This window comes from Halanaerobium saccharolyticum (genome assembly GCF_003259895.1).
GTDB classification, from domain to species: domain Bacteria; phylum Bacillota; class Halanaerobiia; order Halanaerobiales; family Halanaerobiaceae; genus Halanaerobium; species Halanaerobium saccharolyticum_A.
On record NZ_QLME01000023.1, the window covers coordinates 1 to 51,062 of the forward strand.

General features: G+C 34.6%; 50 protein-coding genes. 5 read left to right on the forward strand and 45 right to left on the reverse strand.

Annotated elements, in window-relative coordinates:
• Positions 1-111: 111 nt before the first annotated feature.
• On the reverse strand, positions 112-306 hold the full coding sequence (locus C7958_RS12345; RefSeq protein ID WP_309250763.1) for a PTS transporter subunit EIIB: 195 nt from the start codon (positions 304-306) through the stop codon (positions 112-114).
• Positions 307-406: 100 nt separating this feature from the next.
• Complete coding sequence (locus C7958_RS12350; protein WP_111572985.1) at positions 407-1,261, reverse strand: PRD domain-containing protein; 855 nt, start codon at positions 1,259-1,261, stop codon at positions 407-409.
• A 427-nt stretch (positions 1,262-1,688) separates the two neighbouring features.
• Here C7958_RS12350 and C7958_RS12355 point away from each other — a divergent pair, with 427 nt between their 5' ends.
• Positions 1,689-2,492 carry a histidinol-phosphatase HisJ family protein gene (locus C7958_RS12355; RefSeq protein WP_111572986.1) on the forward strand — a complete coding sequence of 268 codons (804 nt, stop codon included), beginning with the start codon at positions 1,689-1,691 and terminating at the stop codon, positions 2,490-2,492.
• Positions 2,493-2,534: 42 nt separating this feature from the next.
• Here C7958_RS12355 and otsB read toward each other — a convergent pair whose 3' ends face one another.
• From otsB to C7958_RS12375, 4 genes are all read right to left on the reverse strand, one after another.
• The gene (gene otsB, locus C7958_RS12360) at positions 2,535-3,329 is read right to left on the reverse strand and encodes a trehalose-phosphatase (RefSeq protein WP_111572987.1); all 795 of its coding nucleotides are present in this window, start codon (positions 3,327-3,329) and stop codon (positions 2,535-2,537) included.
• Positions 3,322-4,734: an alpha,alpha-trehalose-phosphate synthase (UDP-forming) gene (locus C7958_RS12365; protein WP_111572988.1), complete on the reverse strand. Its 1,413-nt coding sequence runs from the start codon at positions 4,732-4,734 to the stop codon at positions 3,322-3,324. The genes otsB and C7958_RS12365 overlap by 8 nt, the downstream gene beginning before the upstream one ends.
• A gap of 77 nt (positions 4,735-4,811) precedes the next feature.
• Positions 4,812-5,867 carry a diguanylate cyclase gene (locus C7958_RS12370; protein WP_111572989.1) on the reverse strand — a complete coding sequence of 352 codons (1,056 nt, stop codon included), beginning with the start codon at positions 5,865-5,867 and terminating at the stop codon, positions 4,812-4,814.
• A gap of 22 nt (positions 5,868-5,889) precedes the next feature.
• Positions 5,890-6,087, reverse strand: coding sequence for a helix-turn-helix transcriptional regulator (locus tag C7958_RS12375; RefSeq protein ID WP_111572990.1), 198 nt, complete (start codon positions 6,085-6,087; stop codon positions 5,890-5,892).
• Positions 6,088-6,340: 253 nt separating this feature from the next.
• Here C7958_RS12375 and C7958_RS12380 point away from each other — a divergent pair, with 253 nt between their 5' ends.
• The gene (locus tag C7958_RS12380) at positions 6,341-6,649 is read left to right on the forward strand and encodes a helix-turn-helix domain-containing protein (protein WP_111572991.1); all 309 of its coding nucleotides are present in this window, start codon (positions 6,341-6,343) and stop codon (positions 6,647-6,649) included.
• A gap of 107 nt (positions 6,650-6,756) precedes the next feature.
• Here C7958_RS12380 and C7958_RS12385 read toward each other — a convergent pair whose 3' ends face one another.
• Together C7958_RS12385 and C7958_RS12390 are read right to left on the reverse strand one after the other, a co-directional pair.
• On the reverse strand, positions 6,757-7,347 hold the full coding sequence (locus C7958_RS12385) for an MBL fold metallo-hydrolase (protein ID WP_111572992.1): 591 nt from the start codon (positions 7,345-7,347) through the stop codon (positions 6,757-6,759).
• Between the two features lie 111 nt (positions 7,348-7,458).
• Positions 7,459-8,769, reverse strand: coding sequence for a glucose-1-phosphate adenylyltransferase (locus tag C7958_RS12390; protein WP_111572993.1), 1,311 nt, complete (start codon positions 8,767-8,769; stop codon positions 7,459-7,461).
• Positions 8,770-8,981: 212 nt separating this feature from the next.
• On the opposite strand from C7958_RS12390, the gene C7958_RS12395 reads away from it, so the two are divergent.
• Together C7958_RS12395 and hpt are read left to right on the forward strand one after the other, a co-directional pair.
• Positions 8,982-9,950 carry a cytidylate kinase family protein gene (locus C7958_RS12395; RefSeq protein ID WP_111572994.1) on the forward strand — a complete coding sequence of 323 codons (969 nt, stop codon included), beginning with the start codon at positions 8,982-8,984 and terminating at the stop codon, positions 9,948-9,950.
• Complete coding sequence (gene hpt, locus C7958_RS12400) at positions 9,951-10,487, forward strand: hypoxanthine phosphoribosyltransferase (RefSeq protein WP_111572995.1); 537 nt, start codon at positions 9,951-9,953, stop codon at positions 10,485-10,487.
• Between the two features lie 77 nt (positions 10,488-10,564).
• Here the strand turns inward: hpt and C7958_RS12405 are convergent, their stop codons facing one another.
• The 12 genes from C7958_RS12405 to rhaB all read right to left on the reverse strand — a co-directional run bounded on the left by C7958_RS12405 (position 10,565) and on the right by rhaB (position 23,953).
• Positions 10,565-11,302 carry an SIR2 family NAD-dependent protein deacylase gene (locus C7958_RS12405; RefSeq protein ID WP_111572996.1) on the reverse strand — a complete coding sequence of 246 codons (738 nt, stop codon included), beginning with the start codon at positions 11,300-11,302 and terminating at the stop codon, positions 10,565-10,567.
• Between the two features lie 69 nt (positions 11,303-11,371).
• Positions 11,372-12,046 (reverse strand): hypothetical protein, encoded by a 675-nt coding sequence (locus tag C7958_RS12410; RefSeq protein WP_111572997.1) that lies wholly within the window; start codon positions 12,044-12,046, stop codon positions 11,372-11,374.
• 220 nt (positions 12,047-12,266) lie between these two features.
• The gene (gene rhaS, locus C7958_RS12415; RefSeq protein WP_111572998.1) at positions 12,267-13,268 is read right to left on the reverse strand and encodes a rhamnose ABC transporter substrate-binding protein; all 1,002 of its coding nucleotides are present in this window, start codon (positions 13,266-13,268) and stop codon (positions 12,267-12,269) included.
• Positions 13,269-13,361: 93 nt separating this feature from the next.
• Positions 13,362-14,372 (reverse strand): ABC transporter permease, encoded by a 1,011-nt coding sequence (locus tag C7958_RS12420; RefSeq protein ID WP_111572999.1) that lies wholly within the window; start codon positions 14,370-14,372, stop codon positions 13,362-13,364.
• A gap of 2 nt (positions 14,373-14,374) precedes the next feature.
• Positions 14,375-15,382: an ABC transporter permease gene (locus tag C7958_RS12425; protein ID WP_111573000.1), complete on the reverse strand. Its 1,008-nt coding sequence runs from the start codon at positions 15,380-15,382 to the stop codon at positions 14,375-14,377.
• Positions 15,383-15,410: 28 nt separating this feature from the next.
• Positions 15,411-16,910 carry a sugar ABC transporter ATP-binding protein gene (locus tag C7958_RS12430; protein WP_111573001.1) on the reverse strand — a complete coding sequence of 500 codons (1,500 nt, stop codon included), beginning with the start codon at positions 16,908-16,910 and terminating at the stop codon, positions 15,411-15,413.
• 99 nt (positions 16,911-17,009) lie between these two features.
• Complete coding sequence (locus C7958_RS12435; protein ID WP_111573002.1) at positions 17,010-17,336, reverse strand: L-rhamnose mutarotase; 327 nt, start codon at positions 17,334-17,336, stop codon at positions 17,010-17,012.
• 221 nt (positions 17,337-17,557) lie between these two features.
• On the reverse strand, positions 17,558-18,712 hold the full coding sequence (locus tag C7958_RS12440; protein WP_111573003.1) for an iron-containing alcohol dehydrogenase: 1,155 nt from the start codon (positions 18,710-18,712) through the stop codon (positions 17,558-17,560).
• Between the two features lie 201 nt (positions 18,713-18,913).
• Positions 18,914-20,149 (reverse strand): transposase, encoded by a 1,236-nt coding sequence (locus tag C7958_RS12445; protein WP_309250764.1) that lies wholly within the window; start codon positions 20,147-20,149, stop codon positions 18,914-18,916.
• A gap of 193 nt (positions 20,150-20,342) precedes the next feature.
• On the reverse strand, positions 20,343-21,164 hold the full coding sequence (gene rhaD / locus C7958_RS12450) for a rhamnulose-1-phosphate aldolase (protein WP_111573005.1): 822 nt from the start codon (positions 21,162-21,164) through the stop codon (positions 20,343-20,345).
• Between the two features lie 27 nt (positions 21,165-21,191).
• Positions 21,192-22,457, reverse strand: a complete 1,266-nt coding sequence (locus C7958_RS12455) for an L-rhamnose isomerase (protein WP_111573006.1) — start codon at positions 22,455-22,457, stop codon at positions 21,192-21,194.
• Between the two features lie 2 nt (positions 22,458-22,459).
• Positions 22,460-23,953 carry a rhamnulokinase gene (rhaB, locus tag C7958_RS12460; RefSeq protein WP_111573007.1) on the reverse strand — a complete coding sequence of 498 codons (1,494 nt, stop codon included), beginning with the start codon at positions 23,951-23,953 and terminating at the stop codon, positions 22,460-22,462.
• Positions 23,954-24,134: 181 nt separating this feature from the next.
• On the opposite strand from rhaB, the gene C7958_RS12465 reads away from it, so the two are divergent.
• On the forward strand, positions 24,135-24,884 hold the full coding sequence (locus tag C7958_RS12465; protein ID WP_111573008.1) for a DeoR/GlpR family DNA-binding transcription regulator: 750 nt from the start codon (positions 24,135-24,137) through the stop codon (positions 24,882-24,884).
• 65 nt (positions 24,885-24,949) lie between these two features.
• Here C7958_RS12465 and nagE read toward each other — a convergent pair whose 3' ends face one another.
• The 25 genes from nagE to C7958_RS12590 all read right to left on the reverse strand — a co-directional run.
• Positions 24,950-26,380, reverse strand: coding sequence for an N-acetylglucosamine-specific PTS transporter subunit IIBC (gene nagE, locus C7958_RS12470; protein ID WP_111573009.1), 1,431 nt, complete (start codon positions 26,378-26,380; stop codon positions 24,950-24,952).
• A gap of 287 nt (positions 26,381-26,667) precedes the next feature.
• Positions 26,668-27,522 (reverse strand): BglG family transcription antiterminator, encoded by an 855-nt coding sequence (locus tag C7958_RS12475; RefSeq protein ID WP_111573010.1) that lies wholly within the window; start codon positions 27,520-27,522, stop codon positions 26,668-26,670.
• A 396-nt stretch (positions 27,523-27,918) separates the two neighbouring features.
• Positions 27,919-28,719 (reverse strand): ABC transporter ATP-binding protein, encoded by an 801-nt coding sequence (locus tag C7958_RS12480; protein WP_111573011.1) that lies wholly within the window; start codon positions 28,717-28,719, stop codon positions 27,919-27,921.
• A 13-nt stretch (positions 28,720-28,732) separates the two neighbouring features.
• Positions 28,733-29,743, reverse strand: coding sequence for a FecCD family ABC transporter permease (locus C7958_RS12485; RefSeq protein WP_243834348.1), 1,011 nt, complete (start codon positions 29,741-29,743; stop codon positions 28,733-28,735).
• The gene (locus tag C7958_RS12490) at positions 29,736-30,752 is read right to left on the reverse strand and encodes a FecCD family ABC transporter permease (protein WP_111573013.1); all 1,017 of its coding nucleotides are present in this window, start codon (positions 30,750-30,752) and stop codon (positions 29,736-29,738) included. Before C7958_RS12490 ends, C7958_RS12485 begins: the two co-directional genes overlap by 8 nt.
• Before the next feature lie 5 nt (positions 30,753-30,757).
• Entirely contained in the window at positions 30,758-31,642 is an 885-nt protein-coding gene (locus C7958_RS12495) for an ABC transporter substrate-binding protein (protein ID WP_111573033.1), read from the reverse strand.
• A gap of 176 nt (positions 31,643-31,818) precedes the next feature.
• Positions 31,819-32,526, reverse strand: coding sequence for a DNA alkylation repair protein (locus C7958_RS12500; RefSeq protein WP_111573014.1), 708 nt, complete (start codon positions 32,524-32,526; stop codon positions 31,819-31,821).
• Between the two features lie 30 nt (positions 32,527-32,556).
• Positions 32,557-32,973, reverse strand: coding sequence for a secondary thiamine-phosphate synthase enzyme YjbQ (locus tag C7958_RS12505; RefSeq protein WP_111573015.1), 417 nt, complete (start codon positions 32,971-32,973; stop codon positions 32,557-32,559).
• 98 nt (positions 32,974-33,071) lie between these two features.
• On the reverse strand, positions 33,072-34,322 hold the full coding sequence (locus tag C7958_RS12510; protein ID WP_111573016.1) for a GntP family permease: 1,251 nt from the start codon (positions 34,320-34,322) through the stop codon (positions 33,072-33,074).
• A 2-nt stretch (positions 34,323-34,324) separates the two neighbouring features.
• Positions 34,325-35,665 carry a cation:proton antiporter gene (locus tag C7958_RS12515; protein WP_243834349.1) on the reverse strand — a complete coding sequence of 447 codons (1,341 nt, stop codon included), beginning with the start codon at positions 35,663-35,665 and terminating at the stop codon, positions 34,325-34,327.
• Between the two features lie 182 nt (positions 35,666-35,847).
• A complete protein-coding gene (locus C7958_RS12520) occupies positions 35,848-36,666 on the reverse strand; it encodes a carbohydrate ABC transporter permease (RefSeq protein ID WP_111573018.1) in 819 nt (272 codons plus the stop codon).
• 65 nt (positions 36,667-36,731) lie between these two features.
• Entirely contained in the window at positions 36,732-37,640 is a 909-nt protein-coding gene (locus C7958_RS12525) for a carbohydrate ABC transporter permease (protein ID WP_111573019.1), read from the reverse strand.
• 71 nt (positions 37,641-37,711) lie between these two features.
• The gene (locus C7958_RS12530; RefSeq protein WP_111573020.1) at positions 37,712-38,992 is read right to left on the reverse strand and encodes an extracellular solute-binding protein; all 1,281 of its coding nucleotides are present in this window, start codon (positions 38,990-38,992) and stop codon (positions 37,712-37,714) included.
• 102 nt (positions 38,993-39,094) lie between these two features.
• A complete protein-coding gene (gene manD, locus C7958_RS12535) occupies positions 39,095-40,285 on the reverse strand; it encodes a D-mannonate dehydratase ManD (protein ID WP_111573021.1) in 1,191 nt (396 codons plus the stop codon).
• Between the two features lie 119 nt (positions 40,286-40,404).
• Entirely contained in the window at positions 40,405-41,085 is a 681-nt protein-coding gene (locus C7958_RS12540) for a FadR/GntR family transcriptional regulator (protein ID WP_111573022.1), read from the reverse strand.
• Between the two features lie 145 nt (positions 41,086-41,230).
• The gene (locus C7958_RS12545) at positions 41,231-42,664 is read right to left on the reverse strand and encodes an alpha-amylase family glycosyl hydrolase (RefSeq protein WP_111573023.1); all 1,434 of its coding nucleotides are present in this window, start codon (positions 42,662-42,664) and stop codon (positions 41,231-41,233) included.
• 241 nt (positions 42,665-42,905) lie between these two features.
• Positions 42,906-45,317 (reverse strand): response regulator, encoded by a 2,412-nt coding sequence (locus C7958_RS12550; RefSeq protein ID WP_111573024.1) that lies wholly within the window; start codon positions 45,315-45,317, stop codon positions 42,906-42,908.
• 15 nt (positions 45,318-45,332) lie between these two features.
• Positions 45,333-45,638: an Hpt domain-containing protein gene (locus C7958_RS12555; protein ID WP_111573025.1), complete on the reverse strand. Its 306-nt coding sequence runs from the start codon at positions 45,636-45,638 to the stop codon at positions 45,333-45,335.
• A gap of 52 nt (positions 45,639-45,690) precedes the next feature.
• Entirely contained in the window at positions 45,691-46,689 is a 999-nt protein-coding gene (locus C7958_RS12560; RefSeq protein WP_243834350.1) for a GGDEF domain-containing response regulator, read from the reverse strand.
• Positions 46,690-46,725: 36 nt separating this feature from the next.
• Positions 46,726-48,123, reverse strand: a complete 1,398-nt coding sequence (locus C7958_RS12565) for a glycosyltransferase family 2 protein (protein WP_111573027.1) — start codon at positions 48,121-48,123, stop codon at positions 46,726-46,728.
• Complete coding sequence (locus tag C7958_RS12570; protein ID WP_111573028.1) at positions 48,116-48,709, reverse strand: HEAT repeat domain-containing protein; 594 nt, start codon at positions 48,707-48,709, stop codon at positions 48,116-48,118. Before C7958_RS12570 ends, C7958_RS12565 begins: the two co-directional genes overlap by 8 nt.
• Positions 48,706-49,206, reverse strand: coding sequence for a HEAT repeat domain-containing protein (locus C7958_RS12575; RefSeq protein WP_111573029.1), 501 nt, complete (start codon positions 49,204-49,206; stop codon positions 48,706-48,708). Before C7958_RS12575 ends, C7958_RS12570 begins: the two co-directional genes overlap by 4 nt.
• Positions 49,207-49,208: 2 nt before the next feature.
• On the reverse strand, positions 49,209-49,583 hold the full coding sequence (locus tag C7958_RS12580; protein ID WP_111573030.1) for a response regulator transcription factor: 375 nt from the start codon (positions 49,581-49,583) through the stop codon (positions 49,209-49,211).
• Between the two features lie 20 nt (positions 49,584-49,603).
• Positions 49,604-50,170 (reverse strand): hypothetical protein, encoded by a 567-nt coding sequence (locus C7958_RS12585; protein ID WP_111573031.1) that lies wholly within the window; start codon positions 50,168-50,170, stop codon positions 49,604-49,606.
• A gap of 184 nt (positions 50,171-50,354) precedes the next feature.
• A partial coding sequence (locus tag C7958_RS12590) for an ISL3 family transposase (protein WP_111573032.1) occupies positions 50,355-51,062 on the reverse strand: 708 nt, incomplete at its 5' end.

Sequence of the window (51,062 nt, forward strand, 5' to 3'; positions counted from 1 at the left end):
AATCCCAATTATAAGGAGTTTTTCTATTTTAAGCAAGTATTTTCGCTGAAAATAGAACTTGACTTTTCTTAAATATTTTTATGCAATGCTAGTGAAAAAATTTGATTACAGCTATCTAAGATTAACTGGAATGTTATCATGAACTAAAGAAAATAATAAATCTATAAAATCCGTAAGAACTCGCAGTACACCTTCTAAACTTTCTATTTCTTCAATATCTGCTATACTGTCATCTTTGAGAACAAAGCGTAATCTTGTCATACAATTTGTAACACTCGAGACATTATCTGCTCCTTCCCCAATAATTCTTTTGCTACTTTAGCATGATCTAACCCACACTTATCCCTCCTTATTTTTTACTTTGTATTTTAGACATCTATGTGAAGGTACCGGTACCTAATCACCATTATAATGAATTAACATCGTTTAAACGCTGTAAATGAATCGTCATATATCCTTTTTCTGCTTCACTAATTTCTAAATCCAATTCTGATTTAATCTTTTCTGATAATTTATCGGAAACTGAATATGCTTGATTAAACTCACTCTTGATACTTTCTATGAGAGGGTTCTGCACATCAATATTATTATTTACTCTTTCAATGCTAAAATGAAGATGATTAACTAATCTGATATAATTTGAATCTCCTGGATCAAGTTCTATATTTAATTCGTCCTGAATAATATCTATTAGTTCATTAATCAAACTCACATTTCGATAAGTATTTCGCACATTGGTATTTTCCCGGGCTGCATAAAAATGCATGGTTATAAAGCCAATTTCATCTTCAGGTAGTTTGGTATCTAATTTATTATTTAAAATCTCTAATGCTTTAACTGCAACTTTATACTCATCTTTATATAAGATCTTTATTTCCTCCAGAAATGGAAACTCAATCACCATATCTGATTCCATTCTTTCTCTGGCAAAGCTTACATGGTCAGTAAGTGCAATATGAATATGCTGATTTAGCTGCCCTAAATTTTCTTCAGCAATCGAAATGATTTCCTCACAGACTCTAATTATTTCTCCATCCATTTCATCAATTAAACTGAAGTATTCTTTTTCAAACTTTTCGCCATAGGTTACAAAAGATTTTTCAATCTTTTCAGGATCTAGTTTTATTGCTGCTCCCTCTTTTTTACCAAAGGCAATACCTTTGCCAACTAAAACCTCTTCTTTTTTGTTATCTTTTCGTTTAACTAAAATCACATTATTATTAAATGCTTTAACTACAGTGCACTTAATCTTTTTAGTCATCTATTTACCTCCTAAAAATCCTGAGAAAAAATAAAAATATATAAAAAAAACCAGAAAAGAGGGTATAGAAAACCCTACTTTTCTGGTTTATGCCTGCCGAACAGTAACACGCCATCACTATATTAAATTTATTTAGGCTTTGATTTTGAATTTATTGATTATAATTTTATATTATTTTCATAATATTGTCAAGGATTTAACTGCAGATAATTTTACAGCTAGAATTATAATATTTAATTTTCTAGGCAATAATTTCTCCCTTAAATAATAAATTTTATTCAACATTATCCAGCCAAAAAATCAATTTAAGTTTAAATTAAAATTTAATTTATTTTTCTCTGCAGTTGTGCTATGATAAGAACAAATAGAGTTATATCAAGCTTAAAATAGATCTTTTAAATCATAAACAATACCGAGGAGGAAAAATATGTTGTTTGATTATCATCTGCACTCCCAATTTTCTGCTGACTCAGAGATGACAATGGATCAGCTCTGTCAGGCAGCTGTTAAACTGGGTCTGGACGAAATAGCAATTACCGACCACCATGACATTGATTATCAGGATGATACAATTGAATTTTTAATAGACAAAAAAGAATATTTAAAAGAAATAGAAAAGTTTCAGCAAAAATACAAAAAACAGATTAAAATTAAAAAAGGAATAGAAATAGGTCTACAGCCACATATATATAAAGAATGCAGGAAGTATATCTCAGATGATTTTGATTTTGTAATCGGCTCTTTTCATACTGCTGAACATGCTGATTTATATAATGGAGATTTTTTTGCAGGCTACAGCCAGTGGGAAGCTTATATTCAGTATCTTAAGTCTGTGCTTGAGGTAGTCCAGAATTATGATGACTACAGTGTAATCGGCCATCTTGACATTATCCGCCGCTATGGAGATTTCGAAACTCAACCGGAACTGCTGAAAAATAAGGAGGCTTTCGATTTGATAAAACAAATATTGAAAGTAATAATAAACAAAAATCGGGGTTTAGAGGTTAATACTTCTGGTTATCGAATTGATGGTAAAAATCCACTCCCCAGCTTTGAAATTTTAAAGTTATATCATCAGCTCGGTGGTGAAATTCTAACTATTGGTTCTGACAGCCACAACATAGAGGACATAACTAAAAAATTTGATTATACAATTTCCAGGCTTAAAGAAATTGGGTTTAATCAGCTCACAACTTTTGCCCATCTGGAACCAAAATTTCATAAAATATAACAGCAATTAAAAAAATATTTAAGAACAAAAAATGCAGGAGACCTAAAGTTCTCCTGCGATTACTTTTAATAATTCTGCTGTATCTTCTGGATTTTTAAGATAATATTCTGCCTCTGTATTTAGGTCATCCTCGTTCTGAACATAAATAGTAATCCCATCTTTTATAACTTCAAAAGCATCCTCATCTGTCCGGTCATCACCAATATAAATCCTTAAAATATTATCTATCTCTAAATTTTTTCTGATCTGATCACTAATATAATTGATTGCCTTTCCTTTGTCCCAGCCTACCGGCCTGATTTCAATCAATTTTCTACCGGAAAGGACCTGATAAGCCGTATTTTCAAATAAGGCCTGAAGCTTTTTTTCTTCTGCTGACTGCTCATTTTCGGATTCAAAGTGCAGGGCCAGCCCAAAGCCTTTATCTTCCACACGGACACCATCTAACTTTGAATATTTTTCTCTGCTCTTTTGATAATTTTTCCTGCTTAAAACATCAAGCTCTTGCTTCTGATGAGGATAAATTACGCCCTTTGTAAAAGACATCTCTATTTCTAAACCATGACTGCCCGCATAATGACAGCGGTTTAAATCAATCATCTTTTTCAATTCACTTAATTTTCTCCCGGAAACCAGACTCAAATGATACTTCTGGCTTTTTTCTAATTTTTTTAAACTGCTTTCTGCCTCCGGTAAAGCAAAAGCAGAAAGAGGATCAACTTTAAAAGGAGCCAGGGTTCCATCATAATCGAGAAAAAGGAAGATATTTTCTACCCTGGCTAAGCTATTTTTTATTTTATTCAAATTCTGCTCGTCCAGAACATAGCTATTATTCATAACTATCAAGCCACTTTTCAAGGAAAGTGTCCCGCCACCAGTTAATATCATATTCTTTAAGGTCAGCTTGAGCCTTTTTTAGTCGCTCTTTCTTCTCTGATTCGGGCATTTCAAGCCCCTGATAAATACTATCTGCTACTGCTTCCACATCATAGGGATTAACTTTAATTGCACTGTCTAAATATTCCGCTGCACCTGCAAACTCGGACAGCAGCAGCACTCCAGAATCCTGAACTGCAAGATATTCTTTAGCCACCAGGTTCATGCCATCAATTGAAGCAGTAATTAATGCTAAATCTGCTACTTTATAATACGGCAGCAGCTCTTCCTGTGGGACCGAACCATAAAAATATTTAACAGGCTGCCAGCGATCTTTCTGATATTTACCGTTGATTTCTGCAACTTTTTTCTCTATCCTTTCTTTCATCTGCTGATATTCTTCAATTCCAGTTCGACTGGGAGCCACCCGCTGGACAAAAGTTACCCTGCACTGATATTCGGGATATTTTTCAAAAAATCTATCAATGCCTTCCAGTCTTTCTTCTATTCCTTTAGTATAATCCAGTCTATCAACTGCAAACACTAGCTTTTCTGCAGAATACTCTTGCTTAATATTTCTGGCTTTTTCAAGATATTCTTCGTCCTCTGCAAGCTGATGGAAACGATGATAATCAATACCCAGGGGAATGCTCTCTACTCTAGTTTTTGATCCTTGATAATAAATTTCTCTGGTAGAAAAGTTAACATCTGCTCCCAACTTTTTAGCACAGTCGATAAAGTTGTAGACAAAAGAATCGGTATGAAAAGCCAGAAAGTCAGCTGCCAGCATCCCTTCTAAAATTTCCTCCCGCCAGGGAATAGTTCTAAAAGCCTCCCAGGCAGGCCAGGGTATGTGCCAAAAGAGTGATGTCTTAGCACTACTTTCTGCCAGCAATCCAGGCAATAGGGCCAGATGATAATCATGAATCCAGACTAAATCATCTTCCTGCAGCTCTTCCTTAACACTATCAGCATACTTTTGATTTACTTTTTTATAACTCTGCCAGTATTCTTTTTTATAATTAGCCTTTGAAATAAAGGTATGGCTAATCGGCCACATTACCTCATTGGAAAACCCGTAATAAAAGCCATTTTTTTCTTCTTCACTCAACTGAATTCTCTTTAATGTATAACCATTCTCATCAGGTACCTTAACTTTATTTTCCTGATTAACTACTTTAAAATCTGCTTCGCCTCGTCCCCAGGCAATCCAGAGTCCATTGTCTTCCTGCATCATGGGGTCCAGGCCGGTTGTTAATCCTCCTGCAAGTTTTTCCTGTTTTATTTCCTGGTTCTGATTTACATGTTTATATGGTTCACCATTGGAAACAAGAACAAGTCTTTTCTGCTTCAATTCTGCTTCCATAATTATTACCTCCTGTTTTGTAAACTTATCCATTCTCCTATGTATAACATAACAAATATTAGAGGCAATTAAAGTAATTATTTAACAAACTCGAGTTCAATCTGGTTTCGATTTTTAATTAAATCAATAAATTCCGCGGCCAGCAGAGGATCAAATTGAGTTCCCGCACAATTTCCAATTTCTTTTAATGCTGCTGCAGCTGAACCTGATTTTTTATATGGTCTCTCATGAGTTATAACATCATATGTATCCACAATAGAAATAATTCTAGCCAGATAAGGTATTTCTCCTTTTTCTAAACCTCTGGGATAACCTCTGCCATCCCACCTTTCGTGATGTGCTAAAATGATATTAGCTACATTTTCCAGAGCTGGCATTGATCTAATTATTCTGTATCCTATGTTAGTATGTTCTTTAACCTTTTTGAATTCAGCTTCAGTCAAAGCTCCTGGTTTATTTAAAATATAATCAGCAATAATTATCTTGCCTATATCATGTAGACGAGCAGCAATTTTCAATTCATCAATCTGATAAACAGGAATTTTTAACTTCTCTGCCAGCTTAACAGAGAGCAGCTCCATTCTGCGAGCATGAGCTACAGTTTCTCCTGTTTTTTCTCCCAGCATTCTCTCAAAAGCAGAAAAAATTTCAAACTTAAAACTACCAGCTACAGAAATCTTATTTCTGTACATTCTATTATTTGCAAGCTGATAAACATCAGTAAGTTTCTGTTCTTTAGTTGATCTGGAGGCTATCCCGAGCGCCAGTGTCATTTTTTGATATTTTCCACTAAGAAAATTGTAATTTATTATGATCTCTTCTGAAATTTTCTCTGCTTTTTTAATGTCACTTTTCGGAAGTAAAATGACGAATTCGTCTCCACCACTTCTTGCTGCTATGTCATTTTTATCACAAAAAGAACTTAATATTTCTGCTGTCTTTTTAATAAATAAATTACCACGCTCATATCCCTGATTCTCATTTATTTTCTTTAGATTATTCAAATTTCCTAAAATAATGCTAAATGGATACAGCTGCTTTTGATCAAACTCTTTTATTTTCTTTTCAAAATACTGGCGATTATAAATATCTGTCAGTTGGTCACGATACTGCTTTATTTTTATATTTTGCATATCCCTCACCCCATAAATTCAGTCATCTCAAAAGGTCATTTAAAGGGACATCCAGAGCCTTAGATATTTTTTCTAAGCTTTTTAAGGAAGGACTCTGTAGTCCATTTTCAATATTGCTTAAAAAAGATTGCGCAAGCCCAGCTTTCTCCGCCAGTTTTAGCTGAGTTAGCTCTCTTTCTTTTCGGAACCTTTTGATTTTTCTTGCTAATTTTGCTGACATAATCTCTCCTCCCTTAATAATATATTAACTATATATTATATTATCACTATAATGAACTATATTCAATAATTATAATGGTTAGAATGTCTATTAACAGATTATTTTTAAAATTAAATTTAGAAAATTAAGTTTTTTACTATTTTTTGTCAGAAATAACTGGTATAATAGTATTAAATTATCATTATAGTGATATAATATATATTACAAATTCTGAAATTATTAGAAGATAATATTTTGTAGGGAGGTATTTATTATGAATATCGGAAAGCGTTTGAAAAAATATCGAAATCAGAGAGGCTTAAGTCAAAAAAGATTATCTAATCACACCGGTATCAGCCAGTCATTTATCAGTTCCATTGAGTCCAACAAACAGTCACCCACCATTACAACCTTAGAAAGAATCTGTAGAGCTCTTGGAATTACAATTGCAGAATTTTTTTCTAAACCGGATAATTCTGTTCCTGATTCATTGCGGCCTCTGCTGGACAATGCCAGACAGCTGAGCCCTGCCCAAAGAAAAAATTTAATTAATTTTTTGGAAAGTTTAAATAGAGATAAATAAATTTACATAAAAGCTCTCAGGATATTTAATCTTCCCGAGAGCTTTTCTCTATTTTATAAATTCAACTCAGGATCTTGTTAAAACTTAATTATAACTAAATCAGCCTTTTATAATTCCAATTCCTCGCCAACTTCTATCACCTTAGATTTACACCCGATCTGCTCAAATTTACTGGATAAACCTTTGGCCTGCAGTAATTCCTGTCTTTCTTCTGGATCATAATGATAGGGTACTGCCATCGCTGGACTAAGTTTAATTGCTTTTTCTAGATAGTCAGAAAAATGATCATTAAAACAGGCTGTAAAAAGTAGTTCAATTTCTTCCTCAGGATCAGGATAGTCAGAGGCATCTGCTGTCTGATATAAGCCTTTATAAAAATAAGCTACTGATTCTTCTGCCTGATAACAGTCAACATCTAAAACTTTGATTTCCTCTTCCAGAACATCCCCGGCTTTTACAACTTCTCCTTCAATCTCAAATTTATCATAAACTGACTGAGGTGCAAAAACTTTAGTCTGCTCATTACTTACTGCTGCCAGATGTTCCGGATTAATGTGATCATCATGCTCATGGGTAATTAACACAATATCTGCCTCAAAATCAGTTTCCAGCTTAAAGCTGGGATCAATTACAATATTTTTTTTATCCTCAATTAACAGGGCTGAATTTCCTAACCACTTAACTTTGATAATAATCATCTCCTATTAAAAATATTAAATCTAATTACCTTAATTTTAGCATAAAATCTTCAATAAATAAAATAGCTCCCCTCAAAAACCGAAGGGAGCCTGGATATCTATTAATTATTTTTAGGTATTTAATTCCCGCACATGATCTTCATCTCCAGCTGCAACTTTTTCTCCAATTTCGGAAGTGATTGTGCTGCCGCTTGCTATTTCTTTACTATCAAAATCTTCTACTCCTACATAAGAGAAGATCCTGCAGTTTCTACCAATAGTTGTGCCTTCTGGAATTGTGGCTCTTTTTGCTATTACATTTAGGCCATTATCTAAAAGATCAGGTTGATCTTTATTAGGTGTTAAGTCATCTCCGTCTCCAATTTTACAATTTGCCATAACTTCAACTTCTTTATCAATTATAGCTTTTTCTACAACCGAATTTTTTCTAATTATTGTGTCATTGAAAATGATAGAGTCTCTAACCACCGCCCCTTCTTCAATATAAACTCCAGGACTAATAATGGAATTTTCTACCACCCCATTAACTATAGATCCGTTGGAGATCAGACTTTTGGAAGCACAGGCATCTTTTCCAAATTTTACAGGAGGCTTTTCTTCACTCCTGGTATGCAGTTTCCACTCTTCGTTATATAAATTTAAACTTGGGATTGGATTGGTTAATTCCAGACTGCTTTCCCAGTAAGCTGCAAGCGTACCTACATCCTTCCAGTAATCATCAAATTCGTAGAGATAAACTCCACCTTTTTCGATCATTGGTGGTATAATATGATGACCAAAGTCTGAATCTTCTTCAGAACAGTATTTTTCCAGCACTTCTAATAATACTTCTTTTTTGAAGACATAAATCCCCATTGAAGCCAAATTGCTGGGCGGATCTGCCGGTTTTTCTACAAAGTCAGTAATTTTCATCTCATCATCATAATCTAAAATACCAAAACGATCTGCATCTTCATAGGGAACAGGTTGAGCTGCGATTGTCAAATCTGCTCCTTTTTCTTTATGATATTCCACCATTTTGCTGTAATCCATCTCATATACATGGTCACCGGAAAGAATAACTACCTCTTCTGGATCTTTATTTTTTATAAAACTCATATTTTTATAAATCGCATGGGCTGTTCCTTCATACCAGTCTGTGGTTCCTGGTTTACCTCGATATGGCTGTAGAATTGTAACTCCACCCATTCTGCGGTCTAAGTCCCATGGTTTTCCAATACCAATGTGATTATTTAAAGACATTGGTAAATACTGAGTTAAAACTCCTACATTATAAATACCCGAATTAACGCAGTTGCTTAAGGCAAAATCGATAAGTCTAAACTTTCCTGCAAATGGAACACTTGGTTTAGCTCGATGTGCTGATAAAATATCAAGCCTGGTACCTCTACCACCTGCTAAAATTAATGCTAAAGTTTTCATCGAATACCCCCTATTTATTAAACAAATTATAAAATTTTCTTCTTCTTATTATTATATTGGGCAAAAATAGTTAAAATCCTTTATTTTTTTAAGAATTCCGAATTAAATAATTATTCTGTTTTATTTGAACTAATTTTCCTTAATTTACTAATTGATATAGCCGCAGGCTGCTATTTATGCTATAATATGATTAAAGAAAGAAGGTGGAATTTATGCAGATAATAACAATTTCACAACAGACAGCAAGTGGTGGAGATGAAATTGCAGAAGAACTCTCCCATCGTCTTGGATTAAAGTTAATTGACCGCAGATTTGTGCTGAAAAACTGGCTGCCAGAAATTGCTGACGAGCACCAGCTGCATATGCTGGAGCAGAGCTCTAAATTCTATACTAAAATTGCCAATCCCGAAGCTGAAAAAGAAAAACAGATTACTTTTGCTGAATATATTTCTCAAAAACTAAAAAAAGAAGCAGAAAATAACAGGCTTCTCATTTTAGGGCTGGGAGCTCAAATCATATTTAACAACCATCCCTATGCCCTTCATTTTAAGATTGTTGCTTCCGAAAAATATCGAATTAAAGAACTGGAAAAAGAATTTGGTCTACATAAAGAGGAGGCTGCCCGGGAACTTGAATTAGCTGACCGCAAACACCGCCGCTATCTCTGGCGGATCCACGAGCAGGACTGGGAAAAACCAACTCTCTACCATTTAACATTAAATAGAGATGGGCTTAACTTAGAAGAAAGCATTTCGGTTTTAATGAACTTAATTGATCTTAAAAAAGAAAATCCCGGATCCTTAAATAATAATATCGAAGTTAAAACCGATATAAAAGAAAAAAAAAGTAACGGCCAGCGCAGCTTTGGCCATGAAAGTGAAAAAGAATTTGCCAAAGTCCTGGATATGCATCATATTAAATGGGAATATGAGCCAAGTGAATTCCCGCTGGAATGGGATCCAGATGGAAATGTGATCATGGCCTTTAGACCGGATTTTTATTTATCTGAACATGATACCTATGTTGAACTAACAACAATGAAAAGAAAATACACAACGGAAAAGAACAAAAAAGTTCGCCTCCTGCAGGAACTCTACCCCCATATTAATATAAAAATTGTTTATAAAAAGGATTTTGAACAGCTTGCCGAAAAATTTGAGCTAAAGGGGAGTGAAGAATAAATGGAAACAGATAATTTAGGAAAAGTTATTATTTCTGAAAAAGAAATTGCTGCCAGAATCGATGAGCTTGCAGCTCATCTTAATCAAGATTTTAAAGGCAGAGAAGTGATTTTGGTCAGCATTTTAAAAAGCTCACTCTATTTTATGACTGATCTAAGCCGCAAACTTAAATTCCCACTTAAACTGGATTTTTTAGAATTAAATCACTATGCAGATCAAGATAACTCAGGTGTTATAAGGGTAACCAGGGATCTCGAATTCAGCATTGCCGGCAAAGATGTTTTAATTATTGAAAATATTATCAGAACCGGTTTAACCCACAGCTATCTGCTAAAAAACCTGGGCGCCAGAAATCCAAAAAGCATCAGTATCTGCACCCTGCTTCATATCTCAGATAATAAGCTGCTGGATTTACCTGTTCAATATACTGGCTTCGAAATTGAAAACAATTTTGTGGTAGGATATGGACTGGACTATCAGGAAAAATATAGAAACCTACCTCATATTGCTTTAATCAAAGAAAATCCCCAGCCTTAAAGCTGAGGGTTTTTTGATATCTAAATTATTTATTTAACAACATGAAAGCTAATTTTTTAAACAAAATTTTCAATTAATCACTTATAAATTTCTGTTTCAATTTTTTTGAGTGCCTCAGTTGCTTTTTCCTGAATAAAAAGATCTGTAATATCATCAGTAAAATTTGATTTTTCAATATTAATCTCCAGGATTTTAGCTCCCTTACTTCTTGCTACAACTGGAATTAAGGAGGCAGGCTGCACCTCACCAGTTGTCCCAATTATGATAAACAAATCAGCTTTTTCTGCTTCTTCAAAAGATAGTTTTTCTGCTCTTTCAGGTATTGCCTCACCAAAAAATACAAAATCAGGTTTTAAAATTTCACCACATTCTCTGCATTTTGGAGGCAGTTCTGCCAGCAGCTCATCAGTCACATGATATTTAGCTCCACATTCAGTGCAGATTAAATAACGGGAATTACCGTGAAATTCAAATACATTTTGACTGCCTGCCTGCTGATGCAGATTGTCTATATTCTGAGTAATCACAGCCTGGACATGGCCATCTTTTTCCAGGCGGGCAATAACGCGATGAGCCTCATTTGGTTCTGCTTTGCCAAAATAATCATAAAAAATTTCCTTAATAGTATGCCAGCTTGCTTCCGGGTTCTTATAAAAGTTTTTAAGTTCTAAAATTACTGGATCATATTCATTCCAGAGCCCTTCTTCGCCTCGAAAAGGTGGTACACCACTTTCTACTGAAACACCGGCACCGGTAAATACTGTTGTATGATTTGAGTCCTTTATTAGTTCAGCAGCTTGCTGGTATTTATTCATATTCCTCACCTCAAAACTATTATATCATATTTTCTGATTGAATAGTCAAAAAAGCAGCCTCAGTCTTTATTAATCTAAAAAATCATCTTTATCATCTTCAAAAGTCCGCATAAACTCTACAGCCTTTTTACTGATATCAAAAAACTCTCCCCGCTGCCTTTCTCTAAAATAGCTGCTCTGTTTGTAGCTGACAAAATTATTCTGATCCAGCTGATAAATCTCCATCAGGGTCCAGCCCCAGTCAAATTTTTCACCTATCTCCTGTCTGAATATCTTTTTAGAGTTTAAAATAGAAGCCACTTCATAATTTGTGTGATTAAAGGGCTCAACTCTTTCATCAGCATTATATGTTATCAATTTTTCGATTTCAGCTTGCTTTTGATCCATTAACTTTTCAAATTTTATATGATCAGCATCTTTTTCCACTGCTTCTATTTCTTTTTTGCCAAGATAATGGAAGTTAAAATCATATAAAATTTTCATTTTAAGATAGATATATTCCTTAACATCAGAAAAACGGCCCTTGATTTTTTTAACGGGGTAGGAAATAACTTTTCTTTTTTCTAAATTACCCGCTCTATTATTTTTGACCAGTAAAAGAATATCCCCCACTTCTGTAAATCTATCCAGCTCAGCTTTTTTTAGAAATGTTTTTTCTTTTTCCGACCCTAATAAACTTTCTATTTCAATTTCTTCTGCAATATTATTTACTTTATAGAGATTAACTTTTTTAAATAAGCCCATTTGTTTCACCTCGAATTAATTATATCAATTCTAATAGTCCAGTCAATTTAGTAACAGATTTTTGATATTTCAATACTTTTCCTTTTTTTCTAAATTATAAACATAAAACCCCCTTGCTAACAGAGCAGATTTATTGCTTCACCTGACTGTCATAAGGGGGGGTATATCAAAGCTGCTAAAAATAAATTTTAGACTTTTTTTAATTTATTTAATCTAACTATTAATAAACTTCTTTCCACTGATCGATATTATCAGCATCAAATCTAAAGGGCGCTCCTAACATAATTTCAGTTCCCTCTCCTGCTTTAATTACTTCTTTTTCACCTAAGTCACCAGCTGTAAAGCTCTCTCCTGCTTCACCGGTAATCTCTTCTGCAACTAATCCTTCAGCTGCATATCCTGCAAGGTATCCTAAATCAATTGGATTCCAGAGATACATCCAGGGAGAAACACCATTTTTAATATATTCTGCCATTTCACTGGGAAGTCCTAAACCGGTAAGATAAACTTCTCCAACTAAGTCTCTATCAGTTAAAACCTTTCCAGCAGCTGCAATCCCTACAGTTGTAGGAGCAATAATACCTTTTAAATCTGGATATGATTTTAGAAGAGCTTCTGTTTCGGAAACACTTTTATCTCTTAAATCATCACCATAAGCAACCTTTACTAATTCAATATTATCATATTCTGGTTTTTCTAATTCTTTTTTCATCCAATCAATCCATAAATTCTGATTTGTAGCCTGAGAGGTAGCACTTAAAACAGCTATTTGTCCTTCTCCACCAATCATTTCTGCTATTCCCTGAATTTGAACTCTACCAATTTGCTCAGGATCTGCCTGATTGACATGAACCATTCTGCTGTTTGGATTTACTGATGAATCCAGGGAAAGAACTTTAATCCCTCTGCTCATTGCTTTCTGTAAAGCTGGTCTCAGGGCTTCAGGGTCATTAGCAGATATTGCAATTGCATCTACCCGCTGAGTAATTAACTGCTCAATCATAATGATCTGTGCTTCTACAGTTGGTTCTGCAGGTGCTTTGTAAATAGCTTCTCCCCCAACCTCGCTAATTGCGTTCTCAAATCCTTCTCTAACTTTTTCCATAAATGGATTCCCCGCACTTTTGACAACCAGAGCATATTTACCACTCTGGGCTGCTGCTGCACCTACCACGGTAAAAAGCATTAACAAAACCAACATTCCAATAATAATTTTTTTCATACATTTACTCCTCCTTTGAATTTTTATTAATTAAAATAAATTAGGAATTTTTATAGCCTAATTTAAAGTTAATTACACTAATTAGTTCAATGATTATTCAGACTTATTACCATAAAGCAGATTGGACACTAAAACTGAAATTATTAATAAAGCACCAATTATAATTAAAATCACCTGTGAAGGTACATTTACCAGGCCAAGTCCATAGCGAAGATAGCCAATAATGAAAATAGATAATAAAACGCCAATCATTCTTCCCTTACCTCCGGAGGTGCTGACACCACCAAGAACAACCATTGCTATTACATCAAGCTCATAACCTGAGGCAATATTAGGTCTGGTACTTCCCATTTTAGATGTTAAAAATAGGGCTGCAAGTGCTGCCATAAATCCATTTAGAGTAAAAACAATTAATTTAATTTTATCTACTTTAACCCCCGAGAAAAGACTGGCTATATCATTATTTCCAATTGCATATATCTTTCTGCCAAAAGTTGTTTTATGTAACAGAAGATAAAAGATAACTGCTGCAACAGAAAAAGCTATTAAAATAACCGGGATTAAATTTTTAATATAACCCCAACCGAGGAAATTAAACCACATTGGAAAACCACCTGCAGCCTGATCTTCGAGAATAATATAGGCTATCCCTCTATATAAAATCATAGTTGATAGAGTTACTATAACTGCAGAAAGTTCCTTGAATTTAACAATTAAAATTCCGTTAATAAAGCCAGCAGTAATCCCAACTAACAGACAGACAATAATAGCTAATGGCATTGATAAACCAGCATTATATAAAACTGCCATAATTACCGAAGATAAAGCAACAGTTGAACCAACCGAAATATCGATATCACCAAAAATAATGACAAAAGTCATAGAAAGAGCTATAAACGCTTTATCTAGAAAGGTCATAGTAGCATCAAGCAGGGTATAAGTATTTAGATAATATGGTGACAGCTGGGAGTTCATAATATGAATTGCAATAAATATTAAGAGCAGCAGCCATTCCCACTGCAGGAAAAAATCTTTTAAGTTAAATTCTTTTTCTGCTTTTATTTTTCTATTAAATGTTAATCCTTTTTCAAGCTTATTTTCCATATTTAATCTTCCCTCCTTATTTTGTTAGAACTACCAGTTTTTCTTTTTATTAAGGCACTAACTACTACCGCAATCAGGATTACTGCACCCTGAATTGCGTTCTGCCAGAAGGGAGAAACATTAATCATTGGTAAAGCATTTTCTAAAATCCCGTAAAGAAGCACTCCAGATAAAAGGCCGGTAACCTTACCCTCTCCTCCAGCAATACTAATCCCACCAATAACACAGGCGGCAATAACATTTAGTTCATAGCCAGAAGCAGTATTACTCTGTGCTGAAGCAAATTTTGAAACCCAGAGCACTCCGGATAAACCAGCAAGTGAACCCATAATAGAATAAACCAGCCAGGTAATTTTAGTAACATTTATCCCACTTACTTTTGCTGATTTGGGGCTGCTTCCTACTGCATAAATTTTACGACCGGTACGGGTATAATTTATAAAATAATAAAATACAAGATAAATAAAAATTGATATTACAATTAGATTATTGATTCCTAAAATGCTGCCTGTAGAAATAGATTTAAAACTATCTGACATCTGATAAGCGCTGACCCATTTACCCCCACTTATCAAAAAAGTAATACCTCTAAAGACATTCATCATACCCAGAGTAGCAATGATCGGAAGAATATTAAACTTTGCTACTAAAAGCCCAATTATTGATCCACTTACAAATCCAATTAAAGTTCCAATTAATAATGCAGCCAGGGGATGTAGTGCTGGATAGACGGATACCAGCATCGAGGTCAGCATACCCGATAGCGCTAAAGTAGCACCAATCGATAAATCAATACCTCTGGTAATTATAACCATCATCATTCCCACAGCTAAAATTGATAAAATAGCCGTATTTGTTAAAAGATCGTCCAGGTTAGCCATTGTTAAAAAATTGCTGTTGCGGAATTGGACAAAGATAGAAAGAATGATAATAAAGCCAATTAAACTAAATTCTCGAATTTGTTGAATTCTTTCTAAACTCATTCTATTTTCAGAACTTTTTTCAGCCATATGTATTCACCTCAAATATTCAAATTTATTATTTCTCAGCTTTCATTGCAGCTTCTAATATTTTCTCCTGGTCTGCCTCTTCAACATCCATTTCAGCTGTTATTTCGCCATTTCTCATCACTAAAATTCTGTCACCCATCCCTAAAACTTCGGGCATCTCGGAAGAAACCATTATAATTGCATAGCCCTGGGCTGCCAGATCACTCATTATTTCAAAAATTGCGGATTTTGCTCCAACATCGACTCCCTTAGTTGGTTCATCCAGGATTATAACTTTTAAATCTGAAGTTAGCAGCTTAGCTACCACAATTTTTTGCTGATTTCCACCAGAAAGCTGACTGGCCAGATTAAAAATCGATCTTGCTTTAACATTTACCTTTTCTGCCAATCTTTTAGCCATATTTTTTTCTTTTTTTCTGTCAATCCAACCCCGATTTGATATTTTATCTAAGGCAGATAGGCTAATATTCTTATCCAATTCCCAATCAAGAATTAATCCCTGTTCCTGCCGATCTTCGGGTAAATATCCTATCCCGAGATTCATTGCATCTTCAACTTCTTTAATTTCAACTTCCTTATTTTCAAAATAAATTATTCCACTATCATATTCCTTGATTCCAAATAACGATTCACATAATTCTGTCCTTCCTGCTCCAACAAGCCCGGTTACAGCAAGAATTTCTCCTTCATTTAAAGCAAAGGAGATATCTTTAAAATATCCTTTGCGGCTCAAATTTTCGACTCGCATTATCTCTTTACCAATTTCTTTTTCTGTTTTTGGAAACAGCTGATTTATTTCTCTTCCCACCATAGCCTTAATTAAATCTTTATTTGAAACTTCATTTACTCCCCAGGTCCCAATATATTTAGAATCTCTCAAGACTGTAACTCTATCAGCAAGCCGGTACATATCTTCAAAACGATGTGAAATAAAGATTATTGATGTACCAATTTTCTGTAATTTTTCTGTGATTATGTATAGATCTTCACTTTCCGTTTTGGTTAGTGAGGCTGTTGGCTCGTCCATGATGATTATTTCAGCTTTTGTGGAAATAGCTTTCGCAATCTCTACTATCTGCTGTTGAGCAACACTTAAAGTACTCATTCTTCTTCTGGGATCAAAATCCGCCCCCAACTCCTGTAGATGTTTAGCAGCTGCTTGATGCATATCTCCCCACATAATTCTTTTAGTTCTAGAATCTATTTTTTCATGCCCCATAAAAATGTTTTCAGTGACACTGAGGTGGGGATAGCTGGTAGCATGCTGATAAATTGCAGCTATACCAAGGGCTTTAGAATCATTGGGATCATTAATTTCAATTTTTTCTCCATTAAGATAAATCTCACCTTCATTTGGCTGATGAACACCAGTAATAACTTTAATAAAAGTTGATTTACCAGCTCCATTTTCTCCCATTAAGGCATGGATTTCTCCAGCTTTTAACTGAAAATTTACATTATCTAATGCTTTAACACCAGGAAATTTTTTAGTAATATTTTTTAACTCAAGTATGTATTGATCAGACATTATTCTCTCACTCCTTATCCTGCCGGGTATTGCCAGAAAAATAAATTCCAGAAAATTATTACAATTAAACTCATTAATCAGGATAAATTAATTGGCTCTTTATTTCTTATAAAACATCAATTCCATCGGCTCAATAACGGGAACTAATTTTCCTTCTTCATTCTCCTCACTGACCAGCAGATCTTCCATATAATGATTCCATTTAGCGACTATTTCGCTTTCTGCCTGGATTCTATCTGCATATTCACCATCCTGACATTCATAATAGCCAAATAGTTCTCTGCCAGAATTCCAGATGGAATAATTTTTAATACCAGCCTTATCTAAAACCTCCAGCATTTCAGGCCAGATTTGATCATGTCTTTTTTTATATTCTTCAGTTGTACTTTCATCTTTTAGAAATAATTTGAATCCAAATCTCTGCATCTTAGCACCCCGTTTTAAAATTGATATTTTTCAAAAAATTAAAATTATAAATGCATAGTCTTACAATTTTCAGTTCCTACTTTGCTTTGTTTTGTTTTATTTAATCTGTATTTATTATAACTTATCTTTTGTTAAAATTCAATATATTCTTTATTTATTTTTGTTTTTCTTGTTTAACTGGCTCACTAATTTAAACTAGTGAGCCAGTTATTACTTTAAATTTACATTGCCCTCTTATAAATCTCGATTGTTGCTTCCAGATCTACCTCGCGAGGATTAGTTCCCTTACAGACATCATTTAGTGCATTTTTAGCCATTTCTTCCAGATCTTCTTCTTTAACTCCCAGTTCTTCTAGACCGGCAGGAATCCCAATATCACTGGACAATTCCTTAATAGCTTCAATTGCAGCCTGATTTGCCTCTACTGTAGAAAGTCCTTCTACATCTTTACCCAGTGCCTGAGCAACATTTCTCAGTTTATCACCGGTATTTTTAGAATTATATTCTTCTACATGGGGCAGTAAAACTGCATTACAGACTCCATGTGGTAAATCATACATTCCTCCCAGCTGGTGAGCCATACAATGTACATAACCTAAACCTGCATTATTAAATGACATTCCAGCTATGTAGGAAGCATAAGCCATTTTAGATCTTGCTTCTAAATCATCACCGTTTTCTACCGCATCTCTCAGGGCTTCTCCAACCAGTTCAATTGATTCTAAAGCCAATTTATCACTCAAACGAAAAGCTCCTTCTGAAACATAAGCTTCTACAGCATGAGTCAAAACATCCATTCCGGTCGCTGCAGTTAAATCTGCTGGCTTGGCAGTCATTAATTTCGGGTCACTAACTGCAATTTCTGCCAGAGAGTTTTTGTCCACCATTACCATTTTGATATGAGTGTCTTCGTTTGTAATTACATAATTAATTGTTACCTCACTGGCTGTTCCGGCAGTGGTATTGACTGCTACAATAGGTAATGACTTATTATCTGATTGATCTATTCCCTCATAATCTTTAATATTTCCACCATTTGTCGCTAAGATTCCAATTCCTTTAGCTGCATCCTGTGGTGAGCCACCACCTAAGGAAAGAATAAAATCACAATCATTTTCCTTTAAAACCGCTAAACCATCATTGACATTCTTAGTAGTTGGATTTGGCTGCACCTGATCAAAGACAACATAATCAATTGAGTTTTCAGCTAAAACAGCTGTTATTTTATCAACTATGCCAATCTCGTTTAATACCTGATCAGTTACAACTAGAGCCTTTTTAAAGTCTCGTGACTGAAGCGCCTGTCCCATATCCTTAATCGCACCAGGTCCAATAAAAGTTGTTGACGGCCAATACAAAGTTCTGCTTTCTAACATTAAAATTCCTCCTTTAAAATATTAGTTAAGCGAATTTCATAATACGCTTAATTTAGTTTGATTCAAAAAAATATTGTCTGCGAATCATAAAAATAAGCCTTTTGACTTGAAATTGTAGATTTTAATGATTTACCATAGATTTACTGCTAAATTTAGACGCACTTAGCTTGGGTATCTTAAAATCTTGCTTTAAAATGCTTTTTAAGCAGCTAAAGTCTGATTTTGAAGCTTGATTTTCTCGGCTGCAATTCTTGCAGCTATCAAACTGATAGAACTTAATAGCAAATGAGTTTTAACTTTTTTGGCTCCCATTACAGTTAAGTTCTCTAAATTTAGATGCTCTTTTAGTCTGGAAAAAGTTCTTTCAACACTGGTTCTTTTGTTGTAGATCTTTCTCCAGGTTCTAGAATCTCTATGTGGAGTTGATATATATCTTGGATTTTCTTTTGGTCTTGTTTTAGTTACCTGACCGTAATTGCTGTCAGAACACCACTTAGTTCCGTGAATACAATCAACTTTACCACATACATGTGGGCATCTAAATTTGTTGACTCCCTTGTAATGACCCCAGTAATACATTTTATGTCCACCACTGCAGACTGGTGTTCCTTTAAAATCATAGAAACCAGCTGGTGGCTGTTTAGCATTACGCTTGTTGATCGGGATAATGGCCTGAGAATCCTGCTCAAAGAGAATATGCTCATAGATATCAGTAGTATCATAACCTGAATCCATAGTCCAATATTTTGGTTTAATCAAATCTCTTTCAGCTAAAAAGTCATTAACCTTTTCAACTAAAGGTATTGCCTGGGTTTTATCTGCATGATTGGCTGGAGTTAAAGTTAAAGCAATCGGTAATTCTGATTTAGTTTCAACTGCAGCATGTATCTTCCAGCCAAACCAGGTTATCTGATTTTTATGAGAGTCGAATTTAGTACCCCAATCAGGGGTAAAATCATTTTCCTTGTCTATCTTTGACTTTGGCTTAGCTCGTTCATAAGCTTCCAGTTTTGAAGCATCAATAGCCATTGTCTCAGTATCTAATAAATCAAGTTCTATACTTTGATCTAAAAGATTATTCATTAAAATTTCAGCTCCATCAGTCTCGGATAATTTGCTGTAATAGCGGCTAAAAGTTGCTTCACTGGGCACCCTGCCAGTGGTAGAAAAACCGCAAACATATCTGAGGTATGGACTTCTATCAATTTTGATTACTAAGTCTGCTCTGGTAGGAATCTTTTCAATCTGTTGGACCAGAAAAGCTCTTAAAATAGCTTCTGGATTATATCCAGTTGGTCCTTTATTAGACTTAGGTTTTATTTTTTCAACTAAAGGTTTAAGATCAATAGGATCTAAAATACAAATTAATTTGTCTGTTTCCGATAAATTTACTAATTCTTCAAAGGGAAAGAGACACTCTTGTCGAATATTATTAATAGGGCTTCACCTTCTTTCGAGTTTTTTGGGTGCTACTATTAAATTCGACAAGATGGGGTGAAGCCCTTTTTATATCACTAAAAACTTTGTTATATCAAGGCTTATTTTTATGAAATTCGCTTAGTTAATTAATTCACTTTCTAAGTTATTTTAAAACTGGCCCACCTAATTTAATCTGCAGGCCAGTTATCTTCTATTCTAAAACTCCTGCCATTGGTTCAACACCAAATCTTGCTGCCAGATCTTTAAACTCCTGATCTGTAATTCCTTTATTTGCCCCACCCATTGAATTAACTTTAACTAAAATATCAGCTGCTTTTTCTGCTGTATCAATTAAACCAAAAGCCTCATCTAAACTTTTACCTGTACCAAAAACACCGTGGAAAGGCCAGATAACAATTGGATGCTTTTTCATTAACTCAGCTGTTTTTTCGCCAATTTTTTCTGTACCCGGTACCAGCCAGGGAAGAATTCCAACCCCTTCTGGAAAAACTACCAGACATTCTGTACTCATTTCCCATAATTTGCGGGTAAAGGTTTTTGAATTCAGTTCTAAAACATAGGTCAGTGCAATTAAATTAGTTGCATGAGTATGCATCACTACCCGATTTTGATTATCAGTCACCTGCATTCTGGCCTGATGTGATAAAAGATGGGCTGCTAACTCACTGGTTGGCTGACCGCCATTTTCATATCCCCAGTGCAGAGAGTAACCACTACCATCCTGATTAATTTTAATTATTCCGAGGTTGTTTTCAGGCTTTTTGCTTACATTCATAAAATATTTACCGGAACCTGTAACCAGAAAAAATTCTCCAGCCAGGCCGGGTATTGCTGCTTCCAGCTCGAATTTTTCTTTAATTTTTTCAGTATCTACATAATCTTTTACTTCTTTTTCAGTTAATCTATAGCTTACATTACCACCATTACGCTCATCCCAACCTTTTTCCCACATATAATTGATGATTTCGCGCATTTTATTCAAAAAATCTGCTTCTAAAATATTCTTTGACATTTAATCACCTATTTCTAAATTTTTTGCTTAGTCTCTTTTTAATAGTACATCTTTTTCGTATTCTTTAATTTCAGCCAGCCAGTCACTACCAACAGGTACTTCATTTTTAAGACAGTAATAATCCCAGACTGCATTAAAAGGATAAGTTTTATATTCTTCCATTAAGGCCAGACGAGAAGTAAAGTCACCCTCGTTTTCAAATTCTTTTAATTGAGCTGTCGGTTCCAGCATTGATCTTAAAAATGCTTTCTGGGTATTCCGCATTCCAATTACCCAGGCTGCAGTTCTATTAATACTGGCATCAAAGAAATCAAGACCGACATGGACTCTATCTAAAAAGTCATTACGGATTATTTCTTCTACCACTTTATTTAACTTATCATCAAAGGCAACAACATGATCGCTGTCCCATCTGACTGATCTTGTTATGTGCAGTAAAATCTCATCTAAATATAATAAGGAAGTAGAAATTTTATCATAGACATTTTCAGTTGGATGGAAATGTCCTGTATCCAGACAGAGCAGCTTTTCATTCTGGAGAGCATAACTTAAATAAAAATCGTAAGAACCTGTAACATATGATTCTGAACCGATTCCAAATAACTTGCTTTCTACAGCATCAAGATTATACTGACTGTCAATATCCTGCTTAAAAATTTTATCCAGGGAATCTTTTAGTCGTTTGCGTGGAGCAAGTCTGTCAACCGGCATATCTTTGTATCCATCAGGGATCCAGATATTTGTGACAGCTGTATCATCAAGTTCCTTTCCAAAATACTCTCCAATTTTGCGTGAAGCCTGGCAGTGTTCAATCCAGAAATCTCTAATTTCCTGATCGGGGTGACTTAAAGTAAAGCCATCATCACTTTTTGGATGGGAAAAACAGGTTGGATTAAAATCCAGCCCCAGTCCATTTTCTTTAGCCCAATCAACCCAGCCGGCAAAATGTTCGGGCTTGATCTCATCTCTATCTACAGCCTGATCGGTGTCTAAATAGATTGCATGCAGGTTAACTCTATGCTGACCCGGGATTAAGGATAAAGCTTTTTCCATATCATTTCTTAATTCTGAGATATTTCTGGCTTTACCGGGATAATTACCAGTGACATCAATTCCCCCTGAAAGTGCATGCTCACTTTTTTCAAAGCCATTAATATCATCACCCTGCCAGCAGGGCATAGAAATTGCCAGCTCGTTCATTTTTTCAATAATTTGATCAGTATCAACTCCAAGTTCTGAATATCTCTCTTGAGCAAGCTGATATGCTTTTTCGACTGAACTTTCTTTTACCATAATTAATTACCTCCATTTATACTTTTTAATTTCCTAAATCGATCCCAGGCTGCATCATAATCAGCAGCACTATCATTAATTTTATACCTTTTTATTGCAAATGAATTTTTAACAATTTCTCTGCCTTCCTTCAAATCAGAAATCCAGTTATTAGCTTTAAACTGAATTAACAGATTACCGATAGCAGTAGCTTCTACCGGGCCAGCATAAACTTCCAGCCCTGTTAGATCAGCAATCATCTGATTTAAAAATTCATTTTTTACTCCTCCACCAATAATATGTAGTTTATTGATTTCTTTTTGCGAAACTTCCTCTAGCTGCTCAATTACCAATTTATATTCAAAAGCAAGACTCTCAAAAATCGCCCGCGCTATTTCGCCAACAGTCTCCGGTCTGCTCTGACCTGTCTCCTGACAAAATGACTTAATCGCTTCTATCATGCTTTCGGGATTTAAAAAACGATCATCATTGGGGTCAATTATAAATTTAAAAGCTGCAGCTTCTGCAGCCAATTCAACCAGCTGACCGTGGCTGTACTTATCATCCAGCTCTCTTTTGACTTCCTGAATCAACCATAAGCCCATAATGTTTTTTAAAAATCTAAAGGTATCATTAACTCCACCTTCATTGGTAAAATTATAGGCTAAAGCCTTTTTGTTGACTAAAGCCTGATCTGATTCAATTCCCATTAGGGACCAGGTCCCAGAACTAAGATAGGCAAAATCATGGTCAACAGCCGGAACCGCTGCCACAGCCGAAGCAGTATCATGAGCAGCAGGAACAATCACTTCTAAATCACTAAAAGAAGTTTTTTCGGCCACTGATTTTTTTAATTGACCCAGTTTAGTTCCAGGTTCTACAGGTTTATGAAAAATATTTTCCGGTATTTTCAACTTTTCCAGCAGTTTATGATCCCAGTCATTATTTTCAATATTGAATAGTTGAGTACTGCTAGCATTAGTGTACTCATTTGCTTTTGTACCACTCAAAAGAAAATTTAGATAATCAGGAATCATCAAAAAATCTTCTGCCTGAGCAAGCAGTTCTTTTTCGTTTTGAGCTAAATAATATAACTGATAAATTGTATTAAACTGTAAAAATTGAATTCCCGTCCGCTTATATATTTCTTCCCGTGTTATCTTTTTAAATACCTGATCCATTAATCCATCAGTCCGGTGAGAACGATAGGAAACAGCATTCCCCAGCCTGTTGTCTTCTTTATCTAAAAGCACAAAATCTACTGCCCAGGTATCAATACCAACACTTGCTGCTTCAATATTTTTGGCTGCTGCTTTTTCTAAACCATTAATAATTTCTTTAAATAAATGGTCAATATCCCAGCAGTCTTCCTGCTGATTTTTAGAATTTTTTTTCTTAATTATCTTATTTTTGAATCTATGAATTTCTTTGAGCTCTATTTTTTTGTTTTTAAGTTCACCCAGTAAAACTCTGCCGCTTGAAGCACCTATATCGACAGCTAAAGCAGATCTTTCCAAATAACTCACCCCTTTGTTTTATCTGTTTTTGCTTTGTTATATTTTTATTTTATTATAAAAGCAGAAATTTGTCAATCTTTTCTCACAATATTGCCTGATTATCTTCAAACTGAATCATAATTATTTTATTTTTTTTGTTTTTATGTTATAATTGAAAAAAGCAAATAAAGGGGTTATTAATATGTTAGCCGAAGAAAGAAGACAAAAAATTATAGAATTGATAAATCAGGATAATATAGTCAAGGTAAATGAATTAAGCGAAACACTTGATGTTACAACTGAAACAATTAGATCTGATTTAGATAAACTCGAACAGCAGGGAGTCTTAAAAAGAACTCATGGGGGAGCTGTAGCGGTAGATAATCATCAGGAATTGTCCTTTAATATTCGAAAAGATAAAAATAAAAAAGAAAAAAAAGAAATAGCGAAAAAAGCTGCTTCCATAATTAAAGATGGAGACACTGTTTTTCTGGATGCAAGCACGAGTGCTTTTTATCTAGCAGAGGAAATACTTGAGCTGCAGAACATCACTGTAATCACTAATTCTAATACAATTGTCACCGAGCTTTCTAAAAATGAAGATATTACTGTAATTTCTACCGGAGGTATGCTGAGGAGAAATTCACTTTCTTTTGTTGGCCCGCTAACAAATACAAATATTAAAAACTATAATGCCAATAAAGCTTTTCTGTCCTGCAAGGGAGTCTCAGTTAAACATGGGGCGACCGAAGTAAATGAACTGGAAAGTGAAACCAAACAAAATATGGTAAAAAAATCTGAAGAAATATATATCCTGGCTAAAGTCACAGCGATCAATGAAGTTGGGCTTTCGCAGTTTGCAGCGATTGAAGAAATCGACAAAGTAATAACTTCCAGTGATATTCCTGAGGAACTGGTTGAATCATTTAGAAAACTGAATAAGTTATATTAAACTATCTAAGATTTAATTATAATCAAAAGACGCCTATAGAAATATAGGCGTCTTTAAATTATCATTTATTGTTTTAATTCTTTCTTTATTTTTTCTGCGATCAATTCTGCTTTTGTTCCCACAACCACCTGAGCATTATTCTTATTAGCTTTTAAAACTCCAGTGGCTCCCAGCTGTTTTAATTTGTTTTCATCCAACCTGGAAGAATCTTTAACTTCCAGTCTCAGTCTGGTGATACAGGCATCAATACTATTTATATTTTCAGCCCCACCTAAAGCATCAATATATTGACTGGCTTTTGTAATTTCTGCCTGTGTGCTTTCAGCATTATTCGCTGTTTTCTGTTGTGAATCTGGCATTACACTTACACTATTTGCACCAGCTTCAGCTTCTGCTCTACCCGGGGTAGGAATATCAAACTTTTCAATAACAAAACGGAAAAGGGAATAATAAATTACAAAGGCTGCAATTCCCAGCGGTATAATTAAAAATGGTTTTGTGGCCAGTCCATAATTTAAAAAGTAATCAATTGCACCAGCTGAAAATCCAAAACCGTGCTGAATTCCTAAAACATAAGTTACAACCATCGATAAACCTGTTAAACCAGCATGAATAACATATAATACCGGGGCCAGGAACATAAACGCAAATTCAATTGGCTCTGTAATTCCTGTCAAAAATGCAGTTAAACCTACACTTAAAAAGATACCGCTGACTGCTTTTTTGTTTTCTGGTTTAGCGGAATGGTACATTGCTAAAGCTGCAGCCGGCAGACCAAACATCATCATCGGAAAAAAGCCTGACATAAAAAATCCAGCAGATGGATCACCAGCAAAGAAACGGGAAAGATCACCTGTTACAACTTCTCCGGCAGCAGTTGTAAATTCACCAAAAACAAACCAGATAAAACTGTTTAATACATGGTGTAAACCAACCGGAATTAGTAATCTATTTAAAAATCCATAAACAAAAACACCAATTGGACCTGCATTAATAATCCACTCCCCTGTCATCTGAATAACATTCTGAATCGGGGGCCAGATATAACCAAAAACACCTGCTAATACTACACTTGCTGCGCCAGTAACAATGGGGACAAAGCGTTTACCACCAAAAAATCCTAAAAAGTCAGGCAGCTCAATATCATGATAGCGGTTATATAAATATCCTGCCAGAAGTCCCCCTATAATACCGGCTAAAACTCCCATATTAATATCAGAGTTAATAGACTGTGTTGCATTGGTGATCACAAAATAACTGACTGCACCTGCCAGTCCGGCTGCTCCAGAACTATCATGGGCAATCCCAACTGCAACCCCAATCCCAAATAATAAGGCCAGATTATCAAAAATTGCAGAACCAGCGGCCATTACAAACGGAATATCAAAAACATCCCCGGCGCCAAGTCTGAGCAGCAGTGCTGCAGCAGGTAAAACTGCTATGGGAAGCATCAATGATTTACCTATCTTCTGTAAGTTCGAAAAAATCTTTTTCATTTAAATCTCCTCCTATTTTTTATTAATAGTTTTTAAAAATTTTGCCAGCAGCTTTTTAACCTAAGCTGCTTTCCCCATCTATGTGAAAATTACAGTCTTAACTGTAATTTTATTTTTAAAATTCTATAAGCAATAGAAAAGCCGAAGAGAATCTACTACTCCCATGGTTCAGTAATAGTTTCTCTTCGGCTCTTGCCTGATTTAACAGTAACATGCCTCAGCGAATATTTTATTGTTATTAATTCAATAAAGATCCATTTTCTTAATTTAACCTTTATATTAAAGCTCTAATTAAAATCTCTTTTCAAGCGGTGCAGATGTAAAGCCAGATAGCCTTTTTCATCATCTGGAACCTGATAATCAAATCTTGATTCGATTATTTCAGCCAGTTTACTGGCAATTTCATAGGTTTCGCTAAAATCTTTCTTTATATTATCTAACAGTGGATTAGCATTATTTTCTCGACTTTCAATTCTCTCCAGCGCAAAGCGAAGATGATTAACAAGCCTGGCATAGTTTAAACTGTCATCTTCCAGTTCTGCTCCCAGCTCCTCTTCTACTTTCGCCACCAGATTTTTGATTATCGAAGTATTTTTTACAGTTTTAGAAACCTCACTATTATTAATGGCTCCATGTATATGAAAAGCAATAAATCCAATTTCACCTTCAGGAATTGAAATTTCAAAACGATTCTCTAAAATCTGAACAGCCTTTTTGGCCAGCTGATATTCTCTTTTATAAAGAGTTCTGGTCTCAACTAAGAAGGGATTAATAATTTCTAGACCTTCTTTTATCCGCTTTAGAGTAAAAGCTATGTGGTCAGTTAAGCCAATCCTGATATACTGATTGATATCCTCTTCCAGTTCCTGATTAACCATTGTAATTATCTCTTCAGTTGCCTGAATGATTTTGCTGTCAACTTCTTCCAGCAGTTGAAAGTAATTATTCCGCTTATCTCCCTTTAATGGGATAAACTCTTTTTTAATCTGATAATCATCTTTAGTAAAGATATCTCCCTTTTTGCTGGCAAATCCGATCCCGGTTGCAATGAGAATAAATTCCTGTCCTTCTGTATTTTTTTCTGCTAGAATTACATTGTTATTAAATATTTTCTTCACCTTATATTTTTCTCTAACAGACATCTGATTCCTCCTAAAAGTAACGAATCGACTTTTTTAATAACAAAAAGAAAAATCTAGAAAAAAATATAAAGTCCTCGCCAAAATGAATATAGATTGCTAAGGAACTTATATTTTCTCCTAGATTATGCCTGATTTAACAGTAACACTCTCTTTTCTTAATTGAGTTTTTTTATTAGCCAGGAAATTATACCTAATGGTTTATTATGGATACATTTTCGGTTTCATAATTTCCGCTATCAACAAAATTTAACCTTAATGTATTACAGATTGTCCGAAGGACATTTTGTTTATTGTAACACTATTTTTCTCATTTTTCAAGCATTTAGGAATAAAATTTTTCTAAATTGAAAAAGACAGAGCTGCTGAAATTCACCAGCAGCCTTGCAGTCTTAAAGCTTAAACAACTCGACTCAGTTTACTCTTCCCGGTTGGAATACAGAGCGGGGTTCCAAATACAGGATCAGAGACAATCTGACAGTTTAAATCAAAGACTTCTTTAATTACCTGTTCGTCAATTATCTCTTCCGGTTTTCCTTCCGCAAAAACTCCTTTATCTTTAACTGCAACAATATGATCGGCATAGCGGCAGGCTAAGTTAAGATCATGTAAAACCATTACTATTGTCCGCTGATCTTTTTGGTTTAGCTCATACAGGAGATCAAGTAAGTCAACCTGATGAGAAAGATCAAGATAAGTAGTTGGTTCGTCAAGTAAAATTGTATCTGTATCCTGAGCTAAAATCATTGCCAGCCAGGCTCGCTGCCTCTGTCCACCAGATAAAGAATTCAAATCTCGCTCAGCCAATTCTACCATTCCTGTATCTGCCAAAGCCTTTTCCACAATTTCTTTGTCTTCCTCTGACAATTGCTGGTACCATTTCTGATAGGGATATCTACCCTGTTCCACCAATTTGCGAACAGTAATCCCTTCCGGAATAGTAGAGCTCTGAGGCAGAAAGGCCATTTCCCTTGCCACTTCTTTTGTAGAAAGCTGATTAATATTTTTACCTTTAAGCTGAACTGAACCAGCAGCAGGTTTTAAAAGCCGGGCCATTGAATTTAAAAGGGTTGATTTTCCGGAACCATTGGCACCAATAAAGATAGTTATCTTTCCTTCCGGTATTTTGAGATCCAGATCATCGATTATCGTTTCTTCTCCATAGGCAAGTGAAAGATTTTTAGTTTCTAAAATACTCAAAGTTCTACCTCCTTTAAAAATTATTGCGATTTCTGTACAGTAAGTAAATAAAAAACGGAGCCCCGATTCCAGAGACAAAAACTCCTGCCGGTAAATCAAGGGGTAAAAAAGCTGTTCTGGCAATTAGATCTGCTGCCATCATAATCATTCCCCCGGTTAGAGCAGAAATTATAATTAAATTTGAATATGATTTTCCACTTATACGCCGGGCCATATGAGGTGCTATCAGACCGATAAATGAAACTCCACCAGCATAGGCCACTGCTGATCCAGCCAGGGCAACACTAATTGTCATCAACAAAAATCTATTAAGCTGAATATTTAAGCCCAGACTTGCAGCCACCTTATCACCTAAAGCAAGTAAATTTAAACTCTTATAAAAAGCAAAGGCCAGGGGGATAAAAATTGCTACCCAGGGCAGAAACTGATAAAACTCATCCCAGTTTGTGCCATAAATACTTCCTGTCAGCCAGACATAGGACTGAACTGTAGTGCTGATTGGGCTGAAGACAATGATCATCGTCACCAGAGCATCAACTGCTGCTGCAATTCCAATTCCAATCAGAACCAGTCTGATTGAAGTTACACCTTTCTGCCAGGCCAAAAGATAAATCAAAAATGAAATTACTGCTGCACCAGCGATTGCTGCAAAGGGCAGCCCGGCTATTCCAAATTTACTGCTAAAAAAGCTGAGATAAATAATTGCTCCTGCAGAAGCTCCTCCGGTAATCCCAATTATATCGGGAGAAGCCAGCGGGTTTTTAATATTTGCCTGTAAAATAAGTCCAGAAACTGATAATGCTGCTCCTACCAGAAAAGCCATCAGAGTCCGGGGCAGTCTTAAAATATTGATAGTAAAATTATATTCCCCCTGATCCAGCTGCAGAAAATGTTTAACCACAGCCGCAGGAGAAATATAAGTGCTGCCAAGTGACAGAGAAAAAACGAAAATCAGCAGAGTTAAAGCCAGCATCGTCAAAATCATTAAAATTTCTTTCGAAATAAATTTTGAGTCATTAGTCATTAACTTTAAACCCCCGCCTGACAATATAAACAAAAAATGGTGCGCCCATAAAAGCTGTCATTACACCGATTGGGACTTCCTGCGGCATAATTACAATTCTAGCAATTATATCTGCTAAAAGAAGCAGCATGGCCCCCAGAATAAAGGAATAGATGATCAGCCAGTGGTAATTGTTGCCGACAAAAAAGCGGCCAATATGAGGAACAATCAAACCAATAAAAGAAATGGCTCCTGCTGCTGCAACTGAGCTGCCTGCTAAAATAACAATGCTCAGACCAAGTAAAAGTTTAATAACTATTGTCTTCTGACCGAGACCGGCTGCCATTTCCTCTCCAATTAATAAAATATTGATATCTCTGGCCAGAATTAGAGCCAGAATCACTGCACCTAAAATAAAGGGAAGCAGAGGCATTATCATTTCTAAATCTCTACCTGCAGTTGAGCCTGAAAGCCAGAACAAAACACTTTCTAAACTTTCCTGATTAATAACAAGTATTCCCTGGGTAAAGGAATGAAAAAGTGCTGTTACTGCAGCCCCTGACAGAATCATTTTTAAAGAAGAAAGTCCACTTCTACCAAGAGAAGAGATGAAATAAACCAAAAGTCCGGCCATCATTGAACCAGCAAAGGCAAGCCAGATACTAATATTCATTGAATTAATTCCAAAAAAGGCAGCGGCAATTACCAGTAAGAAAACTGCACCTGAGTTAAGTCCAAAAATTCCGGGAGCAGCCAGTGGATTTGCAGTCAGAGCCTGCATTAAAGCACCGGCAACCGCCAGACTCCCTCCTGCAGCCAGAGCAATAACCGTTCTGCTTAAGCGGCTGGAGCGAATAATCAAATGTCGAGTAGACTGCTGATCATAATTGAAAACTGCCTGATAAACACTGCTGACAGAGATAAAGTGCTGTCCGACAGCCAGGCTTAAAATAATAAACAAAAGCAAAATACCGACCAGCAGTAATAAGATATTAAGTTTTGCTTTTTGGTGACGCAGGATATGTTTCATTAAATTTATTCTTCCAGATCAAAGTGTTCGTATAATTGATCCAACATAATGTGAGCTGACTCAATTCCACCGGCCATATTCCAGGCAACCTGATCAACTCTAAATACCTGATCATTTTTAACCGCATCAAGATTCTGCCACAGTGGATGTTCTGTCCATTCCTGATAGGTGTTTTCTACTGCCTGATCCTCTGTCATAAAAATAAAGAAGGCATCTGCATTCATTTCGGTAATACTTTCCTTGGAAGTTAATTTAACTCCCCAGATATCTTGCTTGTGTTTTTCTGGTCGTTCAAAACCAAGTTCATTTAGAATTCTACCTGCATAACCACTGTAATAAATACGGGCATGATCGGCTCTAAAATTTAACACAGCAACTTCAATCGGCCACTTATCTCCCATTTTGGCTGCAATTTTTCCTCTGAAATCTGCTACTCTCTGATCCCAATTAGCTAAAACTTCTGCAGCTTTTTCATCTCTACCTGCAGCCTTACCCATTAATTTAACAGTTTCTCGATAGCGAAAAACATTTTCTTCCATTACTGTTGGAGCAATTTGAGAAAGCAGGTTATAAATATCCTCATGTCTCATTTTAGAAGCAATAATTAAATCTGGATTTAATTTATTTATTTCTTCAAGATTTGGCTGAGTTTCCAAACCAACCTGATCAACCTGACTTAAATCATCTCTTAAATATTTATAGACAGGTTTTTCCACCCAGGACTCAACAATTCCAACTGGAGTTATGCCCAGTGCAACTGCAGCATCATTTGCTCCCTGATAAAGAGTAACAATTCTCTGTGGAGTTCCTTCAATCTCAGTCTCTCCCATTGCATGTTCTATAACTCTTGTTTCTGCCATTACTGAAAAACTAAAAACAAATGTAAACATTAAAGCTATTGAAAATAAAACTATGTATTTCTTTTTATTTAACAAAATGAGCCCTCCTAAATTTAGTTGAGACTGATTATCAAGATCAGTCAATCCCTATTATAACTAAACCTATTTATTTTGTCAAGATTAACGTTAAAAAAATCACCTTATCTCAAAGGTGATTTGATAATAGACTATTTGTTTTTTCTAACTACCTTTAGTGCCTCTCTTTCTGACAGTGTTGATAGTTGATGAGTGTTTGCAAATTTAACAACTGCTATTGGTTCAGTCTTGGAATATTCTCGTAAAGCCCAGCCAATCGCCTTCTGAATAAAAAATTCATCTATCTCTTTGAGTTCTTCAATTATATCAAATAAAAGCTGGGCGTCTGTTTCCTCTTTATAACCTAGCTGGAATAATAAAGCTGTCCGCTGCAGCCAGATATTATCTGAATCCAGCCAGCTTTTAATTTTTTGATCCCTTTTATGAGGAAAAATCTTAAAATATTCACCTACCAATTTTTTTGCTATATGGTCAACTGTATCCCACCAGGATTTATGGGTGATCATATACTCAAAAAGACTTATAATATCTTCTGTATATTCATTTTGATATTTTAAAATTAATTCCTGGGCAAAATACTGAAATTCTCTTTCCGGCAGCTGCCAGAGCTTTTTAATGACAGTCTCCAGCTGAGTATATCCTGGTCTATTTTCCTGCCGCATATATTTTCTTAAAATCTTACGTCTCTCAGCTGCCCGCAGTCCATAAAAAGGAAATTGATCTCTCATATAACTGGCCATTGCCTCTGCTTTTTCCGGATCAGCCTGACTGGTCAGACTGCTGCGGATTTGCTCCAGGTATTCTTTAATCTTAACTTTTTTATTTTTTTCTTTTTCCATAATATCATTCCGTTCTATTTATAATAATTTTTATTCTCCAATTATTTTAACTAAAACTCTTTTTTCCCGCTGGCCGTCAAATTCTCCGTAAAAAATCTGCTCCCAGGGACCAAAATCAAGCTTGCCCTCTGTAACAGAAACTACAACCTCTCGTCCCATAATTTGTCTTTTTAGATGAGCATCTGCATTTTCTTCAAAGCCATTATGAGCATACTGCGAAATTGGCTCATGGGGAGCCAGTTCTTCCAGCCACTCTTTATAATCCTGATGCAGACCGCTTTCGTCATCATTGATAAAAACACTGGCTGTAATATGCATTGCGTTTACCAGACATAAGCCCTCCTGAATTCCACTTTCGTTTAAAACCTCTCGCACCTGATTAGTAATATTAATCAGCTCAACTCTCTCTTCTGTGTTAAAATATAAGTACTTGCGAATTGACTTCATTTAGCTCACTCCTCTTTTTGTTGGTACCATATTTTTTGGTACCAGGTACCATAAATCGATTTAGATACCTGGTACCTAGCGTATACAATAAATAATATCTAAAAACTTACTGCATAGCCCAGAGCAACTGCAAAAGAAATTAATGTTGCTAAAACAGTGACAATAAAATAATCAAAATATGTATCTCTAAATTTAAGACCAGTATAAGCAAGCATTGCCAGATAAGCACTGTTATGAGGCAGAGTATCAAGACCTGTTGAAGCAATAATTACAATTCTATGTAGTTTTTCCGGATCAACAAGCTGCACAATATTTTCTCCGACTGTACTTAAAGTTAAAAGCATTCCTCCTGAGGCACTGCCCAATAATCCAGCTGCAATATTTGTGATTATCCCAATCAACAAATAAGGGTTCAACGGCAGATTTAATAAAGTCTGCAAAAATTCTTTAAAGACCGGCAGTGAGGAAATAACCTGGCCAAATCCCATTGCAGAGGCTGCAAACATTAAAGGCAAAATAGCATTTGAAATACTCTCATTTAAAATTTCCAGCAAATCAATCTTCCTGAAATTTTTAATTATCGAAAGCACAACTCCAAGCAGAAGAGCAATTACTGGCGGCTCTGACAAAACTGCCAGAAAAATAAATACTGTTAATAGTGGAAGCATCGCAGTCAAAAAATTAAATAACTTAGACAGTTCAGGTTTTTTTAAGATGCTGTCATTCAGATTATTACTCTCAGCCAACATCGATCTGCTTCTATATCTCAAATAAGCAATTGCAGCAGCTGAACCGGCAGAAATTCCTGCCAGGCCTAAACCAAAACCAGCCAGTGCAGATGTATTTAAATAGTCCATCATAATTAAATTATGAACCTGAGGACTACCCGGTAGAGATAGACCTACTATTACATTACCGCCTGCAATAGAAGCAATAATTAGTGATTTGGGTAGACCAGCTTCTTCGAAAACCTGTTTTGCAATTGGATAAATGGTAAAAATTAATACAAATGCAGAAATACCACCAATAGATAAAAGTACACTGGCAAAAAAGATACCTACTGCGGCATATCTGTAGGATAAGACATCCAAAACAAACTCGCCAATTGAGGTTGCATCATCTGATTCTTCCATGACTTTACCTAAAATAGCACCCAATAAAAATATGAATATGTAGTCCTCAACAAAACTCGCAAATCCGGGCAGATACTGGCTATTAAGTATTTCTAAAATCTTTAAATTATTTAAATATAAAATTACAGCCGATGATAAGGGGGCCGCAACGACTATACTCACCTTTAAAATTATCAGTGTCATTAAGATTATAAAACCAATTATAATACTTAGCAAAATTATTCTCCCTTCAAAAAACTCCAGCTGACTTTCGATTTCATCTCATCTGATTTAATTAAAGCATATTCGGTTGCCAGAGAACCAAAGATTTCTGTAAAAATTGAAGTAAACAAGATTACATTTAAAATCAACATGGAAATATTGGCAACATCACCTGGTATATGGATAAAATCTTTTTGAATTATAAAGGCCAGATCTATTGTGATTCCTATCTGCGGTATGAGACCAAAACCAATATAATCTTCAACATGTTTAGGCGCAGATGAGAGTTTAGCTCCTAAATGAGCTCCCCCAACTTTACCTATAATCCTCATCAGGGTATAAGCAAAAGCGATAATCAAAAAACTTTTGTTAAACAAATTACTAATATCTATTTTAGTTCCAGCAAGAATAAAGAATGTTGCAAGTAGAGGTACAGTAAGAATATCTATTTTGTCTGAAACATTTAGTCTCCTTTTAGGTATATTTCTATAAACAAAACCTACAGTCAAATTGGCAAATAAAGGTGAAATATGTAAAAAGACTGCTGCTGCAGTAGTACCGATTATTGTCGCCAGTATTAACAGTATTTTTCTGCTTTCTGAATCACATCTGATCATTAAATGCTGAGAAATATAACCAAGTACAAATCCCAGTAAAATTGCTGCAGCAACTCTAACTAAAGGTTCAATCAACATATTAGTTATAGTTAATTCCAATTCTGGAGAAGCCAGGATATAGGATAAGGGCTCCATAAAAGAAAAGATCAGTAAGGCAAGAAATTCATCTAGAGCAAGAACAACCATTAAGGTTGCTGAAAACTCTCCCGGTATACCATACTCTTTTAAAACCATTACTGTCGCTGCGGGAGCTGTAGCTGTTGCGATGGTTCCAAATAAAATCGCCACAAAAAGATCTTTCCCTAATAAAAGCATTATTCCTGAGACTAACACAAAGGCACCTATTGATTCGAAAATAACAATCAAGGTTAATTCGAATTCTAACTGTTTTAATATTTTTATGTATAAAGATGTTCCTATGCCAAAAGAAATAAAGGATACGGCCAGAACGGTAATAAAATTCAGGGTATTAAGTAAATAACTGTGCCAGGCTAAAAATTCTTTAGGTAAAAAGGAAAAGCTTCTAACCACACTCTGGCTGAACATTGTTCCTAAAAGTATGTAACCAACTATACTGGGAATTCTAAACTTATCTGTTATGGTCTTAATTATAAACGCTGCTAAAAACAAAAGTCCAATTAAATAAATAAGTTTATGACTTTTATGATTAAGCAGCATCCAGTGCTGTAAATTATTCAGACTTCCCAGGACATCATAATTGTTAATCTTTATCGCCTCCAATTCCAGAAAATTTATTTATAAATGTTAAATTACTATTTTGATTATAGCATAAAGTCTACACCAATGAACACCCCTATTTTGATCTAAAACCAAAATTATTCCAGGATATCACATAACAGAACAGAAAAACCCGCCTCCCGGCAGGTTTTTGAAAATTTTATAGGAAAATATATAATTTTCTGCTATGCTTTTAAAGCTCCAGCTGTCATTCCCTGAACTACTTTTTCCTGAAGCAAAATAAACAAAATTATCAAAGGGATTGAAGCTAGGGTCAAGGCAGTCATAACATAAGGCACATTAAAACCATGTTCTCCCTGAAACCTCCATAAACCTAAAGTTAAAATCCATTTCTCTGGTGAAGAAATCAATATTAAGCCATAAACAAATCTATTCCAGATCTGCACAAAATTATAAATTAAAATCGTACTCAAAGCTGGTTTTGAAAGCGGTAGAATTATTTTTGTGTATATTTGGAAATAACTGGCTCCATCCATAAACGCTGATTCTTCAATTTCTTTTGGTATACTTTCCATAAATCCTGATAAAATAAAAATTGATACCGGAAGCATAAAGGCAATATATGGCCCCGCCAGGCCAATCAATTTATTATTTAAATTTAAAAATCTACTAATTTTATATACAAGTATTAAAGTTGAATGAATGGGAATCATCATTCCAGCTACAAAAGTTGCTAAAACAAACTTATTCATTTTAAAATCTATTCTTGTAATTATATAACTTGCAAGACTGCTAACAAAAACAAGCACTACCAATGAAACTGCTGTAACAAAAATACTGTTATAAAAATATTTATAAAAACCAGAATTTGATACATCTAGATAATTAATAAATTTATATGTTTCAGGGAACGCCCAGATTGACTCCTGTAAAAACTCCATATTTCCTTTCAAACTTGTACTAACCATAAAAACAAAAGGATAACCAAAAATTATGCTAAATATTGTTGCTATTATGTAATAAAATATGCTGCTTTTTTTCATGGTATTACCTCCATATCTATAAATCGTTACCTCAAATTAAGTATATCACTCTAATTATAAACCAATTACTTTTTTCTCTTGGTCAAAAATAAAACTGTCATAGAAATACTAAAGGCTATTAAAAACAAATAAATACCAATTGTACTTCCATATCCCATTTCCATATCTGTAAATGCTGTTTTATACATATATGTTGCTAAAAGTTCTGAAGCATGATTAGGACCTCCACCAGTCATAGTAAAGGCAAGCCCAAAAGCTTTTAATGATCCTGTCAAAGATAAAATACAGGCATTAACAATAGTGGGTTTAATCATTGGTAAAGTTATACTAAAAAATTGCTGCCAGCCCTTTGCTCCATCAATTCTAGCTGCTTCATAAATACTTTGAGGTATACTAACTAGAGCCGCTGAAAAAAGTATCATATAAAAAGGTGTAAAACGCCAACTAATTGCTCCTATAACTGAATATATGGCAAGATCTCTGTTTCCTAACCAGGCAGCCTGTAAAGATTCCAGTCCGATCATCTGCAGAAGATTATTTAAGAGACCAAAATTAGGATCATAAATATAAGAAAATAGAATACCCACTGCTACAGCTGACATTATATAAGGTAAAAAGAAAATAACTCTAAAAATTTTATAACCTTTAATTTTCCTGGATATAAATATACCTAATAATAAGCCGATCGGGATCTGGATCAGAAGTGATAAAATTACTAATAAAAAATTATTACTTAATGCCTTCCAGAATATCTTATCCTGCAAAACTAACTGCCAGTTTTCTAAACCAACAAATACTAAGTCTTTTATACCACTCCAGCTAAAGAGAGAATAATAAAAAGATAGGGGTATGGGAACAATCAAATATAGTAAATAAAATATATAGGCAGGGATTAATCCTAATAAAACAAACCTCAACTTCTTCTGAGTTTTTTCACTAAAAAATTCTGTTAATCCAAAATCATTTGAATCCATAATTCTCTGCTCCTTCCATAATAAGAATTATTCCCTCCTCCTTATTTAAGAAGGAGGGATAATTATATAAGTTATTCTTCTCCATATACCTCTTCAGCTAAGTCTTCCCATTCTTTTGTCATTTCTGCAGGAGAAAGCGAACCATCTAAAACTCCCTGCAGGCTTTCTTTATGGTAAGATCCTAATTTTGGAGGCAAAGTTTGATCATATGCTGTTTGAATATGTGGTGCTGCCATAAATAATTCTTTCATTTTTACAGGTATTCTTCCTTCAACTTCTACACCTTTTTGAACGGGAACAAGTCCCGCTTCTTTAAGAGCCATACCAGCTTTTTCAGTTGAAAGGTTTCTTAAGAATTCTAATGCAGCTTCTTTATTTTCAGTATTCTTATTAATTGTAAACCATGAACCACCAGGAGATCCTAACGCATTGTTTGGATTACCTTTTCCATCTTCCACTGCAGGGAAAGTAAAGATATCTGTTGCTTCATATACTGATGGTGCTTCATTTTTCATATTAGGAATAAAGCTTGGGGTTTGAATAGTCATTGCAGCTTTACCAGAATAATAAAGCATGTAATCCTGAGCATTACCATGTTTTAGGCCATTAAAGCCTTTTGGAAATGCTCCTAAATCAACTAGTTCCTGAATTTTTTCTGCAGCTTCAACAAATGGTTGATCGGTAAAGTGACCTCCTGTTCTGTTTAAAACACTCTGGAAAGCTTCATAACCACCAATTCTATCTACCAGATACATATAATAGAATGATGCCGGCCATGCTTCTTGATTTGCTAAAGCAAATGGAATTATGTTATTTAAACGTAATACTTTAATTACCTCTTTCAAATCTTCATAAGTTTCAGGTACTTCTAAGCCATGCTCTTCAAATATCTCTGTATTATAATATGTTGCAAATAGCTCAATACCATGACCGGGCATACCATATACATTACCATCAAATGTTGCTGGATCAAAAACAGTGCTGCTTACAAAGCCATCAGCAACTTCTGGATTTTCTTCCAACCAGGCATTTAGATTTAAAGCCATCTCAGCATCAACATATTTTTTTAGTGAACCTCCGCCCCAAGACATAAAAATATCTGGAAGTTCATCTGAATTTATAGCAACCTGTACCTTTGTTTTGTAAGCTCCATCTTCCATTGGTGAGCTAATAACTTCAAGATCTGGAAACTTTTCTTGAGTAGCTTCAACTGCCTGGTCCACAATTTGTTTACCATCACTATCAGTAGTATATACATGCCAGATTGTTAAGGTATCATCTGCAAGCGCTGAGACAGATAAAGTAAAGATTAGACTAATCAACATTAAACTAATTAAAGTTTTCTTTTTCATTCTTTTACACTCCCCTTTTTAAGTAAGTAATTTTTTCTACTACAAATAATTTTCTGATTATTATTGGTAGCTACCCCCCCTTTCACTTAATTAATAGTTTTACTACCAATCATGAACACTGCCATCAAGCCTTTCAGCCACTGGAAGATAGGCTTTTTCATATGAAAATTTTTCAGCCATCTCCTCGTCAATATCACAGCCTAGACCCGGCTTATCAGATATTTTTAAATATCCATCTTTAAATTCAGGTCTGCCACTAAAAACTTCAGCAACTTCTTTCGGGAATTCTGCAAGCTCCTGGATACCAAAGTTAGGAATTGAAAAGTCAAGATGTAAATTTGCCATATGAGCAATCGGAGAAATATCTGCCGGACCATGCCAGGCAGTTTTTATATGGAATGTTTCTGCTAAATGTGCTATTTTCTTTGCTTCTGTAATTCCTCCAATATGGCTGACATCACATCTAATGTAGTCAATTAACTGTTCTTTGATAAGAGAAATAGCATCCCATCTGCTATTGAATAATTCTCCCATTGCTAAAGGAACCGAAGTACTGTTCTTTATAAATTTAAATCCATCTTTATTTTCAGGTTTTATCAAATCTTCTAAAAATAATAAATTAAATTTTTCTAATTCATCAGCCAGCTTCTTGGCTTCAGAAACAGTCAATCTCTCATGTGAATCATGAATTAAATGAATATCATCATCAACTTCTTTTTTTAGATACTCAAATAATTTAGGAATGGTCTTTAAATAAGGTTTTGAATCCCACTTTTCTACAAAAGGTAACTCTTTTGCATCATCTGCCACTGTTCCATATGTACCATCTAATCCCGGTATAGAAACCTGAACTCTTAAAGCCTTATATCCTGCTTCTATTTTTTCTAAAGCATTATCTTTAACCTCTTCAAAACTTTGACCTGATACATGAGTATAGCATAGTGCTTTATTTCTGCATTTTCCTCCCAGAAGAGAATAAACAGGCAAACCTGCTTTTTTACCCTTGATATCCCATAAAGCCATATCAATTCCGGCAAGAGCAGTCATAAATACAGGACCTCCACGCCAGTAAGCACCACGATAAATATACTGCCAGATATGTTCTATATTGTCAGGATTTTTATCCATTATAATTGGGGCCAGATATTCTTCTATAGTTTTGGCCACTGCTAATTCTCTACCATTTAAAGTTGCATCTCCGACTCCATAAATTCCCTCATCCGTTTCGATTTTTACTGTTACATAGTTTCTTCCAGGGTTTGTTACTATAACTTTGACATTTTTAATTTTCATCTTATCACCTTAATTTTCTATTATTGTTGTTGAAAATTTCATTTTTCATATATATATGGATAATTAATTTAGTTGTAGGTTGTTAGTTGTAGGTTGTAGTACAAGTCATCTTAAAAAAATTATATTTTTTTTAAATCTTTAAATCTTTCTCTATCATCTTCCTCTGATAAGTTAACTGCTAATTCTGGATCCTTATTCTTAATTGCATTATAGAGTTTTTTATGTCCCTCTATACTTTTTTTGAAATCTCCTTCTTTATTCATTTCTTCTAAATGATGAAAAAGGATGTCTTTCAGTCTCAGCATTGTTTGATGAAGAATCTTATTTTTAGATGCTCTAGCAATATTCAGATGAAACTTATAATCCCACAAAGAATATTCTTTATAATCATCCTGATGTTTTATCATCTGATCTAAAGCTTCCTTAATTTCCTGAATATCATCCTCATCTGCCCTAATTGAAGCCAGACGGGCATTTTCTTTTTCTATCACACTTTTAAACTCCAACACATCAAGCATTTCATCATTACTAAAAATCATATCTGGAATAATGCTGCTTACAATACTGCTGTTAAGATTTTCTGAAATAAAAGTTCCCTGTCCCTGTTTGGTCTTTATAACATTTAAACCCTTAAGTTTCTGAATAGCATTTCTAATAGTATTGCGGCTTACTCCAAATTTTTCTGAAAGTTCATTTTCTGAAGGTATTTTCTCTCCTGGCTTCCACTCTCCACTCAGAATTTTCTCCTTCATCTTTTTATAAACCTCGTCAACTAAATTAATTTTTTTAATAGTATCCATAATATCTCCCCACTTTTATTTAATTATAAGTTGTAGGTTGTATTACAAGTCGTCAGCTTAAATTATAGCTTATTTTTATTGCAATGTCAAATTATAATTCCAACTACTAGTAAGTTTAAATTTTTTCTGCTTACTTTTTTGCAGCTTACTGTTTTTCAACCTGAACCCAAATCGAATAGCCTTCTCCTGCTGTTCCTCTAACCTTAAAGTTTCCATTTCCATTACTATCTGTTTTGACTTTTTCTGTTACATTATTTGTAAAATCATAATAGTAAGTATTTGCCTTGCCTGTATTTATGGCTTTTTCAATAAGAACCGTTTTCTCTCGCTGAGTTATCATCATTACCAGTCCACTTCCGGGATGTTTTTCATCACCTGTTCTAATATACGAATATGTTTTTTGATCATTTGTTTCACTCTCAAAAGCATCACCATAGGCAAATTTCTTGCGAGCAGAAATTAACTTATCTATTTTATCTTTTAAACCATAATTATAATAATCTTTCCAGAATACAGTTGGAATTCCATCTCTCCGCATCATAATATATGTATATGCCTGCATTTTTCGATAAACAATAGTCTCTATTCCATATTTATTGGTACTTTCATGATCTGTATCATGATTTTCTACAAAAGTAACTGCTCTATTTTTATAATCTTTTTGATTGACCAATCCTCTGCCTCCATACCAGCGCATATCAAGGTTGCCTTTCATCATTTCTACAAAACTCTGTCTTAAAGGAAAATCAAAGACACAAAGCTTTTTATTATCAACAATGTTTAAATAATCCATTAAAGATTTTGGACTATTAACCCAGGCTTCACCAATAAAAATTAAATTCTTCTCTGTATCTGCAGTAACTTCCTCAATAAAGTCATGAATCATTTCATTATCAATATGAGTACTGGCATCTAATCGAAAACCATCAAAATCCATTTGATTAATTATCCACTTTCCCCAGTTTATCACCTCGGCTTTAATTTCCTGATTATCATAATCTATATCTGCTCCCATAAGATAGTCATCTTCGTAAGAATCATCCCACTCTTTACACTGAAAGAGAAATTCTCCTGCCCTTCTGGTTCGCTCGTTCCAATCAACCCCATCAAAATGGCTCCAGTTAAGTTTTAAATTACTGTATTTATTCCCACGGCCTGGAAAATCAAATTTTGTCCATACTTCGGCCTGGCTTCCGTCTTTTAAAGTCACAGTTTCTTTATCATCTGCTCCCAGTCGGTGATTTAGGACAGCATCATATATTACTTTTAAGCCTTTACTATGCAAATTGTTGACAACCTTTTCTAATTGTTCTTTTGTCCCGTATTTAGTTCTTTTATTCCCCTTCTGCTTAAATTCTCCTAAGTCCCAGAGGTCATAAGTGCCATAACCAACATCCTCTATCCCCCCTGCACCTTTATTAGCAGGCGGAAACCACAGATAATCAAATCCTGCTTCAGCTATTGAATCAGCTCTTTGGTCTATTAAACTCCAGAGATCTTTTTCTTCAGGAAAATCCTCTGCATATTTATTACTGTTCATTTCCCAGTAAAAAGTCTGTAAAATAACTGGATTTTCCACATTGATCACCTCCTCCAGAAGCTTAAAATTTAACTGGTTTTTAACTTCAATGAATTTCCAATCTTATTTATAGATAAAAATCCTCTCATTTTTTAAAAATAAATACTTTACTATCGCAAACATTTTTTAATTCGTTTAAGAACTTTTATCCTGAAAGTTCCCATGTTAATCGCAATAAAACGCAAAGCAATCACTACATTATTCTCTACTCATTTTATGAAGGTAATTAAGCTCTATATTTTTAAATATACTTTTCGATCATCTCAAACAGCTTATCTTTTTTTAGCGGTTTAGTCAGATGGTTATCAAAACCTGCCTGCAGTGCCTGTTTTTTATCAGAGTCTAATGCATAAGCAGTTAAAGCAACAACCGGGGTTTTATCCAGCTTATTTCCTTTTTCCCAGTCTCTAATCTGAATAACAGCCTGATAGCCGTTCATTTCTGGCATCTGAATATCCATTAAAACAAGGTCATAGGTCTTCTTTTTAAATTTATTTACGGCTTCAAGTCCATTTGCAGCCATTTCCAGCAGATAGTCTTTTTGCTGCAGAAAGGCCTTAATTAAAAACCTATTGTCCGGATTATCTTCTACTACCAGTATTTTTTTATTTTCATTAACTTTTAAATCAGCTAAATTTTCTTCAAATTGCAGGCTGCTGAGCTTAGTGTTCTCGGATTCCTCATTTTTAATTCGCCCAACCGCTGTTTCAAGCAGAGAAAATAATTCGTTTTTCCGGATTGGCTTCATCATATAATCATCAAAAAAGGCTTTGTGGGTTCTCAAATATTTGTTTTCAAAATCAGAAGATAAGATAATAATCTGCAGTTTTTTAATCTTAAAATTTTCTCTTATTTCACGAGCGGTTTCGAGACCATTTTTTTCTGGCATAAAATTATCCATTAAAATAATTTGATATGGTTCTCCGGCTTCAACACTCTTTTTAACAGCTTCCAGAGCTTCCCGGCCGGAGTTAGCTGTATCAACTGCAGCTCCTTTATCTGTTAGTATTTCTTTTAAAATAAAGATGTTAGTTGAATTGTCATCTACAGCTAGAATTTTAAATTGACTGAACTGCAAAAGCTCGTTATCCGGTTCTGAATTATTAATTACTGTTGTTTCCAGGGGCAGAGAAAAATAAAAAGTACTGCCCAGGCCAGGTTGGCTCTGGAGCCAGATTTTGCCCCCCATTAATTCCACCAGTTTCTTTGAGATACTGAGGCCGAGACCTGTACCACCATATTTGCGGGTGCTGGAAGCATCAGCCTGGGTAAAACTGTTAAATATATATTTATGCTTAGACTCAGCTATTCCAATCCCTGTATCTTTAACTGCAAAGATAACTCTGTCTTTACCGGGATTAGAATTATCAACTTTAACATCTAAAAAAACCTGTCCCTTTTCTGTAAATTTAACGGCATTCCCCATTAAATTCATTAAAACCTGTCTTAAACGCTCTGGATCACCAATTACACATTTTGGTACCTCAGAGGCTATTCTTAATGGCATCTCCAAATTTTTATTGTAGGCTCTAACTGAAATCATCTCTGCAATATTCTCAACTACCTTTGTTAAATTAAATCTTTTTTGCTCCAGCTCAACTTTGCCCGCTTCTATTTTTGAAAGATCAAGAATATCATTTATCAAGCTCAGCAGACTCTCACCTGCATTCTGGAAAATATCAACATACTTTGACTGCTGTTCATTTAAATCAGTATCCTGCAGCAGTTCTGCCATTCCAATTATCGAATTCATAGGGGTTCGAATCTCATGACTCATAGTTGACAGAAATTCTGATTTAGCTCTAGAAGCTTCCTGTGCTTTATCACGAGCCTGCTCTAGTTCAATGTTTTTTAGCTTTAATTCTTTTGAATAATCCTCAAGTTTGTTTAAAGCTTTTTCTTTTTCACTAATATCATAATTAACACCAATAACCTCTACTGTGTTGCCCATATTATCTAAAACAGGTTTTCCAAAAGCTTTAATGTATTTTATCTTACCAGAACTGGTTTTGATTCTAAATTCAGCCTCAAAGATTTTCTTTTTGGCTACTGACTCTTTAAACTTCTCAGTTGCTTCTTCCCTGTCTTCATAATAAATATGTTTTGTCAAACTCTGATAACTATACTGGGAGTCACTTTCAATCTCATAAATCTTATGCATATATTTATCCCAGATAAATCTATCAGCTGCTAAGTCTAACTTCCAGACACCTATCCCGGCAGCACTGGTGGCCATCTTATATCTCCTGCTTAACTCTTTCTTTTCTTCTTCTAACTTCTTTTGTTTTGATATATTGCGGGAACTGCCTACAATATGGGTTACTTCTCCATCTTTTAAAACAGGACTTAACTTAGTGGACCAGACTTTTTTACCTCCGGGAAGGTCGAGAGTTTCCTCGTAAGTAATTGTCTCTTTTTGCTGCAGACATTTTTGATAATGAGCCTCTACCTCACTACCTAATTCTGCTCCCAGAATTTCCACCGGTGTTTTCCCGGCAATATCTTCAGTCTTTAATCCGGTCAGGTTTTCATGAGTAGGATTTAATTTAAGAAAGCGAAAATCTTTATTCTCATCTACTTCTATAATAAAAAGTGCATCCTGAGTGTTGTTAAATACGATTTCATATTCCTTTTCTAAATTTAAATTGTGCATCTGATCCCCCCCTTTTTATTCTTTCTGATAGATAATTTCTAGATTATCTAGATAATTCCTCAATTCATCGATTAAATTTTTAATCTCCTCTTTATTTTTCAATTCAGCATTTTTCTCAATCTGGCTTCCAATTTCTGTGAGATAATCAAAACCGTAGCCACCGCCAGAGCCCTTCATACTGTGGCCGATAATTCTAATCTGATCAAACTCTGATTCCTGCAGCAATTTTTCTAATCTCTGTCTATCTTCTTCGCGGTTTTCCAGAAACTGCGGGATTAGAAATTCAAGATCCGGGTCAATGTAAACTATATTTTTTGACATTTTAACATCCCCTACTTTGCCTCATTTTTTATTTTGAATTAATTTTAACTTTTTATTCAAAATTTTTATATACAATCTGATTTTTACCGTTTTCTTTAGCCTGATACAGAGCCTGATCTGCCTGTTCAATCAAAGAACGGATTAAATGCTGATCAATTTCTTTTTCCGCTTTAATACTGCTGACTCCCAGACTGACAGTAACATACTCAGAAGTATTAGAATTTTTATGTTCAATTTTTAAATCCATAATCCCTTTTCTAATATCTTCGGCAATTTTCAGTGCCCCATCTTTAGCTGTATCCGGAAGAATAACAGCAAATTCCTCTCCACCATAACGGGCAGCAAAATCAGCTGCTCTTTTAGTTTTTTTATCTAAAACAGAGGCTACCTCTTTTAAACATTGATCACCCTGCTGATGTCCATAGGTATCATTATATTCTTTAAAGTTATCAATATCGATCATAATTAAAGACAAATCATTATTTTTTCTTCTAGCTCTTTTCAATTCTTTTTTGATAGTTTTATCAAATAAACGCCTGTTGGAAATTCCAGTTAAGCCATCTACTAGAGCCATCTTTTCCAGTTTTTGATTTGCTTTTTTCAGTTCTTCTGATAATTTAAGCAATTCTTTTTCTCTTGCAATTCTTGCCTTAGTTTCTTTTCTCAGTATGATTGCAGAATTAATCCTGGCCATAAATTCTATCTTTTTTATCGGTTTTTTTAAATAATCCATTGCGCCTGCTGCAAAAGCGTCTTTTAAATATCCCGATTCTTTTTGGGCAGTTATCATAATAATTGGAACTTCCTGATAGGCAGGATTACTTTTTATTTTTTTACAGATTTTTATTCCATTTTCTTCTCCCAGAATTATATCTAAAATTATAAGATCAACACTGGGATCAGTTTTTAAATCATTAAGATTTAATAACTGATAGGTTTTTTGAGCCGTATCTGTAAAATGAATTTGCTCAACTTCCAGCCTTTTTAAATAATTTTCCAGCAGTTTTCTCATATCTCTGTCATCATCAACAACTAAAATGTTTATTTTCATCACCTTTTCTTCAAATTTTAAACAAGCTTAATTATATTAAAAATTCTTTCGTTTTTGTGTTCCCCAGCTTTCTTTCTTTAAAATAAGATCAATTATCCCCCGCAGACGCCAGTAAGTATGCAGCTGTTTATAGCCCAGATTTTCTAAAAAAGCATATAAAATCAAACTCAGCTTATCACTTAATTTATTATATTTATGAAAAGTCATCTCTTCAAAAAGCAGAGAAATTATAGATAATAAAATCCCCATTAGAACAGCAGTGATAAAAAAGAGTACTGCCACCGGGGTTATCGCTGACTGCAGAAAGATAGTTAAAATTATTGCCAGATAACCAAGTGTTTCGATTACGGGACCTAAAAACTCTACAAAAAAATAAAAGGGATAGGTAAATAGGCCAAGCAGTCCATAATCCTTATTAAAAAATATTTCTTTATTCATCAACAAACTCTGTCCCAGTCCCCGCTGCCATCTTCGGCGCTGATTAGAAAGAGTCTTAATATCCTCTGGCACCTGAGTCCAGCAGACTGGATCCGGAAAGAAAACAACTCTGTATTCGCGACTTGATTTTTTCATCATTCTATTTAACTTAAGTACTAACTCCATATCTTCTCCCACTGTGTCTGTACTGTATCCTCCAACTTCAATTAAATGTTTTCGCTTAAAAACACCGAAAGCACCAGAAATAATGAGCAAACTGTTTAAAGCAGCCCAGCCAACTCGACCAAATAAAAAGGCCCGCAGATATTCTAAAACCTGCATTCTAACCAGTGGTTTTTTGGCAAGTCTCACTTTTGTAACCTGACCACCTCTGATCTCACAGTCATTGGCAACTCTGATGGTTCCTCCTGCAGCAATTACCCGCCAATCTTTGGCAAAAGGTTCTACAATTTTTAAAAGGGCATGGTCATCAATTAAAGAATCTGCGTCTACATTACAGACAAGCGGAAACTGCGCTATATTGATTCCTGCATTTAAAGCATCAGCTTTCCCACCATTTTCTTTATCTACAACCACCAGATTAGGATAATCAGTTGAGTCATAAACCTCTTTTACCGGCAGAGTTTCTAAATCTTTTCTATAACTCCGGCTTGAAATAACTAAATTAAATTTATCTTTTAATTCTTCGATAGTAGCATCTTTTGATCCATCATTAACAACCACAACTTCATATTCAGGATACTGCAGTGAAAGAATAGAAGTTATATTATCTACAACAGTTAACTCCTCGTTATAAGCGGGAATAATAATCGAAACAGGTTTATAAAATTCACTCTGAAACTTATTTTCAAACTCTACTGTCTCTCTTGCACTCCAGTACTTTCTGATTGAAAAAAATGCTTTAACATTCAAAAATAAATAAGTTCCATTAACCAGGAAGAAATATATAACAGCAAAATAATCAAATACCAGTAAAAAATAATAAAAATTATCCATTATATGCCTCACCAACTTTCAAATCTCCAGCCTGATCCAGAATATATTTTCCCATCTCATAACCCGGTTCTTTATTTTTAATAATTTCAATTAAAAGATCTTCTTTACCCAGCTCAAAAATAGCCTGAGCCGAATAATAGCGGACCCACCAGTTTTGATCACTGAGTAATTTTTTTAAGTCAGGAAGATAATTGCTGTCCTTAATCTCTGCTAAATAATGAGCAGCCTGACTTCTTACCACCCAACTTTTATGGTTTAAAAAAGGTACTAAGTCTTTATCAATCGGGTATTCTATTTTTGCAAGAGCTTTAAAGATATGAATCAATACCTCTTCATTATAATCTTCATTTAAAGTAGAAACCATAATTTCTACTCCCGGTATAAAGCGGAAGTATCCAAAAATATCAAAAAACAGAGACAGGCTCTGATATTCAGGGACTTCTAAAATTTCTTCTAAGTTGTTTTCTTTCCTGAAATTTTTTTCTAAAAAATCTTTAATCTGATAACAGCTCTCTTCTCCAAAGCGAATTAAGATTTCTGATAAGCCTTCAAAAGTAAAGCTGCTTTCGTTTAAAACTATTTTCAAGACCGGAAAAAAAATTCCTGTTCCCCGATGTCAGCAATTGCCCAGATACTGGCAGTCATAAGACTTTTATCTTCAGAATTTAAATAATCCTTTAATAACGGCAGTGCTCTTTTTTCTCTAACCTTACCCAAAAAAGCTGCTGCTTTTATTTTTTCTTCCCGATTTCCTTTTTTAAGTTTTAATAAAAAGAAATCAATCATCTTATTCTTTTGAACCAGCTGCCTTAATTTTTCAAAATCATCTCCTCTTAAATTTTTTAGATATGGTTTCAAAAAATCATATAAATAAAAATAACTATCATTCATTACAGCTGCTGTTTTTTCCAGACTTAAGTCATCATTAAGATACTGAAACAAAATTTCTTCCCACTCTTTTTTTTTCTGCTCAAAAATCCTATTTCTTCTTTTATACTGCAGATGGTAAATAATTATAATTAAAATGATTAAGAGAATGAAGATAATTAGACCGCCCGCAAGATAATATAAATAGTTCAACATGGTCAATCACCCAGCATTTTCTTAACCCTCAGCAGCAGCTCATCCGGACGAAATGGTTTGGTTAGGTACTCATCAGCACCGGCACTTAAAGCCTTAAGAATATCTTCTTCCTGACTTTTAGCTGAAAGCACTAATATAGGCAGCTTAATCTCTGCTTTCCTAATCCTTTTTAAAACCTGCATTCCATCTAAAACAGGCAGCATTAGATCAAGAACTAAAGCATCATAACTATCAGACTTTATTTCTGCTAAGACTTTGTCTCCTGCTTCAATAACTTTAATTTCATAATCTTCTTTTTCAAATTTATAGGCTATCAATCTCGAAATAGAGGCATCATCTTCAGCAATTAAAATTTTATTCATCTTCTCAGCATCCATCTTACTCACCACCAGCTTTCTTATTTTAAATCCATTTTAAAGTCTAAATTAGATGTTTTTTGATCATTAAACCATAAATTTAAACTGCTCAAATCAAATTTATCCCCAGCAAACAGATTGGAAAACTCAAATCCTACTTTAAAAACATACTCTCCTCCCTGATAGTGGCTTAAAGCTAGATTTAGCAGGTAGCCATCCCTGGGATAATATAAATCAAGGTGCTGCGAAAAATCTGCTGTCCAGCCATCAGAATAACGCCGGGAAGTATTTTTTAAAACCATAATAGTTTGCTCAAATTGATGTTCATATTCTAACTCCAGTGTTTGATATTCCGGATTCAGATTATCTTCAACGAAATTATAATTAACTCCCCACCGGTTTCTAGGATTGATTAAATAGTTAAAATTATTATTCAACTCATATTTATCTCTGCTGCCACCATCATAGTAAACAAATTCTGAACTCAAAGAGGTTTTATCAGGAATAATAGGTTGGTATATCTCTATTTCTGATCTGAAAATAAAATTCGTTTCGTCAGCAAAATAATTGGCACCGGCTGAGGTATCTAGATTAAGACCATCAGTCAATGGTTTTTCAAAACCAATTCTTAATTCCAGATCTTCTTTTTCAGCCTCAGAATAAACAGCGCGTCCTTCGAGATAAAAGGCCAGTTTAAGTTTATTGTTAATTCTTTTGGTTCTTTAACAAATGTTGTGAAATCTAAATAGCACCGTTTGAATCGTGTTATCTCTTTTATTTTTTTAATTGCTCTTAAATACTTAGCAATGATAAATATACTCGGCGTTTTAAGTTTTCAACTTTGGGAACACCGTAGCCAATTCTTTTAATTAGTTTGATTTTGTTGTTTAAACCTTCAGCAAATCCGTTGGTTATTCTAGTTTTAAAATAGTTAATAATATGCTGTTCCCACCGTTTTACTGTTCCTTTAGCTCTATAGAAAAGATTTAATTTGGCCTGGCTAACATTTTCATACCAGTGATTTAAAGCTTCAATAGATTCTTTAACATCAGGTATTTGGAGAAGATCTCTAAATTCTTCTTTTAACTCCCATGCTTTTTCTAAAGCAGGAGATAACTTGAAGATTTCTATCAACCTCTGATGGCCGTCATCATCAAGTTCTTCACCAGCCATCAGAAGGGTGAGTCTTGATTTATAGAACTTCTTTCTATTGGCAGGAGTCTGTTTATCCTGTTCCTCTTTTCTCAGCTTATCTAAAGTATTATTGATAGCTGTAACCAGATGGAACTTATCAACTACTATCTTAGCATTGGGAAAAACAGTTTCTGCAACAGCTTTATATGGACTCCACATATCCATGGAAAAGTACTTGATCTGCTCCCGAAGTTTCTCAGGCCAGGTATTAAAGTACTCAATTAAATCATCTTTTTTTCTAGAAGTTAATATATCAATTAGTTTACCATTAATCGGATCAGTTAAAGCGACAGCATATTTATGTTT

Coding starts and splice junctions, on each gene's coding strand:
- C7958_RS12350 (WP_111572985.1), bottom strand. CDS start 1,261: ATGACTAAAAAGATTAAGTGCACTGTAGTTAAAGCATTTAATAATAAT.
- C7958_RS12365 (WP_111572988.1), bottom strand. CDS start 4,734: ATGGAAGCAGAATTGAAGCAGAAAAGACTTGTTCTTGTTTCCAATGGT.
- C7958_RS12420 (WP_111572999.1), bottom strand. CDS start 14,372: ATGGAAAATAAGCTTGAAAAAGGATTAACATTTAATAGAAAAATAAAA.
- C7958_RS12355 (WP_111572986.1), top strand. CDS start 1,689: ATGTTGTTTGATTATCATCTGCACTCCCAATTTTCTGCTGACTCAGAG.
- C7958_RS12560 (WP_243834350.1), bottom strand. CDS start 46,689: ATGAAAATAAACATTTTAGTTGTTGATGATGACAGAGATATGAGAAAA.
- otsB (WP_111572987.1), bottom strand. CDS start 3,329: ATGAATAATAGCTATGTTCTGGACGAGCAGAATTTGAATAAAATAAAA.
- C7958_RS12370 (WP_111572989.1), bottom strand. CDS start 5,867: ATGCAAAATATAAAAATAAAGCAGTATCGTGACCAACTGACAGATATT.
- C7958_RS12555 (WP_111573025.1), bottom strand. CDS start 45,638: ATGTCAAAAAATATAGTTTACATTGACCCGGATCTTGAATTTCTAATC.
- C7958_RS12410 (WP_111572997.1), bottom strand. CDS start 12,046: ATGGGCTTATTTAAAAAAGTTAATCTCTATAAAGTAAATAATATTGCA.
- C7958_RS12485 (WP_243834348.1), bottom strand. CDS start 29,743: ATGACTAATGACTCAAAATTTATTTCGAAAGAAATTTTAATGATTTTG.
- C7958_RS12395 (WP_111572994.1), top strand. CDS start 8,982: ATGCAGATAATAACAATTTCACAACAGACAGCAAGTGGTGGAGATGAA.
- C7958_RS12380 (WP_111572991.1), top strand. CDS start 6,341: ATGAATATCGGAAAGCGTTTGAAAAAATATCGAAATCAGAGAGGCTTA.
- C7958_RS12580 (WP_111573030.1), bottom strand. CDS start 49,583: ATGGATGCTGAGAAGATGAATAAAATTTTAATTGCTGAAGATGATGCC.
- C7958_RS12375 (WP_111572990.1), bottom strand. CDS start 6,087: ATGTCAGCAAAATTAGCAAGAAAAATCAAAAGGTTCCGAAAAGAAAGA.
- C7958_RS12575 (WP_111573029.1), bottom strand. CDS start 49,206: ATGTTGAACTATTTATATTATCTTGCGGGCGGTCTAATTATCTTCATT.
- C7958_RS12505 (WP_111573015.1), bottom strand. CDS start 32,973: ATGAAGTCAATTCGCAAGTACTTATATTTTAACACAGAAGAGAGAGTT.
- C7958_RS12540 (WP_111573022.1), bottom strand. CDS start 41,085: ATGGATACTATTAAAAAAATTAATTTAGTTGACGAGGTTTATAAAAAG.
- manD (WP_111573021.1), bottom strand. CDS start 40,285: ATGAAAATTAAAAATGTCAAAGTTATAGTAACAAACCCTGGAAGAAAC.
- C7958_RS12440 (WP_111573003.1), bottom strand. CDS start 18,712: ATGTTAGAAAGCAGAACTTTGTATTGGCCGTCAACAACTTTTATTGGA.
- C7958_RS12390 (WP_111572993.1), bottom strand. CDS start 8,769: ATGAAAACTTTAGCATTAATTTTAGCAGGTGGTAGAGGTACCAGGCTT.
- C7958_RS12565 (WP_111573027.1), bottom strand. CDS start 48,123: ATGGATAATTTTTATTATTTTTTACTGGTATTTGATTATTTTGCTGTT.
- C7958_RS12495 (WP_111573033.1), bottom strand. CDS start 31,642: ATGTTTACATTTGTTTTTAGTTTTTCAGTAATGGCAGAAACAAGAGTT.
- C7958_RS12475 (WP_111573010.1), bottom strand. CDS start 27,522: ATGTCTGTTAGAGAAAAATATAAGGTGAAGAAAATATTTAATAACAAT.
- C7958_RS12525 (WP_111573019.1), bottom strand. CDS start 37,640: ATGGATTCAAATGATTTTGGATTAACAGAATTTTTTAGTGAAAAAACT.
- C7958_RS12520 (WP_111573018.1), bottom strand. CDS start 36,666: ATGAAAAAAAGCAGCATATTTTATTACATAATAGCAACAATATTTAGC.
- C7958_RS12405 (WP_111572996.1), bottom strand. CDS start 11,302: ATGAATAAATACCAGCAAGCTGCTGAACTAATAAAGGACTCAAATCAT.
- C7958_RS12435 (WP_111573002.1), bottom strand. CDS start 17,336: ATGCAGAGATTTGGATTCAAATTATTTCTAAAAGATGAAAGTACAACT.
- C7958_RS12490 (WP_111573013.1), bottom strand. CDS start 30,752: ATGAAACATATCCTGCGTCACCAAAAAGCAAAACTTAATATCTTATTA.
- hpt (WP_111572995.1), top strand. CDS start 9,951: ATGGAAACAGATAATTTAGGAAAAGTTATTATTTCTGAAAAAGAAATT.
- rhaS (WP_111572998.1), bottom strand. CDS start 13,268: ATGAAAAAAATTATTATTGGAATGTTGGTTTTGTTAATGCTTTTTACC.
- C7958_RS12425 (WP_111573000.1), bottom strand. CDS start 15,382: ATGGCTGAAAAAAGTTCTGAAAATAGAATGAGTTTAGAAAGAATTCAA.
- rhaD (WP_111573005.1), bottom strand. CDS start 21,164: ATGTCAAAGAATATTTTAGAAGCAGATTTTTTGAATAAAATGCGCGAA.
- C7958_RS12455 (WP_111573006.1), bottom strand. CDS start 22,457: ATGGTAAAAGAAAGTTCAGTCGAAAAAGCATATCAGCTTGCTCAAGAG.
- C7958_RS12530 (WP_111573020.1), bottom strand. CDS start 38,992: ATGAAAAAGAAAACTTTAATTAGTTTAATGTTGATTAGTCTAATCTTT.
- C7958_RS12465 (WP_111573008.1), top strand. CDS start 24,135: ATGTTAGCCGAAGAAAGAAGACAAAAAATTATAGAATTGATAAATCAG.
- C7958_RS12385 (WP_111572992.1), bottom strand. CDS start 7,347: ATGATTATTATCAAAGTTAAGTGGTTAGGAAATTCAGCCCTGTTAATT.
- C7958_RS12500 (WP_111573014.1), bottom strand. CDS start 32,526: ATGGAAAAAGAAAAAAATAAAAAAGTTAAGATTAAAGAATACCTGGAG.
- nagE (WP_111573009.1), bottom strand. CDS start 26,380: ATGAAAAAGATTTTTTCGAACTTACAGAAGATAGGTAAATCATTGATG.
- C7958_RS12430 (WP_111573001.1), bottom strand. CDS start 16,910: ATGTCTGATCAATACATACTTGAGTTAAAAAATATTACTAAAAAATTT.
- C7958_RS12550 (WP_111573024.1), bottom strand. CDS start 45,317: ATGCACAATTTAAATTTAGAAAAGGAATATGAAATCGTATTTAACAAC.